This window comes from Bacillus sp. K2I17, from assembly GCF_002209985.1.
In the GTDB taxonomy this organism is placed as follows: domain Bacteria; phylum Bacillota; class Bacilli; order Bacillales; family Bacillaceae_G; genus Bacillus_A; species Bacillus_A wiedmannii.
Map to the genome: position 1 here is coordinate 57,672 of NZ_NJGF01000018.1, position 41,362 is coordinate 99,033.

A 41,362-nucleotide genomic window follows, 5' to 3' on the forward strand; every position below is an offset into this window, starting at 1 on the left:
AAAAACAAAAGAGTATTTAGACATTGTGCACCTTTTATTGGAAGAACATCTACCAAATGAGGATGAAAAAGCAAAACTCGAAAAGAAATTAAAAGAAGAATACGCGGTACCAGAAGGTGTATTCAACGTATTAAAGGCATTACCGAAAGAAACGCACCCGATGGATGGATTGCGTACAGGTGTGTCCGCATTAGCTGGTTATGATAATGATATCGAAAACCGTTCGTTAGAAGTAAACAAAAGCCGCGGGTACAAATTATTGAGTAAAGTACCAAACATTGTAGCGAATAGCTATCATATTTTAAATAATGAAGACCCAATCGAACCTCTTAAGGAATTAACATATAGCGCGAATTTCTTCTATATGTTAACAGGTAAAAAACCAACTGAACTTGAGGAGAAGATCTTTGATCGTTCCCTTGTTTTATATAGTGAACATGAAATGCCAAACTCTACATTTACAGCGCGCGTTATTGCATCAACGCAATCGGACTTATATGGTGCTTTAACAGGTGCAGTTGCATCTTTAAAAGGTAGCTTACACGGCGGTGCAAACGAAGCGGTTATGTACATGCTTTTAGAAGCTGGTAATGTTGAGAAGTTTGAAGAGTTGTTACAGAAGAAACTATATAACAAAGAAAAAATTATGGGCTTTGGACATCGTGTGTATATGAAGAAGATGGATCCAAGAGCACTGATGATGAAGGAAGCTTTAAAGCAGTTATGTGATGTAAAAGGCGATTATACACTATATGAAATGTGTGAAGCTGGAGAAAAGATTATGGAGAAGGAAAAAGGAATTTATCCGAACCTTGATTATTATGCAGCTCCAGTATATTGGATGCTTGGTATTCCAATTCAACTTTACACACCAATCTTCTTTAGCTCTAGAACAGTAGGACTATGCGCGCACGTAATTGAGCAACATGCGAACAATCGATTGTTCCGTCCACGTGTAAATTATGTTGGCGAGCGACATGTACTTAGTAAATAAGAACAACTGGGGAGTTGTTAGCGCCGCCCGCTAGATGGGGGTTTGACCGACACCCATCATTAATAATAACGAATTTTCGACAGAAAGGGAAGAATAGTATGATTAAAACAAATGAAATTAAACAAAAAGATGCATTATTAGAAGAAATTGCGGATTATGTATTAAATAAAGAGGTAACTAGCGCAGAAGCATTCAGTACTGCTCGTTACGTATTACTTGATACACTTGGATGCGGAATTTTAGCACTACAATATCCAGAGTGTACGAAATTACTAGGACCAGTTGTACCAGGAACGATCGTGCCGAATGGTACACGTGTACCAGGTACGTCATATGTGCTTGATCCAGTGAAAGGTGCATTTAATATCGGATGTATGATCCGTTGGTTAGACTATAACGATACTTGGCTTGCAGCAGAGTGGGGACATCCATCTGATAACTTAGGCGGTATTTTAGCAGTTGCAGATTATATTAGCCGTGTTCGTATTTCAGAAGGAAAAGAACCATTAAAAGTACGTGAAGTATTAGAAATGATGATTAAAGCGCATGAAATTCAAGGTGTACTAGCTTTAGAAAATAGTTTGAATCGTGTTGGTCTTGACCATGTATTATACGTAAAAGTAGCAACAACTGCTGTAGTTGCAAAAATGCTCGGCGGAACACGTGAAGAAATCTTTAATGCATTATCACATGCATGGATTGATAATTCTAGTCTTCGTACATATCGTCATGCACCAAATACAGGCTCACGTAAATCATGGGCAGCAGGTGATGCAACAAGCCGCGGTGTTCATCTTGCAATGACTGCTCTAAAAGGTGAAATGGGATATCCAACAGCATTATCTGCACCAGGCTGGGGATTCCAAGATGTATTATTCAATAAACAAGAATTAAAGTTAGCAAGACCATTAGAGTCTTATGTAATGGAAAATGTATTATTTAAAGTTTCATATCCAGCAGAGTTCCATGCACAAACAGCTGCAGAGTGTGCTGTGAAATTACATCCAGAAATTAAAGAAAGATTAGATGAAATTGATCGTATTACGATTACAACTCATGAATCAGCAATTCGTATTATCGACAAAGAAGGTCCATTAAATAACCCAGCTGATCGTGATCATTGCTTACAATACATTACGGCAATTGGTTTGTTAAAAGGAGATATCGTTGCGGATGATTATGAGGATGTAGTAGCAAATGATCCACGTGTAGATGAATTACGTAATAAGATGGTTGTTGTTGAAAACAAACAGTACAGTTTAGATTACCTTGACCCGAACAAGCGCTCAATCGCCAACGCTGTTCAAGTTCATTTCAAGGATGGCACTGTAACAGAAAATGTGGAATGTGAATATCCACTTGGTCACCGTTTCCGTAGAGACGAAGCAATTCCAAAAGTTGTTCAAAAATTCACTGCAAATATGGCAGGTCATTATTCTAGTAAGCAACAAGAACAAATTCATGAAGTTTGTCTAAATGAAGAAAAACTAGAAAATATGAATGTAAACGAATTTGTAGATCTATTCTTAAATTAATAATAGGGGGAATTTAGAATGGCTTGGGTTGTGAATAAACAGTCAACACAAGAGGAGCTTGCGAATCGCTTCCGAGCTTTAGTAGAAGCAAATGGGATTTTGCAAATTCCAGGTGCTCATGATGCAATGGCTGCTCTTGTTGCGAAAACTACAGGTTTTTCAGCTTTATATTTATCGGGAGCTGCTTATACTGCAAGTAAAGGTCTACCAGATTTAGGAATCGTGACGTCTACTGAAGTAGCAGAGAGAGCAAGGGATATAGTAAGAGCTACAGATTTACCAGTTCTTGTTGATATTGATACAGGATTTGGCGGTGTATTAAACGTAGCGAGAACAGCAGTAGAAATGGTGGAAGCAAAAGTTGCGGCTGTTCAAATTGAAGATCAACAATTACCGAAGAAATGTGGACATTTAAATGGTAAGAAACTTGTTACTACAGAAGAGTTAGTTCAAAAGATTAAAGCGATTAAAGAAGTTGCACCAAGTTTATATATTGTGGCACGTACAGATGCTCGCGGTGTAGAAGGCTTAGATGAAGCGATTGAAAGAGCGAACGCCTATGTAAAAGCAGGTGCAGATGCAATATTCCCTGAAGCACTTCAATCAGAAGAAGAGTTCCGTCTATTTAATAGTAAAGTAAATGCGCCTTTACTTGCGAATATGACTGAGTTCGGGAAAACGCCGTATTATAGTGCAGAGGAATTTGCGAATATGGGCTTCCAAATGGTTATTTATCCTGTAACTTCACTTCGTGTTGCAGCGAAAGCATATGAGAATGTGTTTACTTTAATTAAGGAAACAGGTTCTCAAAAAGATGCACTTTCAAGTATGCAAACGAGAAGTGAGTTATATGAAACAATTTCATATCATGACTTTGAAGAACTAGATACTGGAATTGCAAAAACAGTATTATCAGAGGATCAATAGATAAAACAACTAAGGCGATGAGAATACATCTTTGGCAAAACGAACTGCTTGATGTGACAATTCATCGCCTTCTGTTTTCAAAAATAAGAAATTCCACTCATCGTAGACGAGCATACGTAGTAGCAAGTAAGGCCGAAATGATAGGGGGATTCAGATGGAGAAAACAAAGTTACCGTGGGATGAATTTTTTTCACTTAATAAAGATGTGAATTATACTTTCTTTACGCCAGAAGATTTTTCAGGAGATGAAGATTTAATCGCAAAAACGACAGAACAATTCGTTAAACAAGAAATTGTTCCACAAATGGAGAATATAGAACAACATAACTATAAAATTTCTCGTCAATTATTTGAGAAAGCTGGAGAACTTGGATTATTAAGTATCGAAGTCCCAGAAGAGTACGGCGGATTTGAGTTAGGAAAGGCAGTTTCAGGGCTTGTAGCAGAAAAAATGGGATACGCTGGTGCATTTAGTGTTTCCTTTAATATACATGCTGGTGTAGGTACATTGCCTTACATATATTACGGAACGAAAGAACAAAAAGAAAAATATTTGCCGAAAATTGCGTCTGGAGAATGGATTGGGGCTTATGCTTTAACTGAGCCAAATGCTGGTTCTGATGCTTTAAGTGCAAAAACAAGTGCAGTATTAAATGAAGATGGTACTGCTTGGAAGTTAAATGGTGAGAAGCAGTGGATTACAAATGCTCATATGGCAGATGTATACGTTGTTTTTGCGAAGACAAATAAAGGAATGACAGCGTTTATTGTCGAAAGAACATGTGAAGGTGTATCCATTGGACTAGAAGAAAAGAAAATGGGGATTAAAGGTTCTTCAACGGCTACCCTAATTTTAGAAGATGTTGTCATCCCTGCTCAAAATGTTTTAGGGGAAGTTGGAAAAGGGCATCACGTAGCTCTTAATATTCTTAACTTCGCTAGACTAAAGCTGGCTTTTGGAAATATTGGAACAGCAAAACAAGCAATTGGTTTGTCGGTTCAATATGGAAAAGAGCGAAAACAGTTCCAAACGGAATTAGTAGATTTTACGATGATTCAAGAGAAAATTGCAAATATGATCATTGCTACATATGGAGCAGAAAGTGCAGCCTACCGTACAGCAGGTGTAATTGATGAAGCAATTCATGAGAGTGATGAAGATCTTATGAAGAAAATGTCTCAATTTGCAATTGAATGTGCACTTAATAAAGTAAATGCTTCTGAAACACTTGGTCATATCGTAGATGAAGCTGTACAAATTCATGGTGGTTACGGTTATATGCAAGAGTACGAGGTAGAACGATTATATCGTGACGCTAGAATTAGTCGTATTTTTGAAGGAACAAACGAAATTAATAGATTAACAGTTGCTAAAATGTTAATGAAGCAAATGGAACAAATTGAAGATACTGAAGTAGAAGTTGATGTAGCAAATGTTGAAAGAAACCATCGTTACATTTTATTAGCGAAAAAATTGTTGAAACAATCTTTGAAAACGCTCTCTAAAACTCCAGGGTTAAAAATTGACCAAGAACAAGAATATTCACGTGTATTATCAAATATGTTAACGGACGTGTACGTCATGGAATCAGCATTTTTACGCACGAGTAAAGCAATTAGTAAAAATGGTGAAGAGAAAGAGCGTACGAAACAAATGATAACTGATGTTATTTGTGAAGAAGGCTATCGTAAAGTAGAAGAAGCAGCGATTTCTATACTTGCAGCGGCTGTCACAGAAGAACAAGATAGACACGTAATTTTAGCTGAAATTCGTCAATTATTAGTGCCTTTATACACGAACGTATTTACAAAAAAGAGAGAAATTGCGAAAGCTATTATAAATCGTGGAAAGTATATTGTGTAAATAGGAGGAAAGCGATATGAAAAAGATTGGCTTTATCGGTTTAGGTAATATGGGTCTTCCGATGTCTAAAAATTTAGTTAAATCGAGTTACACAGTATACGGTGTGGATTTAAATAAAGAGGCCGAAGCTTCCTTTGAAAATGAAGGAGGAATTATTGGCTTATCAATCTCAAAACTAGCAGAAACATGCGATGTGATTTTTACAAGTTTACCTTCACCTCGCGCTGTTGAAGCGGTGTATTTTGGGGAAGAAGGATTATTTGAAAATAGCCACTCGAATGTAGTTTTAATTGATACAAGTACTGTATCTCCACAATTAAACAAACAGTTAGAGGAAGCTGCAAAGGAAAAGAAAGTAGACTTTTTAGCAGCGCCTGTTAGTGGTGGGGTAATTGGAGCTGAAAACCGTACATTAACGTTTATGGTTGGTGGATCGAAAGAAGTATATGAGAAAACGGAATCTATCATGGGCGTACTAGGTGCGAATGTTTTCCATGTTAGTGAGCAGATTGATAGTGGCACAACAGTTAAATTAATTAATAACCTATTAATTGGTTTTTATACAGCTGGTGTGAGTGAAGCTTTAACATTAGCGAAAAAGAATAATATGGATTTAGATAAAATGTTTGATATTTTAAATGTAAGTTACGGTCAAAGTAGAATTTATGAGCGTAATTATAAAAGTTTCATTGCAACTGAAAACTACGATCCAGGATTTACTGTGAATTTATTAAAGAAAGATTTAGGATTTGCAGTAGATTTAGCGAAAGAAAGCGAACTTCACTTACCAGTAAGCGAAATGCTATTAAACGTATATGAAGAAGCAAGTGAGGCAGGATATGGTGAAAACGATATGGCTGCTTTATATAAGAAAGTTAGTGAACAGTTAATTTCTAATCAAAAATAATAGACTTATATACATCATAAAAAAGGAGAGAATATAATGATTACAACTGAAATTAAACGAGTAAAAAATCATATTAATGGTGAGTGGGTAGAATCTACTGGTACAGAAGTAGAAGCAGTTCCGAATCCGGCGACTGGAAAAATTATCGCTTACGTTCCGCTATCTCCGAAAGAAGATGTTGAAAAAGCTGTTGAAGCGGCAAAAGCAGCATACGAAACATGGTCTAAAGTACCAGTTCCGAATCGTTCAAGACAATTATATAAATATTTACAGCTTTTACAAGAAAACAAAGAAGAGCTTGCTAAAATCATTACGCTAGAAAATGGTAAAACATTAACGGATGCAACTGGTGAAGTGCAGCGAGGGATTGAAGCGGTAGAACTTGCAACATCAGCACCAAATTTAATGATGGGACAAGCTCTTCCGAATATTGCTAGCGGCATTGATGGATCGATTTGGCGCTACCCAATTGGAGTTGTTGCTGGTATTACACCGTTTAACTTCCCAATGATGATTCCATTATGGATGTTCCCACTTGCAATTGCTTGCGGTAATACGTTCGTATTAAAAACATCGGAAAGAACGCCACTTTTAGCAGAGCGACTTGTAGAGTTATTCTATGAAGCTGGTTTTCCAAAAGGGGTATTGAATTTAGTACAAGGCGGAAAAGATGTTGTAAATAGCATTTTAGAAAGTAAAGTTATTCAAGCTATTTCATTCGTTGGATCTGAGCCGGTAGCTCGTTACGTGTATGAAACAGGTACGAAACACGGGAAACGTGTACAAGCGTTAGCTGGTGCAAAAAATCATGCGATTGTAATGCCTGATTGCAATCTTGAGAAAACAGTGCAAGGTGTAATTGGATCTGCATTCGCAAGTAGTGGAGAGCGCTGCATGGCATGTTCAGTAGTAGCAGTAGTTGATGAAATTGCTGATGAATTCATCGACGTACTAGTAGCAGAGACGAAGAAGTTAAAAGTAGGTGACGGTTTCCACGAAGATAATTATGTTGGACCATTAATTCGTGAATCTCATAAAGAGCGCGTATTAGGCTATATTAATAGCGGTGTAGCAGATGGAGCAACTTTATTAGTTGATGGTCGCAAAATTAAGGAAGAAGTTGGAGAAGGTTACTTTGTAGGTGCGACAATCTTTGATGGTGTAAATCAAGAAATGAAAATTTGGCAAGATGAAATTTTTGCTCCAGTATTAAGCATTGTACGAGTTAAAGATTTAGAAGAAGGTATTAAATTAACAAATCAATCTAAATTTGCAAATGGCGCGGTTATTTATACGTCAAATGGTAAACATGCACAAACGTTCCGTGATAATATCGATGCTGGTATGATCGGTGTAAACGTAAACGTTCCAGCACCAATGGCATTTTTCGCATTTGCAGGAAATAAAGCTTCATTCTTTGGCGATTTAGGTACAAATGGTACAGATGGTGTTCAATTCTATACACGTAAAAAAGTTGTAACAGAGCGCTGGTTTTAATAGAGAGTAAACAGCCAAAACAGTTGTTAAATGAAAAACACCACTCTGAAGATGTGGTGTTTTTCGTCTTGTTAATTATTTTTTTCAAAAGCTAGTTTAATACCAAAACCAATTAAGACGATTCCTGTTAAGCTTTGAATATAACGTTGCGTCCTTGGTTTTTTCATAAAAGCACTAATTTTATCAATTAAAAATATATAAAAAGCGAACCAAATAACTGTTAATACGAGGTAAGTAAGACCCATTACGAGAAGTTGAATAAACGTATTATGATTTGGATTTAAAAATTGAGGTAAAAAGGTTAAAAAGAAGACTGCAACTTTAGGGTTTAATAAATTCGTAAGAAACCCTTGGCGAAAGCAAGAAGTGTGTTCATCTTCATTATTTAAAGATATATCGTTCGTATCAAAGCCTTCTTTGTTTCTTACCGCTAAAAGGGCTTTAATGCCAATATAAATTAAATACAGAGCTCCAACGTACTTGAAAATAGAAAATAAAAGAGCTGACTTTACAATAATTGCGGAAAGTCCGATTACTGCTGCTAAAGTATGAATTAAAAGTGCAACACATGTACCGAACACTGTTTTCACTCCACCGACCTTACCGGCAACCAATGTATTTTTCGTCGCCATTGCAGTATCAGGACCGGGTAAAATAATAAGACAAATAGACATAATGATGAAAAGAAAATAATTTTCAATCATAGTTGCTCCTCCTTTTTATTTTTAGAATATTTGATTAAAAATAGTGTAGCACACATTTTTGATTTAATAAAATTAAATTTTATTAAAAATTATTAAATGAGAAAGAGGCTATATAGTAGTGAAATTCCACTACTATATAGCCTCATGTTTATCCCGAATGAACGGGCGCCCCACCACTTATGCGTTAAGTAAGTTGAAGAATCGATTTACATCTTCTTCTGAAACATCACTTAACTGCTTATATATATAATCCGGATTTTGATCTTTATCAACGACAACAGATCGTACTCCTTCAAAGAAATCTGCATGTCTCATGAAATTTTTAGCAAGTACAAGGTCAGTAGCGAAACATTCTTCAACGGACTTATTTTGTCCATCAATAAACTGTTTTAATGTTACTTTTAACGAAATAGGGGATTTGGATAATAGTGTTTCTTTCGTTTTTAAAGCAAAGGAACTTTGGTCTTTCTCCAATGAATGGACGATCTCTTCAATTGTATCGAAAGCAAAATGAGTATTCATTTCTTCTAATGAAGGAGCAAGCTCGCTTTCTAATTTTGGAGCAGTTGCAAATGTACGAATAACTTCTTTTAAATTAGTATGTACATCATCTTCTTTATGCCAATTTACATTTTCAAGTTCAGTAAGGAAATTTGGTAAGGAATCAGATGTCATAAAGTAATCAGCAGCGTTTATAAATAATACGTCAGCAGCTTTTAAAATAGATGCTGTTAAAGCAACATATCGGCCTGCAAAACCTGGAGCTTTATTTAAGAAATAAGCAGCACCGACATCTGGAAAGAATCCGATATTCATCTCTGGCATTGCCCATTTCGTACGCTCCGTTACAATTCGATATTTCGCACCATTTGTAAGACCGACACCACCACCCATTACAATTCCATCTAAACAAGCGATGATCGGTTTTTTATATTGATAAATATATGTATCAATTTCATACTCTTCTTCAAAGAAACGTTCCGCATGCTGTAATGCAGCTTCATTCGAACGTGCTTCATAAAGAGTTTTAATGTCGCCACCTGCACAAAAACCTTTTGTGCCAGCTCCTTTTAATACGATAAGCGCAATTCGCTCATCATTTTCCCACTCTTTCAGTTTTTGCCCAATTGGTTGCAACATGTCATAAGATAAAGAATTAAGTGCTTTTGGGCGGTTTAAAGTAATTGATGCAACGCCGTTTTCGCTAACAGAAAATAAAACGTGTTCAGTCATAATTCATCCTCCCTTACATATCTTCTTATTCTTAATTCTTGATACGTACTGAAATGTCCTTTATAAATTTTGTCTAAACTTGACGGTGCGTGTTAATTTCGACACTGCATATTTTGACGAGTTATATTTGCAGGATTTTGAAGGTTGAAAATGAATATTACAACATTACTGTAATTGTAATTATTTGAAATTATCATGATAAACACGCTATTATATATGTGTAAATTGTGCATAATTACTTCAAAAAGAGTATTTGAAGTGATTATGATGAAAGAAAAATTGCTTTTCATTAGAAATAGAGAAAGGAGAAATCGGAATGCCAGGACCTTTACTATTGTCGGTGATTATTTTGTCTTCTTTAATGATAGGGATAACGCAGTATTTTCATCATACAGATACGACAGAGGAAGTGAAGGATAAAGTACGACTTGTATTTCCGATTTTTATCATATCTATTTCTTTTTGCATTTTATTAAATAAGGATGGGTACATTATCGCAGTATTTTCATTTTTTGTAGCGATCGTTTTCATTACAGTTTTATATTATGTAATGAAAGACTTTATACAAAAATAAAGATGTCACATTAGACATTTTTATTTTTACAATAAATAAAATTTCACATACCGTATTATATATAAAAATAAAAAACATATAGCGGTAGAAAAGTGTGTACTTTGCCGTGTATTTACTTGTCAATCTTGCATAGCCAATATACTATTAATAGTGTAGAGATTAGAAAAAGGGGTTGTATCTGTCATGAAATTTGAGATGCACACAAAAATTATTTCAAATGAAAAAGAAGTAAGATTACATATAGAAGAAAACATATTTCAATTAAAATTGGATGGTTATCACTTATTTACAGTTCAAGAAATATTGCCTTTATATAAATCAAATGAAGAAAGAATTGGTAGTGCAATGATACAAAAGTTAGAGTGGGAAAACGGAAAAACTACAATAAACTATCAACTCGTATCACTAAAATCAGTAAATTAAAAGGAGCAGGAAACTATGAAGTTATTTCATACAGCGGATTGGCATTTAGGAAAGCTCGTTCATGGCGTGTATATGACTGAAGATCAAAAGATTGTATTAGATCAGTTTGTACAAGCTGTTGAAGAAGAAAAACCAGATGCCGTAATTATTGCAGGGGATTTATATGACCGAGCAATTCCACCTACGGAAGCAGTAGACTTATTAAATGATGTTTTACAAAAAATAGTCATTGATTTACAAACACCAGTTATTGCGGTTGCAGGAAACCATGATAGTCCAGATCGTATTCATTTTGGAAGTAGTTTAATGAAGAAACAAGGATTATTTATTGTGGGACAATTTCAATTTCCATATGAGCCAATTATATTAAATGATGAATATGGCGAGGTTCACTTCCATCTCGTTCCATATGCGGATCCAAGCATAGTTAGACATGTTTTGAAAAACGAAGATGTACGTTCTCATGATGATGCGATGCGTATTTTTATGAATGAGCTTTCTGAAACAATGGATAAAGAAGCAAGACACGTATTTGTTGGTCATGCATTTGTAACTTCTGCGGGAGAAGCGGAAGAGAATACAAGTGATGCAGAACGACCACTTTCAATTGGTGGTGCTGAATACGTAAATAGTCATTATTTTGATAAGTTTCATTACACAGCGCTTGGACATTTACATCAAGCGCATTTTGTACGTAATGAGACAATTCGATATTCAGGTTCTCCACTTGCATATTCTATTTCTGAAGAAAAACATAAAAAAGGATATTATATTGTGGAACTGGACGAGCAAGGTGAAGCAACAATTGAAAAAAGGTTACTTGCACCACGTCGTAAAATGCGAACAGTAGAAGCGAAAATAGATGAATTATTACAACATCCAGTAAGTGAAGATTATGTGTTTGTAAAATTATTAGATGAAAATCCTGTCTTGCAGCCAATGGAAAAAATACGATCTGTATATCCAAATGCAATGCATGTTGAAAGATCTATTCAAAGACGAGAGTTCACAGAGTCAAATGAAGTAACTGTTTCAAGACATAAAACGGATGATTTATCGTTATTAAAGGCTTTTTATAAAGAAATGAAAGGCTTAGATTTATCAGAAGAGAAAGAACGTCTATTTGTAGAAGTACTACAAACAGTGCAAGAACGGGAAGGTGAACGAGGATGAGACCGATTCAACTAATTATGACAGCATTTGGGCCATATAAACAGAAAGAAGTAATCGATTTTAATGATCTTGGAGATCATCGTATTTTCGCCATTTCTGGGAATACAGGAGCTGGAAAGACAACGATTTTTGATGCGATTTGTTATGTGTTATATGGGGAGGCAAGCGGAGAAGAACGTAGTGATACGAGCATGCTTCGCAGTCAATTTGCTGATGATAATATGTATACAAGTGTAGAACTAACCTTTCAGTTAAAAGGGAAACGTTATGAAATAAAACGACAACTTGGACATAAAAAACAAGGGAACAAGACAATTACGGGACATGCAGTAGAACTATATGAAGTGATTGATGAAGAGAATGTTCCAGCTGTTGATCGTTTCCATGTAACGGATGTAAATAAAAAAGTGGAAGATTTAATTGGTTTAAGTAAACATCAATTTAGCCAAATTGTTATGTTACCACAAGGGGAATTCCGAAAACTATTAACATCTGAGACAGAAAACAAAGAAGAAATTTTACGTCGTATTTTTAAAACGGATCGTTATAAGTTAATGCGTGAGTTACTTGATCAAAAACGAAAACAATGGAAAGACGTTTTACAAGAAAAACAGAAAGAGCGAGAGCTATACTTCCGTAATGTTTTCAAATTACCAATCCGCGATGGAGCATTATTAGAGACATTGGTGGAACAAGAACATGTAAACACGCATCAAGTAGTAGAAGCATTAGAACAAGAAACAGATGTGTATAAGGCAGAGGTGGAGCAATTACAAGTAGAACAAGATGTTCAAACGAAGCAATTAAAGGATGCTGAAACACGTTTTCATGCAGCGAAATCCATAAATGAGAAATTTATAGATTTACAACAAAAGAATGAGAAATATAACACTTTACAAGAAAATCGTACCGTTATTGAAATGAAAGAAAAATCTTTTAAACGTGCGGAAGAGGCGAAGCGCTTATTACCATTTGAACAATGGTACGAAGAAGCAATGCAAAATGAGCAGAAGGCTGAAAGTTTATTAAAACAAATAATCGCTAAAAAAGAAAATGTAACGAAAAGCTTTGAACTTGCTCAGGAGAAATATGAAGCGGTAAAGAATAAAGAACCTGAGAGAGAAAATGCAAAAAAACTTGTTCAAAGATTAGAAGAATTACAACCGATTATTGCATCATTAGCTGAGAAACAGTTGAATTTACAAAATGCAGAAATTCAAATAGGGAAATTAAAAGAAAGTATGCAAAACTTAGATCGACAATTAGATGAGCATACAAATCAAAAACAGCTAATGTCCGATGAATTACAGCAATTAGAACGAGCACTTGAGCAATATGTAGCTAAAGTAGAAGAACTAACGAATATGCGAGAAGATGCCAAAGTTTTAAAGCAAGCATATGATGTTTGGCAAGAAAAGCAAAAATTCGAGAAAGAAAAAGAAGCGGCATATAATAAGATGCGATTGGCAGTTAACGCATATGAAAATATGGAACGTCGCTGGTTAAGTGAACAAGCTGGTATATTAGCTCTTCATCTACATGATGGCGAATCTTGTCCAGTATGTGGTAGTACGAACCATCCGAAAAAAGCTACAGAGCAAAGTAATGCGATCGATGAAAAAGAGTTAAATGATTTAAGAGAAAAGAAAAATGTTGCTGAAAAATTACATGTTCAATTAGAGGAGAAATGGAATTTCTATCACCTACAATATGAACAGGTAATAGAGGAGGTTAAGAAGCGAGGCTATCGCTCAGAGGAATTAGTTGAAACATACAGTGCACTTGTTCAAAAAGGAAAACAATTAGCAACTGAAGTAAATACGCTAAAAGCAAGTGAAGAAACGCGTAAGCAAACTGCTGTGAATATAAAGAGTGTAGAAGAAAAAGTAGATGCACTTCAGAAACAAAAGCGTGAGGTAGAAACAGTACAGCACCGTACAGAAATGGAGTGTATGCAGCTTCGTACGTCATATGAACATGATAAGAAAAATATTCCTGAAAACTTACAAACAGTCCAAGCTTGGAAAATCCAGTTTGACCAAGCTATGCATGAACTCAAATTAATGGAGGACGAATGGAAGAAAGTGCAGGAAGCGTATCAACATTGGCAAAATGAAAATATACGTATTCAAGCAGAACAGGAAAGTGCTTCTAATCAATTTGAAAGTACAAAATTGAAGAAAGAAGAGACGTTTACGCGCTTTATGAAAGAGCTTGAGCAGAGCGGATTTACCGATCAAATTACGTATAAAGAAGCTAAATTAAGTGATGCTGAGATGGATATGTTACAAAAAGAAATTCAAAGCTATTATTCATCTCTTGAAGTACTTGCAAAACAAATTGAAGAGTTACGTGCTGAATTAAAAGATAAAGAGTATATGGATATTACAGCTTTAGGTGAACATATAAAAGATTTAGAAATCAATCTTGATATCATTAAAGAAAAACGTCAACGTGCGCAAAATGCGGTAACATATATTTCTGATTTACATGAAAATATTAGGCGTATTGATGAACAAATTCATGAGGAAGAAAAAGCTTTCCAGGAACTTGTTGACTTATATGAAGTAATGAAAGGCGATAACGAAAGCCGTATATCATTTGAACGTTACATCTTAATTGAGTATTTAGAACAAATTGTTCAAATTGCAAACGAACGCTTACGTAAATTATCAAATGGACAATTTTATTTAAAACGAAGTGAACGAGTTGAAAAGAGAAATCGTCAAAGTGGATTAGGCTTAGATGTATACGACGCATATACTGGCCAAACACGCGATGTAAAAACATTATCTGGTGGCGAGAAATTTAATGCATCACTTTGTTTAGCGCTCGGAATGGCAGACGTCATTCAAGCGTATGAAGGCGGTATTTCCATCGAAACGATGTTTATCGACGAAGGTTTTGGTTCATTAGATGAGGAGTCATTAACAAAAGCAGTAGACGCCTTAATTGACTTACAAAAATCAGGCCGATTTATCGGTGTCATTTCACACGTTCAAGAGCTGAAAAACGCAATGCCGGCTGTATTAGAAGTAACGAAGCAGAAGGATGGGTGTAGTCAGACGAGGTTTGTGGTGAAGTAAGTTCAAGTGTAATTCATACTTAAAGCATTCTTTGCGGGTTTCTAGTATAGAACTTATGATAAAACAAATGCCATCTCTTAATAGAGGTGGCATTTGTTTGTTATTCAATATAAAACAATTCACCTACGAGTTATCTGGAGAAGGCGGTGTATTTTCCAAACGATTATAAGCTTTAAAAGCCGAAATTGCCGATATAACACCACCTACTAAAAATAAAGCTGATCCACTGACTAATATGATACGACTGACATATGTTTCACGAGCTTCTTCAACTTCTTCTTGTAACATTGTTGGCATTTGAAATCCCCCTAAACAACATTTATTTTGTAGATAGTATATACAAACGCCTAAAATATGTTAAAATCACTGGACAGTGTTATGAGGAAGTGAATAGTTACATGTGAATTGTTTGAAAAATCTTCATTATAAATATATGCTAACTTCACATAGAGCACATATTAACATTGTATTATGTATATGTACCGAATAAATAAAGTGAATTGTATTTCGTTCTGTTTTTAAAAATTTAAAATTCTATTATTTTTATATAAAGGTTTCACATCGGAGTTTTAAATATTTTGGAAATAGATCTAAATAAGAGGAATTCATATAAAAGGGGAATGTCTTATGACAACATATACGAGTGAAATGAGAAAAAGTTTAGTTTCAGAAGAAGATGTAGATATTTTGAAAATTATGGCGCACCCAATCCGATTACAAATTGTAAATGAATTAAGTACGAGAAAAACTTGTAATGTAACACAATTAACAGAATTACTAAATATTCCACAATCGACTGTTTCGCAACATTTATCAAAAATGAAAGGTAAAGTGTTACGAGCTGAGAGAAGAGGTTTAGAAATTTATTATCATATTAATAATTTAAAAGCGAGTAAGATTGTAAGTGTTTTAGGATATATAAACTAATGAAGTATTTTCATATAAAAAAGCCCCTGCTGGTGAGCAGGGGCTTTTTTTTGTTGTTTTATGTATTCGTATTTAAAATTTTATAGTTTTTATGATTTACAATCGTTCGATCAAATTCAAAAGTACCACCGCTTACATTTGTAATTTCAACTAAGACCGATTCAGTATAAAGTTTTAATACAGATCCTGTAATCTTTAAATTATTTCGTTGAAAAAGTATAGTATCCCCTACGTTTGCTTTCATAGTACCTCCTCATTAAAGACAGAAATATTTTTTTATTATATATATTAAACCACGTATAGATATATTAGTGAATATTTAGTTTTGTTTATCAATAAAATATTTTTTATTTTATAAAAAATAAAGTGCATTGTAGTGTGAAAATAGTTTTTTTCTGTTTGTATAAGGAAATCAAAATATTACAATATAGGTATCGTATAACTTGAGGCATAATTTTTATAAAGAGAGATGATAAAACAGCTGTAAGTCGTACTGATGCAAAACATTATAATAGCTACTTACGTATTTAATAATTCGTTTTTGTATTTCGTCCTTCGTTTTCTGTAACTGATTCCATATTTTTGACGCTCTATCTTGTAAGTGCTTACATAAACGGAAACATCTTATACAATGAAGGTGTTAAATCAAATGAGGTGGCCAATATGAACATAAAAAAAGAAAATTTAGCGAATAGCATTGAAATAGAAAGAGGAGGCGGAAAGGTATGAAAAAATCAAATGTTAATCCATGGCTTGTTGTCCTTGGTACAGTCATAGTACAAATGGGACTTGGAACGATTTATACATGGAGTTTATTTAATCAGCCTTTAGTTAGTAAATACGGTTGGAGTCTTAACGCAGTTGCTATAACTTTCTCAATTACTAGTCTTTCCTTAGCGTTTTCGACTTTATTTGCGAGTAAATTGCAAGAAAAATGGGGACTTCGTAAACTTATTATGATAGCTGGACTAGCATTAGGACTAGGATTAATACTTAGTTCACAAGCTTCCTCATTAATATTGCTTTATGTACTAGCAGGGGTTATTGTAGGTTATGCAGATGGTACAGCATATATCACTTCACTATCCAATTTAATAAAGTGGTTTCCAAAGCGTAAAGGTTTAATTGCTGGTATTTCTGTCTCTGCATATGGTTCGGGTAGCTTAATCTTTAAATATGTTAACGCACAGTTAATTGAATCAGTTGGTGTATCACAAGCGTTTATATACTGGGGTTTAATTGTTACAGCTATGATTGTATTTGGCGCTTGTTTAATCCATCAAGCTGCAGATCAAGGAGCAGTTCATGAAACAAAAACTCAGGAATATACAACGAAAGAAATGTTAGGCACAAAACAAGTATACTTATTATTTATTATGTTATTTACATCATGTATGAGTGGCTTATACTTAATTGGTATGGTAAAAGACATTGGTGTTCAACTTGTAGGGCTTAGCGCAGCGACAGCAGCTAATGCGGTGGCTATGGTTGCAATCTTCAATACATTAGGTCGTATTATTTTAGGACCGTTATCAGATAAAATCGGCCGTTTAAAAATCGTTACTGGTACATTTGTTGTTATGGCAGCTTCAGTCTTGGTTTTAAGTTTCGTAGATTTAAATTATGGTATCTACTTCGTATGTGTAGCAAGCGTAGCGTTTTGCTTTGGTGGAAATATCACTATTTTCCCAGCTATCGTTGGTGATTTCTACGGTATGAAAAACCATAGTAAGAACTACGGAATTGTGTATCAAGGATTTGGATTTGGAGCACTTGCAGGTTCCTTTATCGGTGCACTTCTAGGTGGATTCAAACCAACCTTCATGGTGATCGGTGTATTATGTGTCGTATCATTTGTTATCGCAATTTTAATTCAAGCACCTAAGCAGAAAAAAGAACAAGAAGAAGAGTATAGCAGCGTAGCATAAGTATATAAATCTTCTATCACACTATAAATACGAAAAAGCATCCTATTAAATAGGGTGCTTTTTTTATGAATGATTGCAAGGAGGTTATATAATCTTTGGGATTTTCGAGACAAAAAAGCGAGTGAAATACCCAATTGGATTATATTGGAATATTAAAAAATGATACATTATATCCGAAATACGTATTAAATCTTAAAATATAAACAAGACATACATCAATAATTGCAAGATATATTTTCTCGGTATTTTCAGAAAAATGTTGAGAAAATATATACTTGAGCTTTTGATAAGGCTTTGTAAATGAAGGTATCTACAGTTAGTCTTCTACAAGTTTAAAAAGAGGAGTATGAATTAAATGTGTAATGTAAGTACTTATTAATGCTTTTAGATGTAATTGTATTGAGAATCACTAAAATATTTTATCTGAAAAATAAAAATAGGTTGACAAGTTTATTGAGAAAGATTATCATTTAGGTGTAAGAATGTTAAATGAAAAACATTATCAATGAATAATATTTTGATGAAAAGTACACTTGACCAATTAGTTTAGTAAGTGTATTATTTTTTACATCATCAGTGATAATGAAAATCGTTATCATTAATGATGTTAAACTGGATTAATTTTTATATGAAAGGATAGAGGAAATGAACATAGGGGAATTTGATGGGAAAACGGTTTTAGTAACTGGTGCAGCGCAAGGTATAGGTAGTGTTGTAGCAAACATGTTTTTAGAAAGAGGAGCTACAGTTATTGGGGCTGATCAAACTGAAGAGGGGTTAAACGTACTCTTAAATCAAAATGAATTAAATGAAACACGTGTGAAAACGTTTCGTTTAGATGTGAGTGATAGTGCCGCTGTTGAAGAAGTAGTAGAACGGATTGAAAATGATATAGCACCGATAGATATATTAGTAAATGTTGCAGGGGTTTTACGTATGGGAGCGATTCACTCTTTAAGTGATGAAGATTGGAATAAAACATTCTCTGTAAATTCTACAGGAGTTTTCTATATGTGCCGAGCAGTAAGTAAATATATGATGCAAAGAAAGTCAGGGGCAATTGTTACAGTTGGCTCAAATGCGGCAAATACTCCGAGAATGGAGATGGCTGCGTATGTTGCATCAAAAGCTGCAACGACGATGTTTATGAAATGTTTAGGGTTAGAACTTGCAGCATACAATATTCGCTGTAACTTAGTTTCTCCAGGTTCTACTGAAACTGAAATGCAAAGATTATTATGGGCTGATGAGAATGGAGCTGAAAATATAATTGCTGGTTCTCAAAATACATATAGACTCGGTATTCCGTTACAAAAAATTGCACAACCTTCAGAAATTGCTGAAGCAGTATTGTTTTTAGCCTCTGATAAAGCGAGTCATATTACAATGCACAATTTATGTGTCGATGGCGGAGCTACATTAGGAGTTTAATAAAAAATTCAGGAGGTTTTAATACTATGAATGAACTTATAGCCGTAAAGGAACTGTCGGAAAAATTATTAGAAGATTATAAAACTGAATCTTCGTTCTTTTTTGCTTCACCAACTCGAACGATATTGACAGAAGGAGAGTTTAATACAGTAAAACATCATGAAATTGAAAGTTTTACAGAACTTGTACAAGCGGTATTACGTAATGCAAAACAAGCTGGAAATCCGAATCCTATCGTTGTTGGTGCTTTGCCTTTTGATCGTAGAAAAGAAGTTCAACTTATCGTACCAGAACATAGTAGAATTACTGAGCGTTTACAGTTAGAGACAACAAATGAGATAAAACGAAATGAGAAACTGGCATTTGAAATGACGCCTGTACCAGATCCTGAAGTTTATATGAATGGTGTAAAGCAAGGGATCAAAAAAATACAGGACGGCGATTTAAAGAAAATCGTTCTATCCAGATCATTAGATGTTGAATCTTCCGAAAAGATTGATAAGCAAAAACTTCTTCGAGAATTAGCAGAGCATAATAAGCGTGGTTATACATTTGCTGTGAATTTACCGGAAGATGAAAACGAGTGTAATAAAACATTAATTGGAGCAAGTCCTGAATTACTCGTTTCACGTAATGGTATGCAAGTTATTTCTAATCCGTTAGCTGGTTCAAGACCACGTAGTGATGATCCAGTAGAAGATAAGAGAAGAGTAGAGGAATTACTTTCTTCTCCGAAAGATTTACATGAACATGCGGTAGTAGTGGAAGCGGTTGCTGCTGCGCTTCGTCCATACTGTCATACATTACATGTTCCGGAAAAACCATCCGTTATTCATAGTGAAGCGATGTGGCATTTGTCTACTGAAGTGAAAGGTGAACTAAAGGATCCGAATACTACTTCTTTGGAATTAGCAATTGCTCTTCATCCTACGCCAGCAGTTTGCGGAACACCGATGGAAGAAGCGAGAGAGGCGATTCAAAAAATTGAACCATTTGACCGTGAATTCTTTACAGGAATGCTAGGATGGAGCGATTTAAATGGAGATGGTGAATGGATTGTTACAATTCGCTGTGCTGAAGTGCAAGAAAATACACTTCGTTTATATGCAGGAGCGGGAGTTGTTGCTGAGTCAAAACCAGAAGATGAGTTAGCAGAAACATCAGCTAAGTTCCAAACAATGCTGAAGGCTCTAGGGTTAAGTGATAATTCGCTGAATGAAAAATAGGGGGAAGAAAGAATGTTAGCAGGTTTCACGGAATGGCCAGAAGAATTTGCAAATCGTTATCGAGAAGAAGGATGTTGGCTTGGAGAAACATTTGGTTCGTTGTTAAGAGAACGTGCTGAAAAGCATGGAGATGAAATTGCAGTTGTAAGTGGTAATACGCATATAACGTATAGTGAGCTTGATAAAAAAGTAGAGTGCTTAGCTTCAGGTTTACTGAATTTAGGAATAAAGAAAGAGGACCGGGTTGTAATACAGTTACCCAACATTATCGAGTTTTTCGAAATATGCTTTGCGCTATTTCGAATTGGAGCACTTCCTGTTTTTGCACTACCTTCACATCGAAGCAGTGAAATTAGTTATTTTTGTGAGTTTGGTGAGGCGAGTGCTTACGTTATTTCAGATAAGGCTCTTGGCTTTGATTATCGAAAACTAGCAAGAGAAGTGAAAGAGAAAGTACCAACTTTACAACATGTAATTGTAGTGGGAGAAGAAGAAGAGTTTGTGAACATAAGTGATCTGTATATAGATCCCGTTCCATTACCAGAAGTTCAGCCAAGTGATGTTGCGTTTCTCCAATTATCAGGAGGGACAACAGGACTTTCTAAATTAATTCCTAGAACACACGATGACTATATTTATAGTTTACGTGTTAGCGCTGAAATTTGTAATTTAAATGCAGAAAGTGTCTATATGGCAGTTCTTCCAGTAGCACACAATTACCCGATGAGTTCTCCAGGGACATTTGGAACTTTCTATGCGGGTGGAAAAGTAGTGTTAGCAACTGGAGGGAGCCCAGATGAGGCATTTGCTCTTATAGAAAAAGAAAAAGTAACGATTACAGCGCTCGTTCCACCATTAGCAATGATTTGGCTTGATGCTGCATATTCCCGTAATAACGATTTATCGAGCCTAGAAGTGATTCAAGTAGGTGGTGCGAAATTTAGTGCCGAAGTTGCGAAGCGTATTCGCCCTACATTTGGATGTACGTTACAGCAAGTGTTTGGTATGGCAGAAGGGTTAGTAAATTATACGAGATTAAATGATCCGGAAGAAATCATTATTCATACACAAGGTAGACCGATGTCTACATTCGATGAAGTACGGGTTGTTGATGAAAATGATAACGATGTAAAACCTGGTGAAGTAGGTAGTTTATTAACAAGAGGGCCCTATACAATTCGTGGCTATTATAAAGCAGAAGAGCATAATGCACGATCATTTACAAAGGATGGATTTTATCGCACAGGTGATCTTGTAAAAGTAAATGAACAAGGTTACATCATTGTAGAAGGTAGGGATAAAGATCAAATTAACCGTGGTGGCGAGAAAGTTGCTGCGGAAGAAGTTGAAAATCATTTATTAGCACATGATGCAGTACATGATGTAGCCATCGTATCAATGCCTGATGATTATTTAGGAGAACGTACTTGTGCGTTTGTAATAGCTCGTGGACAAGCTCCGACAGTAAGTGAATTAAAAATGTTTTTAAGAGAACGGGGTATAGCGGCTTATAAGATTCCAGATCGAATTGAATTTATTGATTCATTCCCGCAAACAGGTGTTGGAAAGGTAAGCAAAAAAGAGTTACGTAAAGTCATTACGGAAAAACTTATTACGGTAAAGCGATAAAAAAATAAAAATTGGAAGGAAGTGATTAGATGGCTATCCCATCTATTTCAGTATACAAAATGCCAGTTGAATCAGAACTACCAAAAAATAAAGTGAACTGGATGCCAGATCCGAAACGTGCGGTTCTTTTAATCCATGACATGCAAGAATATTTTCTTGATGCATATAGCGATAAAGAATCACCCAAAGTAGAACTCATTTCAAATATTAAGGTGATAAGAGAAAAATGTAAGGAACTTGGTATACCAGTTGTTTATACTGCACAACCAGGTGGACAAACGTTAGAACAACGTGGATTATTACAAGACTTCTGGGGTGACGGTATTCCTGCTGGACCAGATAAAAAGAAAATTGTCGATGAACTTACTCCTAATGAAGATGATATATTCTTAACAAAATGGAGATATAGTGCATTTAAAAAGACAAATCTATTAGAAATTTTAAATGAACAGGGAAGAGATCAACTTATTATTTGCGGTATTTATGCGCATATCGGCTGCCTTTTAACAGCTTGCGAAGCATTTATGGATGGTATAGAACCATTTTTTGTAGCAGATGCAGTTGCTGATTTTTCAATAGACCATCATAAACAAGCATTGGAGTATGCATCTAATAGATGTGCAGTAACGACATCAACAAACTTACTGTTAAAAGATTTACAAAGTGTAAAAAGTGATGAGAGTGAAGGAATCACTTTACAGGAAGTGCATGAACTAGTTGCACAACTACTTCGTGAGCCAGTAGAGAGTATTGATATTGATGAGGACTTACTAAATAGAGGACTTGATTCGGTCAGAATTATGAGTTTAGTAGAGATGTGGCGTCGTGAAGGGAAAGAAATAACTTTTGCAGATTTAGCAGAACGTCCAACTGTTTCCGATTGGTACAGTTTACTATCTTCACAGACAGCACAGGTGCTGTAACAAATAGACTACATAATAAAGGGGTAGTAAAGAATGCCTAATAGTCAAAAGGTTCGTCATTCGTTATCATCTGCGCAGACTGGTATGTGGTTTGCACAGCAATTAGATCCGCTTAATCCGATTTATAATACTGGGGAATATGTTGAAATAAACGGAAATATTAATCAAGAAATTTTCCAATTAGCAGTACGTAAAGTTGTAACAGAAGCAGAAGCACTACATGTTCGCTTCGAAGAGGATGAAATTGGTCCATGGCAAGTTATTGAAGAATTACAGTTTCATATGTATTTTATTGACGTTCGTAAAGAAGAAAATCCTGAAGAAGCTGCTAAAGTATGGATGAAAAATGATTTATCTATGCCAGTCGATTTGAAAAGAGATACTTTATTTACTGAAGCACTTATTCAAGTTGAAAATAATCGTTTCTTTTGGTATCAGCGCATCCATCACATTGTGATGGATGGCTATGGATTTTCACTTCTAAGCCAAAAGGTAGCGAAAGAGTATACATCACTTATAGAAGAAATAAGAAAGAATGAAAAGCCATTTGGTTCTCTTGCAAAAATTGTACAAGAAGATATGGAGTATCGTGAGTCTAAACAATTTCAAGAAGATCGTACTTTTTGGTTAGAAAAATTTGCAGATGAACCGGATGTCATAAGTTTAGCAGAACGAGCGCCGAGAACATCAAATGGATTTTTACGAGAAACAGCTTATTTATCCAGTTCTAGCACGAAAACTTTACTAGAAGATATTAATGTTTCTTTAACAAGTTGGCCGGAATTTATTGTAGCTGTAACAAGTATTTACATGCATAAATTAACAGGTGCAAATGATATTGTTTTAGGTTTACCAATGATGGGGCGTCTCGGTTCTGCATCTATTTATACACCGAGCATGGTAATGAATTTAGTACCACTTCGTATTACAGTAACTCCAAATATAACTCTTGCGGAATGCATACAGCAAGTTTCTAAAGAGATTCGAGAAGTACGTCGTCATCATAAATACCGTCATGAGGAATTAAGAAGAGACTTAAAGTTACTAGGTGAAAATCAAAGGTTATTCGGGCCGTTAGTGAATGTGATGCCTTTTGATTATGGGCTTAATTTTGCTGGGAATCGTGGTATTACATATAATTTATCAGCAGGACCAGTCGATGATTTATCGATAAATGTATATAAACGTTTTGATCAAAATGAGCTAATGATTCATTTTGATGCGAATCCGTTAGTATATAGTGATACGGAACTAGCATTGCATAAAGAGAGATTTATGAATGTATTAGAATTAGTGATAAATGATTATCAAAAAGACGTGTCGATTGGAAATATAAACATTACTCTTCCAGAAGAAAATCATAAAGTTTTATTCGAATGGAATGAAACTAAGGAAGCTGAGGATTTAATCACTCTACCTTTATTATTTGAAAAACAAGTACAAAAAAATCCAAATAAAATAGCGGTTACGTGTAACGGAGTAGACCTTACGTATAAAGAGCTAAATGAACGGGCGAATGAACTAGCGCACTATTTAGTAGAAGAAGGAATAGGGCCAAATCAGTTTGTAGCTTTAGTATTTCCAAGGTCAATAGAAATGGTAGTTAGTATGCTAGCAGTTTTAAAGGCTGGTGCAGCGTATTTACCGATAGATCCAGAATATCCAGCTGAGCGAATACATTATATAGTAAATGATGCAAAACCAATTTATATCATCACACATTCATCTGTTTCATCTACTTCAGTTATAGAAAATGATATAAAAAAAATCGAATTAGATCGAGAAGAAACAGAACTAGCATTAAAAGCATATTCTCATAGGAATCTACCATTTAGAAATGATGATTCATTTTTAAAGCCTGCGTATACAATTTACACTTCAGGCTCAACCGGAAATCCAAAAGGTGTAATTGTTCCTATGAAAGCTTTAAGTAACTTTCTATTGGCTATGGACGATATGTTTTCACTAAATGAGAACGATCATTTAGTAGCAGTTACAACATTTGCGTTTGATATTTCTGCTCTAGAGATTTATTTACCTCTTATTAGTGGTGCAAGTTTAACAATTGCACAAAAAGAGGTAATTCAAGAGCCTTCTGCGTTAACGGCACTGTTACAAGAAGAAAGAGTGACAGTTATGCAAGCTACACCGACGTTATGGCAGGCGTTAGTAACTGAATATCCAGAAAGGCTACAAGGGCTAAATGTGCTCGTTGGTGGTGAAGCTCTTCCAGCCCATTTAGCAAATATATTAAAAGAATTAGGTTGCTCTATTACAAACTTATATGGACCAACTGAAACGACTATTTGGTCTACTGTCATGAACATCGATAAAAAGGAAATTGGTATACCTCCTATTGGAAAGCCAATTTGGAGTACAGACGTGTATGTATTAGATGCAGGTTTACAACCAGTACCACCTGGAGTAATTGGTGAATTATATATTGCAGGGGAAGGGCTTGCGAACGGATATTTAGGAAAACCAGAGTTAACGGCTGAACGGTTTGTTGCAGATCCTTATGGAAAACCAGGGAAGCGCATGTACCGCACAGGTGATCTTGTGAAATGGCGTAACGATGGTGTGTTAGAGTACATGAGCCGCGCAGATCATCAAATTAAAATTCGTGGTTTCCGAATTGAATTAGCTGAAATTGAAATGGTATTACAACGACATGAATATATTCAACAAGCGGTAGTAATGGTACGGGAAGATCGCCCAAATGATAAACGAATCATTGCATATATCGTTGCCGAAGGGAATGAAGGGATTAACCTTTCAGAAATTCGTTCTTATGTTTCAGAAAGTTTAGCGAATTATATGGTGCCATCGGCATTTGTTGTGCTAGAAGAATTACCATTAACGCCAAATGGTAAGGTTGATAGAAAGAAATTACCTGCTCCTGATTTTAATGAAATGAACAAGGAGAGAGTTGCTAGAAATCCGAAAGAAGAAATATTATGTGATTTATTTGCAGAAGTACTTGGTGTTTCTCGCATTAGCATTGATGATAATTTCTTTGAAATGGGTGGCCATTCGCTTCTTGCATCTCGTCTAATGGCAAGAATTCGTGAAACGTTAAGTGTTGAATTAGGAATAGGAAAATTATTTGAATCGCCAACTGTTGCTGAACTGGCAAAACAATTGGATCAAGCAAAAACTGCAAGACCAGCTATTAAGAAAGTAAGTAGACCAAATGAAGTTCCACTTTCATTTGCACAGCGCAGGTTATGGTTCTTAAATTGTTTAGAAGGTCCAAGTCCTACTTATAATATTCCATTAGTCGTTCGTATTTCTGGAAAGTTGAACGAGGAAGCATTGCAAGGTGCCTTTTATGATGTAGTTGAGAAACATGAAACGCTTAGAACGATTTTCCCTAACGTATTAGGTAGTTCCTATCAGAAAATTTTAGATATGGAAAATTTAAATCTAGAAATGATAATAACAAAAACATGTAAAGATAAATTAGAAAGTGTGCTTGTAGAGGCGGTAAGATATAGTTTTAACCTTGATGTTGAACCAGCAGTTCGTCTGCAACTATTTACAGTGAATGAAAACGAACATGTATTACTAATTCTATTGCACCATATTGTAGGGGATGGCTGGTCATTACAACCGTTAACGAGAGATTTTGCAGCGGCATATAAAGCACGATGTCAAGGTAACAGAGTACAGCTAGAGACACTTCCAGTTCAATACGCAGATTATGCACTTTGGCAACAACAGTTGCTTGGTGATGAAACTACACCAGAAAGTCTTATTTCAACACAATTAGATTTTTGGAAGAAAGAGTTAGAAGGTTTACCAGATAAAATAGAGTTACCTACAGATTACCAGCGTCCAATTGAAATGAGTTATCACGGAGAAACAATTCATTTTCAAATAGATGCGGGTATGCATAGTAGGTTAGTAGAGCTTGCACGGAAAAACGGAGTTAGTTTGTTTATGGTGTTGCAAGCAGGACTTAGTGCGCTATTTACAAGATTAGGTGCAGGTACTGATATACCAATTGGTAGTCCGATTGCTGGAAGAAATGAAGATGCACTCTCTGACATAGTCGGTTTATTTGTAAATACATTAGTGTTACGTACAAATACATCAGGAGATCCAAGCTTTAAAGAATTATTGAATAGAGTGAAGCAATCAAATCTTGCAGCTTATGAAAATCAAGATGTTCCATTTGAACGACTCGTTGAAGTGTTAAATCCAGTACGTACTCGAAATAGTCATCCGCTGTTTCAAGTTATGTTAGCTTTCCAAAATACGCCAGAAGCAACGTTTGATGCTCCGGATATAGAAGCGAACCTTGAAATTCAAAGCGTTGGTTCTGCGAAATTTGATCTAACATTTGAAATTAGCGAGAGTAACGGAGTTGATGGTACTCCAGATGGCTTAAACGGGTTACTAGAATTTAGTACGGATTTATATACACGTGAAACAGTTCAAAAATTAGTTGAACGATTTATTTTGTTATTAGATGATGCAGCGAAACATCCGGATCAATCAATTGGCACATTAGAAATATTAACTTTAGCAGAGAAAAATACAGTGTTAGAAAAGTGGAATGGTGGTTTTCAAATTGTACCCGAAATGACATTGCCACAATTATTTGAAAAGCAGGCTCATATAAATCCAAATTCTATTGCTGTCGTCTTTGAAGATGAAAAGTTAACTTATGAAGAGTTGAATAAAAAAGCGAATAAAATAGCTCGATTGCTAATAGCAAATGGAGTAGGCCCTGATCAACTCGTTGCTTTAGCGATGCCGAGATCTTTAAATATGGTTGTAAGCTTACTAGCTGTTCTGAAAGCTGGTGCGGGATACCTTCCGTTAGATCCGGATTATCCGTCAGATCGTATTTCATTTATGCTCCACGATGCGAAACCATCATGTGTTTTAACAAATTCAGATGTGGAAATTGAATGTGATGAGGAACTGAAAATTTTAGTTGATGATGTGAAAGTAATAGGGGAAATTGAGAAATATAGTGAAGACAATATTGATGAAATGGAGCGCATGAAGCAGTTATCTCCTTCGCACATTGCGTATGTTATTTATACATCAGGCTCAACTGGTAGACCGAAAGGCGTTATGATACCTCATCAAAATGTAGTAAGACTTTTAGGAGCAACTGATCATTGGTTCCAATTTGACGAGAACGATGTATGGACAATGTTTCATTCATATGCTTTTGATTTCTCGGTTTGGGAAATTTGGGGACCTTTATTATATGGTGGGCGTTTAGTCGTAGTACCACATACTGTAAGTCGCTCGCCGAAAGAATTTTTACAACTTCTTGTTAAAGAAAAGGTAACTGTTTTAAACCAAACTCCATCAGCGTTCTATCAATTGATGCAAGCAGATCGTGAAAATGAAGAAATTGGCCAAAAATTATCTTTACGATATGTTGTTTTTGGAGGAGAAGCACTTGAGCTAAGTCGATTAGAAGATTGGTATTGTCGACATTCTCATAACGCACCAAAACTTATTAATATGTACGGTATTACGGAGACGACAGTACATGTTAGTTATATTGAATTAGATGAAACAATCGTCTCTTTACGAGCAAACAGTTTAATTGGGTGTAGTATACCTGATCTTAAAGTGTATGTGTTAGACAACTATTTACAACCGGTGCCACCTGGAGTAGTTGGAGAAATGTATGTTGCAGGTGCAGGGCTTGCTCGTGGATATTTAGGAAGAGCAGGCTTAACAGCAGAACGTTTTATTGCAGATCCATTTGGTAAGCCAGGTACAAGAATGTATCGTACTGGGGACTTAGCACGTTGGCGTCAAGATGGGACGCTAGATTATATAGGACGTGCAGATCATCAAATAAAAATTCGTGGATTCCGAATTGAATTAGGGGAAATAGAAGCGGTAATAATGAAACATCCTAAAGTTGAGCAAGTAGCCGTTATTGTACGGGAAGATCAACCAGGGGATAAACGGTTAGTTTCTTATATCGTCGCATCAAATAATGAAATGATTGATACGAATGAAATGCGTAAGTATGCTGGAGGTAGTTTACCAGATTACATGGTTCCATACGCTTTTGTAGTAGTAAATGAGTTGCCTTTAACTCCAAACGGTAAATTAGATAGAAAGGCATTGCCGGCTCCAGAATTTATCGCATCATCTTCTAGTCGTGGACCAAGAACACCGCAAGAAGAAATGTTATGTGACTTGTTTACAGAAATTTTAAGTGTGCCGCAAATTGGAATTGATGACGGATTCTTTGATTTAGGTGGCCATTCACTTCTTGCAGTGCAGCTTATGAGTCGTATTAAAGAAGCACTTGGGGTCGAACTAAATATCGGAACTTTATTTGCAGCACCTACTGTTGCGGGTCTTGCTGAAAGACTTGAAGTGGGAAATGGACAAAGTGCACTTGATGTGTTGCTTCCATTACGAGCAAGCGGAGACCAATTACCACTATTTTGTGTACACCCAGCAGGTGGATTAAGTTGGTGCTATGCAGGACTTATGAAATCTTTAGGAACAGATTATCCAATCTACGGTGTCCAAGCACGTGGTATTGCTAAAAATGAAGAACTTCCAAAAAGTTTAGAGGAGATGGCGGCGGATTATTTAAAACACGTTCGTGAAGTACAGCCTCACGGACCATATCGTTTACTCGGTTGGTCGCTCGGAGGAAATGTTGTGCATGCAATGGCGGCGCAACTGCAAAATGAAGGGGAAGAAGTAGAATTACTCGTTATGCTGGATTCTTATCCAGGTCACTTCTTACCGAATACGGAAGCACCTACTGAAGAAGAAGCGTTAATCGCATTACTTGCTTTAGGTGGATACGATCCAGATAACATGGATGGTAAACCACTTACGATGGAAAGTGCAGTAGAAATACTTCGTAAAGATGGAAGTGCATTAGCAAGTCTTGAAGAAGAGACGATTTTAAATTTGAAAGAAACATATGTAAATTCGGTAGGATTGTTAGGGAAATATGTACCGAAAGTTTATAACGGAGATATTTTATTCTTTAGATCTACTGTTATACCAGACTGGTTCGATCCTATCTCTCCAAATACGTGGCTAAATTATTTAGAGGGGCAAATTGTGCAACACCATATTGATTGTAGACATAAAGATTTATGTCAACCAGGACCACTTACAGAGATTGGACAAGTATTAGCGAAATATTTGCAGGATAAGAAAGGGGTAAGTACAGTATGACGAATCCGTTTGAAAATGATAATTACACATATAAAGTACTAAAAAATGAGGAGGGCCAGTATTCTCTCTGGCCTGTTTTTCTTGATGTACCTATTGGTTGGAATGTCGTGCATGAAGAGGCTAGTAGGAATGATTGTTTAAAATATGTTGAAAATAACTGGGAAGATTTGAATCCGAAAAGTAAACAAGTGGGCGAAAAAATATTAGTAGGAAAACGATAATGAAGGCAAAAATAAATCCAAAAGTAGTTGTAAGCATCGTATATATAACAGCGATGTTTATGGCTGCGATGGATGCAACGATTGTGAATGTAGCACTCCAAACGATAAGTAAAGAACTACAAGTGCCTCCATCTGCAATGGGGACGGTTAATGTTGGGTATTTAGTTAGCTTAGCTGTTTTTCTTCCGATTTCTGGTTGGTTAGGAGATCGCTTCGGTACGAAAAGAGTATTTCTAACCGCTCTTTTCGTATTTACAACTGCGTCTGCATTATGTGGAATAGCGAATGATATTACTTCATTGAATCTTTTTCGCATCATGCAAGGTGCTGGCGGGGGGCTTTTAACACCAGTTGGGATGGCGATGTTATTCCGAACATTTTCACCAGAGGAAAGGCCGAAAATTTCACGGTTTATTGTGTTGCCAATTGCTGTAGCACCGGCAGTAGGACCAATTATTGGCGGTTTTTTTGTAGATCAAATGTCTTGGCGCTGGGCATTTTATATTAATTTACCGTTCGGAATCGTAGCATTACTATTCGGTCTACTATTTTTAAAAGAGCATATTGAAAAATCAGCTGGTCGCTTTGATTCTCTCGGTTTTGTTCTTTCAGCACCAGGATTCGCGATGCTTATCTATGCACTTAGTCAAGGGCCGTCAAAAGGCTGGGCTTCAGAGATTATAAGTACTGGAATAGCTGGGATTGTATTCATTACATTGTTTATCATTGTAGAACTTAGAGTAAAGCAACCGATGTTAGATTTACGCTTATTAAAAGAACCAGTCTTTAGAAAAATGAGTCTTATTTCATTGTTTTCATCCGCTGGTTTACTAGGAATGTTATTTGTTTTTCCACTTATGTATCAAAATGTAATAGGGGTTTCCGCATTGGAATCAGGTCTTACGACATTCCCAGAGGCGATTGGGTTAATGATATCGTCACAGATTGTGCCATGGTCATATAAGAAACTAGGAGCTCGAAAGGTAATTTCTATTGGATTAATTTGTACGGCGATTATCTTTGTTTTATTAAGTTTTGTAAATCACGATACGAACCCATGGCAAATTCGGGCATTATTGTTTGGTATCGGTATTTTCTTAGGTCAGTCTGTTGGAGCAGTTCAATTTTCTGCATTTAATAATATCACGCCACCTTCTATGGGGAGAGCTACGACTATATTTAATGTGCAAAATCGATTAGGTTCAGCGATAGGAGTTGCAGTTTTAGCTAGTATACTAGCCGGTTTTGGAAATAATAGTGTACAAAATAATGCTCAGTCAGATTTCTTACCATATCAAGCTGCGTTAATTGGATCAGCAATATTTTTACTCGTAGCATTACTATTTTCTTTACGTATTTCTGATAAAGAGGTAATGGAAAAGAAGAAGAAAAAGCCGTTACCTATATTACAAAAAGAAAAAGAAGTTGTAAACGAATAAGTTATAGAATAATAATATTCTTTTGAAATAAAATGATATTGTTTTTTAGAAGGAGAGAGTTTACATGATAGAGAGTAAAGTTGTAGATTCTGTACCAACTCTTAATGAGAATAGTTGTCAAATATGGTGGGCAAGAATTTCAGATTTACAATCATGGCATTACAATTTACTAAATGATGTTGAACGAGAGAAAGCAAATTCATATCATCATTCGGCAGATCGTGCACGATTTATAATAGGTTGTGTAATTAGTAGATTAGTTCTTGGAAAGATCCTTTCTATGTCGCCAGTTCAAGTACCGATTAATCGAATGTGCTCTGTATGTAAGTTACAACATGGTAGACCACAATTACCAGAAGGAATGCCGCAAATATCTGTTTCACATTCGGGTGAGTGGGTTGTTGTTGCATTTACAAAGTCTGCACCTGTAGGCGTTGATGTTGAACAAATGAATCCAAATGTAGATGTTATGAAAATGGCAGAGGGCGTATTAACAGACATTGAAATAGCACAAGTTATGAAGTTACCTAATGAACAGAAAATAGAAGGTTTTTTAACATATTGGACTCGAAAAGAAGCGGTACTAAAAGCGACAGGTGAAGGACTAATGATTTCACCAGTAGGTATTACTGTATCAGCTCCAAATGATCCTCCAAATTTGTTAGTTTTTAAGGATAGGCAAGAGTTAGTAGAAAATACAATGATGGAGGATATAAGGCCAAGTGCAGATTATATGGCTTCAATTGCAATATTTAGTAAAGAAGTAACTGAAATTACACAGTTAGACGCAGTAGCGCTTTTAAATTATAAATAAGTTAAATAAAAAATCTTATAGAAGAGGTGTTCCTCATGTTAGTAGCGGAAAATAGAACAAATGAATTCACTTATAATGTACAAGCAATTAAAAATATTTTATTTTCTGGAGATACATCATCTATTCATGCTTTAGAAAAGCTTTTGAATGATACAGTTCAGTTTGAAATTCTCGAACAAGAGGTACTTGATAGACAGTACATCCCGAAAGAAGCAAAGAATTTCTTTGATAAAAACGGAACATTTCTTTACCGTGTATCCAATGTTAGTTATAAAGGAAAAGTGTTATCTGAGAATCTAATTTTTGCGGACACTTCGTTTTTACCAAATACAATTAAGAGTGAATTAGAGAGTGGGAATATTCCAGTTGAAAAAATTATAGAAAAGATGGAAGTAAGAAGAAACGTATTATACGAAGGATATCAGCCATCTGGGAATATTATTGAATTGTTTGATGGATGCTCTGTTACGGCGAATGTGTATCCAACTAGAAAATATCAAATTGTAAGTAATTGCAAATGCATATTTTATATTTGTGAAGTATATCATGCAGAGAATATAAAAAATCTGCTTAAATAGAAAATAAGAAACCAGCCTATAAAATGGCTGGTTTCTTATTTATTTCACAGCTTCTTTTAACTCTTTACCAGCTTTAAATGCTGGAACTTTACCAGCAGCGATTTGAATTTCTTCGCCAGTTTGTGGATTACGTCCTGTACGAGCAGATCTTTCGCGCACTTCAAACGTTCCAAAGCCGATTAATTGAACTTTATCGCCAGATTGTAATGCAGTAGCAATTGTGTCAAATACGGATTGTACCGCTGCAGAAGCTTCCTTTTGAGAAATATCAGCGGATTGTGCCACGTTTTTAACTAATTCTGTTTTGTTCATGTTTTCACCTCATAAAAAGTTTTTTAGAATGAATGTTTTAGTATAATGGATAGTATAGAGAAAGCTATTTATATGGTTAGAAAGAATACTATATAGTTATGTTAATTTCGTTGTAAGAGACTGAATCCCTGCTAATAATTAGGGATTAATTAAGAATTGATGTATAGAAAATGCTGTAATATGAGGATGAGGGGGAGTATATGAATGATTTTTCGTGAAAAGAATGAGAAAGAAAGTATATTAATTCGTCAACATGATCATGGTTTTTTAGCTGGAGAGATTGCAAAGCATATAAAAGAAGATTTTTTTGAAGATGAAACATACTTAAAAGAGACAATTGATGCAATATATGAGCATGATAGAGGATGGATAGAACTTGATAAAGTACCAATTTTGAATGATGCTAAAAATATTCCATATACATTTATGGATTGTCCAAGTTCATTGCGTTTTGTTTTTTATACGATTGGTTTGAATGAAATTGAAGATTCGAATCCATACGGAGCATTACTTTGTAGTAAACATTTTTTATCATTTTCATTAAATGACGAAGACGAAGAAATGATGTCTTTTTATAAACATGAATTGAAACGACAAAAAAGAATTTTGAAAACGTTAACGAAAGAACAATTTGCGATGTTCGATAAACATTATAGATTATTAAAGTTTTGCGATGAACTTTCTTTATATGTGTGTATGAATAAACCTGGCGTAGAAAAGGAAGATGAAATTGATTTGTTTAAAGGTGGTTTTGAAGGAACGGAAATGTTTAATAGTAAGGTGGAGAAACCTATTCAAGCTGAATGGGTGGACGAGGAAACAATACGGATTACACCGTTTCCATTTCAAACGGAATTTCATACGTATGTAAAATATAAAACTATAAATAAACATGTAGTTGAAGAAAAAGGGATTGCAAAAGCTGATAGAGAATCGGAAATGGAGAAACAAAACATTCGTTTCGTACAATAAGGAGGCGATTTAGATTGAAAGAGTACATGTTAAAACAGTTTGATTACCATGATTGGGCTAATACGCGATTATTCAATCGATTAAAAGAGTTACCAAGCTATGAGACAATCTTTAGCGAAAAGATACAGAGTGTATTTCCATCAATTAAGGATACTTTTGCGCATATTTATATTACAGATCAAGTGTGGTTACACATATTGCATGGTAAAAGTATGAATGAAGCAATACAAGACCGAGAAAATTTACGAAAACAAATCGAAACTAAATCGTTACATGAATTAGAAAAAATGTTTAAAAACATGGCAAATCAATATAAAGACTTTTTAATTACAATACAAGACGTGAATGCTGTATTTGTTATCGAGAATCCATATGCAGGGAAATTAGAAACTTCAATTATAGAGTTAGTACAACATGTCGTAAATCATGGTACATATCATAGAGGAAATATAACAGCGATGATCCGTCAACTCGGTCATTCGTCGACAATGACGGATTTTGTACTGTATTTACATATGGTGCAGAAGGAGGGGGAGTAATATAGTTTGTAAGAAGGAGAGCCTTTAATTGTAAAAGTCTCTCCTTCTATTTTATCCCGCACTAATGGCAGATCACTGATTAAAGTTTTACATTATTTCTTAAGAGGCTTTATTTTCTTGTAATTGTTTAGCATATTGTATAGCTTTATATGCATTGACTCTACCATTTTTCCAATACGTACCTGTACCACTAATTTTATCAGACGTTGACTCAATAATTTGGCGGATTTGTGTATTGCTATATCCTTGATTTGCTAAAAGAGCAGCGACTCCTGCAACATGAGGTGTTGCCATAGATGTACCACTTAATGATTGATACGTGCTTCCTTTATATGTGGAATATATATTTGAACCTGGTGCTGCAACATCTACCCAGTTACCATAAGTAGAAAATGAAGATTTTCTATCTGATTGATCTGTAGAAGCAACTGCAATCACCTCGTTGTAATAAGCAGGATAATTAGCTTTTGTATTTCCAGCATTTCCAGCAGCTGAAACAATAACAGAGCCTTTATTCCATGCATATTGAACGGCTTGTTGTAAAGCAGTCCCACCATTTGGAGCGCCTAAGCTTAAGCTAATTACTTTTGCACCTGAATCAGCAGCTTCTCTAATCCCTTGCGCTACAGCATCAAGAGTACCACTTCCTTGATTATCTAATACGCGGACGGCATAAATTGAAGTTTGTGGGGCAACACCAGCAATTCCAACACTATTATTCGTAAGTGCTCCAGTAATTCCAGCGCAATGCGTACCATGACCATTACCATCATCAGATGTATTGTCGTTGTCAACATAATCATGTCCGTAAATTACTTTCGAAGCTAAATCAGGGTGTGAACCTTGAACTCCTGTATCAATAATAGCTACTTTTACACCAGGATCACTTCGTTGACTATCCCAAGCTTGTGGAGCTTGAATTTTTTGCAATCCATATTGATTTTTAAAATATGGGTCGTTCGGAGTCCAAAAGGCGTGAACGTAATAATTCGGTTCTGCATATTCCACATCTGGATTATTTTTATAACTTTTTATTTTTTCTTTGACAGTACCTTTTGAAAATTGAACGACTTCAAAACCTAACGTATCATCTTTAGATAAAACGTTAGCACCGACAGATTTGTGAAAAGATTGAACATTACTTAAAGAGGCATTTTGTTTGAACTTAACGATTAATTGGTTAGGGACGTAATCAGTAGATGATGTTTCAGCACTTGAAATATTTGTGTTAAAAAAGAAACCACCAATAATAAATGATAAAACAGATAGGAAAACAATGATTTTGTTTTTCAAAAGATTTTTCCTCCCTTTTCTTGGATGAGTTTTTCGGCGACACTTTAATGTCACATTCCTTTTCAACTATATAGTTAGACCATACGATTTATGTCATTTATGTGAAAAACTTTTAGTGGAATAAAAAAAGGGAAAGATCGATATAAATATATTTTTCATGACATTTACTGAGTTAGAAAACGAAAAAAGGAATGCTCATTATGTATGAGTCATTCCTTTTTTTATATTAACTTGCCTGTTTTTTATGACTTTCTTTCAATTTCTCTGCTTGTAAAAAGCGATTCGTTTCAGCAACAACAATACCACTTAACCCAATAAGGCCAATTAAGTTTGGAATCGCCATAAGTCCATTTGCAATATCAGCAAATGTCCATACGATACCTAGTTTTAAATTAGCCCCAATAGCAATCATGACAATAAAGATCGCTTTATAATATTTAACAGCACCTTCTCCAAATAAATAAGCCACGCACTTCTCGCCGTAATACGACCATCCTAAAATAGTAGAGTAGGCAAATAATATAATTGCGATACCAAGAATCATACTACCAGCAGTGCCAAATACAGATTGGAACGCAAGTGTTGTCGCTTCAACGCCAGTTTTACCTGATTTCCATGCACCTGTAGTAATTAATACTAGCCCTGTAATGGTACATACAATAAACGTATCTAGAAAAGTACCAGTCATAGAAACTAAAGCTTGCTTTGCAGGTGAATCAGTTTTTGCGGCAGCTGCAGCAATAGGGGCACTCCCTAAACCAGCTTCGTTTGCAAATACACCGCGCGCCATTCCGATTTGAATTGCAGATGCAATTGTTGCGCCAATAAAACCACCAGCAGCTGCAGTCCCATTGAATGCGCCAGAAAAAATAAGTGAGAATGCTTCTGGAATTTGATCGTAGTGATAGAAAATAATAATAAGCCCAGCAATGATATAAAAGAAAGCTTTAATAGGAACGATATATCCTGTCACTTTCCCGATTTTTTTCACACCGCCTAAAATAACAATGGCGATTAAAAACGACATAAATATACCAGTTAAAGCAGGAGGGAAAGAGAAATTAATTCGCATTGCCTCTGCAACTGAGTTAGATTGCACCATATTACCGATACCGAAAGAAGCAGTTGTGCCGAATATAGCGAATAAAACTGCAAGCCATTTCTTACCTAAACCACGTTCTAAATAGTACATTGGTCCACCTGAATATTCACCATTTTCATTACTAACACGGTATTTCACCGCAAGAATTGCTTCGGCATACTTTGTTGCCATACCGAACAAAGCAGTAATCCACATCCAAAAGATTGCACCGGGTCCACCGATCGTTACTGCAGTTGCAACACCGGCTATATTTCCCATACCTATCGTTGCCGCCATAGCTGTCATAAGTGCTTGGAAGTGGCTAATATCTCCAGAGGAAGATGTATCTTCTGATTTTTTAAAAGCTAGTTTGTGAGCGTATAATAGTTTACTAAACTGTAATCCTTTTAAACGCACTGTGAGAATGATACCAGTACCAACGAGTAACAACAACGTTGGTAATCCCCACACATAGTGATTGATTTGTTCTAATACTGTACTTACTGTCTCCATCTGTATTCTCCTTTTTATGAAAAAATAAAAACCACTTCAAGTAAATGAAATGGTCTCTGGAGAAACAAGGGATAGAAAAATAAACCGATACAAATCGGCATTTTCTTTCGCTTGTCTCTGTCCTTTTACCTGAGAGATTATCCGCTATAGTAGCGGATTTGCTCCTTCGGTGCTCTTTTTCCTCCGCGCTATATAAAAGCGAGAGGGAGTCTCTCCAGAGATTCGTCCCCATGCAGTTCTACTTGTAAACAAGACCTGAGAGTTTCAAAGTTGATTCAGCAACTTTTTGCCCCGTCGGTAGATCAATAGACCTTCTCCTGAATGGTTCATCCGAATTATAAAATTTATAAAAATATTGATTGTAAATCAATAAAAACATTATAGACAGACAAAATATGAATTGCAATCTTTTTTTATGTTAAAATAGTAACCAGTTTTATTTTTTTGCAAGTCCTAATTTAACTTCAACTTCATTTAACGTAGATAAAGCGAGGACAATATGTTGGTCCGCAAGTCCTAAAGCATGTTTAGTATTTTCAATTGTTTCATTGGATGGAGTAGAGTTATTTGCTCCGTCTATAATTAAATTTGCTGCGTTTTTCATAAATTTAGAAGCAGTCTTAAATTCAGTTGTGAAATAAATTAGTTGTTCTTGTATTTGTACTTCCGATATATTTTCTTTAATTTTCACAGTGTCTATTTCGTTCATGATTTTTTCATATTGTTTGGAAATAGCAGTCATTGTGACTAATAGTTTATCTCTGTCTACTGAATCTCCGTTCGTGTTAATCTCTTCCCAGGCAGGCAACCAATCTTTTTCGATGATGTCATTATAATTTGTAGTTAATTCATCAATTTTTGGTTGTAATTTATTTTTAAAACTTTTTGTATCAATTGTTTCTACGATAGTTTTTTCGTTATTATTTTTATCTTTAGTTGTGTAGAAAATCGTACAGGTAATAATAAAAATAGAAATAACTATTGTCCATTTATTAAAAAATAATTTCTTCAATGGGTAATACCTCCAAAAGTAAATATCCTTTAATTATAATATATAACAATAATATTGTTAATAATAGAGAATATAGTCTGGAATTAATTTTAATTATATTTTTTATATACACAAATAATCAAGATTAGTAAAATAATGAAAGTAATATGTGAGAAAAGAGGGTTTTTAGTGAAAATGAATAGAAGAAAACTAGTTTCAAATATTTCAACGGTTGTGTTATTAGTTAGTTTATTTACACTTATATATTTAGACAAAGAATCTAAAATTGAAGATTTTCCAGTACCAATGTCAGCAATTCATATTAACAATGATAAGGAAGAGGAGTATAAATATATAAGTGTAATGCCTATTACAAAGGCTAGTGGATGGGAGAACTTAGGGGAAAACGGACATACTGTTAGTTTTAAAAAAGGGGAGCGGAAGGTAACTGTATTACATTATCCAGGAGAACTTACGTATTATTTATTTGAACAAAAGGTGAATAAGAAAGGGAGATAAGATAAAGTTGTAATTCGTTAAGGGTTACATCTTTTCTTTTGATTCTGAATTATTTGAAATAAAATCAGATAGATGGTTTGATAGATGTAGTGATAAATATGATTAGTTCTATATGCACATAAAGAGTAATGAGGAGATTATAAAAATATTATGTAAACTGAAAATTATAAGTGGAAGGTAAATTATATCCTAAGGGGGAGTTAAAAATGTTACTAAAAACAATCTACTGTAAGGTGGAAGAAGAGAAAAAAGAGTTATTTTCAAAAGCACAAGAAAAATGGCAAGCTATACAGCATCTAGATGGATTTCACGGACAATTTGGTGGATGGAATGAAGATGAGGCATGTGTATTCACTTTATGGGAAGATAGAAGGGCTTATCAATCATTTATGAATAGTGCACACGATACCATTTATTTAAATAGTAATCAAGAGGATACGTTTCTTTCATGTGAAATTGAATTATTTCAACCGTTGTATGATATAACTGATACGCATTTGAACGATGTAATTACAGCAGGATCTTTTGTACGAGTTGCAATTTGTGATGTAAAACAACAAAGAAAAAAGCAGTTTTTACATAAACAAGAAACAATTTGGAATAAAGGGATGGAAAATGCAAAAGGGATGTTAGGTGGAGTTGTTGGAAAGTCTTTAAAAAATGAAAATTGTTACATAGTGTTAACTTATTGGAAAGATGAAATGGCGCATCAAAATTATGTAGAAGAGATTTTCCCAGAGTTGTATAAACTAGCTAATATTCATGATGATTTAAAAGATATAAGAAGTAAACAAGCTGTATGTAAGGAAGAGTGGCTTGTATATTAAGTGTACAAAACGTGCATAAATGAATGTATAATAAAGATATTTTCTTATAAACGAGTAATTAATAGAAGACGTTATATACCCTTTCATGTTAATATATTTAAGTTATAATAGAAGGCTTACCCTTTTGTATTGTACGGTAGAAGCAGTGTGAGCTTGAATTTTTTTGAAAAGGATGTGCCTAATTTGCGTATCAATAAATTTATTAGTGAAGCTGGAAAAGCGTCTCGACGTGGAGCAGATAAACTAATTAATGAGAGAAGAGTAATTATTAACGGTAAGGTTGCAAAAATTGGTGACCAAGTAAATCCAGGTGATGATGTACGTGTAAATGGAGAGCAACTTCGTATTGCTCGAGATCACGTATATATCGCTTTAAATAAACCAGTAGGTATTACATGTACGAGTGAAAAAGCTGTAAAAGGTAATATTATCGATTTAGTGAATCATCCATTACGAATTAGTCACATTGGACGTCTTGATAAAGACTCAGACGGTTTAATTTTATTAACGAATGATGGTGATATTGTAAATGAAATTTTACGTGCTGAAAACAAACATGAAAAAGAATATATCGTTTCAGTAGATAAGCCAATTACACCTGATTTTCTAGAGAAAATGGCAGCTGGTGTGAAAATTTTAGGAACGAAAACGCTTCCTTGTGAGGTAACACAGTTATCAAAATATGAATTCCAAATTATTTTAACTCAAGGGTTGAATCGTCAAATTCGTCGTATGTGTGAAGCTTTAGGTTATCAAGTATACACTTTAAAGCGTACAAGAATTATGAATATAGAATTAAATAATTTACCTGTTGGACAGTGGAGAGATTTATCGAAGAAAGAGAAACGACGTCTATTTTCAGACTTAAATTACGAACCACAAGATTGGTAAAATTGAAAAGAGGAAACCAAAAATCTATTTTTGGTTTCTTTTTTTATTTAATAAAAAATCATTTTTAAACACTTGCAAAAATAAAATGAATAAGATATAGTAAATAACAATTAATGGATGTGCTTTTAAAAGCAAAGAAAAGGACACGAGTTATTTTATCCGGTTATACAGAGAAGGAAGGAAAGCTGAGAACTTCCTAA

At 35.0% G+C, this 41,362-nt stretch carries 34 protein-coding genes and 1 riboswitch (1 of these 35 running past the window's edge); of the genes, 26 read left to right on the plus strand and 8 right to left on the minus strand.

Annotation, left to right across the window (positions count from 1 at the left end; all coding sequences use genetic code 11):
- From mmgD to CER22_RS19730, 6 genes are all read left to right on the plus strand, one after another.
- A protein-coding gene (gene mmgD, locus CER22_RS19705) for a citrate synthase (RefSeq protein ID WP_137036222.1) crosses the window boundary here: on the plus strand, positions 1 to 994 show its 3' portion. The gene continues 128 nt to the left of window position 1, outside the view; only the last 994 of its 1,122 coding nucleotides appear in the window; its start codon lies beyond the left edge, outside the window; it ends in the stop codon at positions 992 to 994.
- A 98-nt stretch (positions 995 to 1,092) separates the two neighbouring features.
- A complete protein-coding gene (gene prpD / locus CER22_RS19710) occupies positions 1,093 to 2,529 on the plus strand; it encodes a 2-methylcitrate dehydratase (protein ID WP_000598118.1) in 1,437 nt (478 codons plus the stop codon).
- Positions 2,530 to 2,547: 18 nt separating this feature from the next.
- Positions 2,548 to 3,456, plus strand: coding sequence for a methylisocitrate lyase (gene prpB, locus CER22_RS19715; RefSeq protein WP_088609406.1), 909 nt, complete (start codon positions 2,548 to 2,550; stop codon positions 3,454 to 3,456).
- A 154-nt stretch (positions 3,457 to 3,610) separates the two neighbouring features.
- Complete coding sequence (locus tag CER22_RS19720; protein ID WP_088609407.1) at positions 3,611 to 5,320, plus strand: acyl-CoA dehydrogenase family protein; 1,710 nt, start codon at positions 3,611 to 3,613, stop codon at positions 5,318 to 5,320.
- Positions 5,321 to 5,336: 16 nt separating this feature from the next.
- A complete protein-coding gene (locus tag CER22_RS19725; protein WP_000719430.1) occupies positions 5,337 to 6,227 on the plus strand; it encodes an NAD(P)-dependent oxidoreductase in 891 nt (296 codons plus the stop codon).
- A 36-nt stretch (positions 6,228 to 6,263) separates the two neighbouring features.
- Positions 6,264 to 7,724, plus strand: coding sequence for a CoA-acylating methylmalonate-semialdehyde dehydrogenase (locus CER22_RS19730; RefSeq protein WP_088609408.1), 1,461 nt, complete (start codon positions 6,264 to 6,266; stop codon positions 7,722 to 7,724).
- A 71-nt stretch (positions 7,725 to 7,795) separates the two neighbouring features.
- Here the strand turns inward: CER22_RS19730 and CER22_RS19735 are convergent, their stop codons facing one another.
- A complete protein-coding gene (locus tag CER22_RS19735) occupies positions 7,796 to 8,428 on the minus strand; it encodes a LysE family translocator (RefSeq protein WP_088082440.1) in 633 nt (210 codons plus the stop codon).
- Positions 8,429 to 8,605: 177 nt separating this feature from the next.
- The gene (locus CER22_RS19740; protein WP_088063298.1) at positions 8,606 to 9,661 is read right to left on the minus strand and encodes an enoyl-CoA hydratase/isomerase family protein; all 1,056 of its coding nucleotides are present in this window, start codon (positions 9,659 to 9,661) and stop codon (positions 8,606 to 8,608) included.
- A gap of 316 nt (positions 9,662 to 9,977) precedes the next feature.
- Between CER22_RS19740 and CER22_RS19745 the strand changes: the two genes are divergently transcribed.
- The 4 genes from CER22_RS19745 (at position 9,978) to CER22_RS19760 (ending at position 14,917) form a co-directional block, all read left to right on the plus strand.
- Positions 9,978 to 10,235: a hypothetical protein gene (locus CER22_RS19745; RefSeq protein ID WP_046955733.1), complete on the plus strand. Its 258-nt coding sequence runs from the start codon at positions 9,978 to 9,980 to the stop codon at positions 10,233 to 10,235.
- Between the two features lie 183 nt (positions 10,236 to 10,418).
- A complete protein-coding gene (locus CER22_RS19750) occupies positions 10,419 to 10,658 on the plus strand; it encodes a DUF2584 family protein (protein WP_000667347.1) in 240 nt (79 codons plus the stop codon).
- Positions 10,659 to 10,673: 15 nt separating this feature from the next.
- Positions 10,674 to 11,831, plus strand: coding sequence for an exonuclease SbcCD subunit D (locus CER22_RS19755; RefSeq protein ID WP_060488683.1), 1,158 nt, complete (start codon positions 10,674 to 10,676; stop codon positions 11,829 to 11,831).
- On the plus strand, positions 11,828 to 14,917 hold the full coding sequence (locus CER22_RS19760; protein ID WP_088609409.1) for an AAA family ATPase: 3,090 nt from the start codon (positions 11,828 to 11,830) through the stop codon (positions 14,915 to 14,917). Before CER22_RS19755 ends, CER22_RS19760 begins: the two co-directional genes overlap by 4 nt.
- Before the next feature lie 123 nt (positions 14,918 to 15,040).
- Here the strand turns inward: CER22_RS19760 and CER22_RS33135 are convergent, their stop codons facing one another.
- Complete coding sequence (locus CER22_RS33135) at positions 15,041 to 15,214, minus strand: hypothetical protein (protein ID WP_001142749.1); 174 nt, start codon at positions 15,212 to 15,214, stop codon at positions 15,041 to 15,043.
- Between the two features lie 330 nt (positions 15,215 to 15,544).
- Between CER22_RS33135 and CER22_RS19770 the strand changes: the two genes are divergently transcribed.
- The gene (locus CER22_RS19770; protein ID WP_000214798.1) at positions 15,545 to 15,844 is read left to right on the plus strand and encodes an ArsR/SmtB family transcription factor; all 300 of its coding nucleotides are present in this window, start codon (positions 15,545 to 15,547) and stop codon (positions 15,842 to 15,844) included.
- 58 nt (positions 15,845 to 15,902) lie between these two features.
- Here CER22_RS19770 and CER22_RS19775 read toward each other — a convergent pair whose 3' ends face one another.
- Positions 15,903 to 16,088: a YkvS family protein gene (locus CER22_RS19775; RefSeq protein ID WP_000646791.1), complete on the minus strand. Its 186-nt coding sequence runs from the start codon at positions 16,086 to 16,088 to the stop codon at positions 15,903 to 15,905.
- A gap of 481 nt (positions 16,089 to 16,569) precedes the next feature.
- Between CER22_RS19775 and CER22_RS19785 the strand changes: the two genes are divergently transcribed.
- The 10 genes from CER22_RS19785 to CER22_RS19830 all read left to right on the plus strand — a co-directional run bounded on the left by CER22_RS19785 (position 16,570) and on the right by CER22_RS19830 (position 33,224).
- The gene (locus CER22_RS19785) at positions 16,570 to 17,772 is read left to right on the plus strand and encodes an L-lactate MFS transporter (RefSeq protein WP_088609411.1); all 1,203 of its coding nucleotides are present in this window, start codon (positions 16,570 to 16,572) and stop codon (positions 17,770 to 17,772) included.
- A gap of 645 nt (positions 17,773 to 18,417) precedes the next feature.
- A complete protein-coding gene (gene dhbA, locus CER22_RS19790; protein ID WP_001020440.1) occupies positions 18,418 to 19,203 on the plus strand; it encodes a 2,3-dihydro-2,3-dihydroxybenzoate dehydrogenase in 786 nt (261 codons plus the stop codon).
- A gap of 26 nt (positions 19,204 to 19,229) precedes the next feature.
- Positions 19,230 to 20,429: an isochorismate synthase DhbC gene (dhbC, locus tag CER22_RS19795; protein ID WP_088609412.1), complete on the plus strand. Its 1,200-nt coding sequence runs from the start codon at positions 19,230 to 19,232 to the stop codon at positions 20,427 to 20,429.
- A 12-nt stretch (positions 20,430 to 20,441) separates the two neighbouring features.
- Complete coding sequence (locus tag CER22_RS19800) at positions 20,442 to 22,058, plus strand: (2,3-dihydroxybenzoyl)adenylate synthase (RefSeq protein ID WP_088609413.1); 1,617 nt, start codon at positions 20,442 to 20,444, stop codon at positions 22,056 to 22,058.
- Positions 22,059 to 22,087: 29 nt separating this feature from the next.
- Positions 22,088 to 22,981 (plus strand): isochorismatase family protein, encoded by an 894-nt coding sequence (locus tag CER22_RS19805; protein ID WP_088609414.1) that lies wholly within the window; start codon positions 22,088 to 22,090, stop codon positions 22,979 to 22,981.
- Positions 22,982 to 23,014: 33 nt separating this feature from the next.
- Positions 23,015 to 30,172, plus strand: coding sequence for an amino acid adenylation domain-containing protein (locus tag CER22_RS19810; RefSeq protein ID WP_088609415.1), 7,158 nt, complete (start codon positions 23,015 to 23,017; stop codon positions 30,170 to 30,172).
- Complete coding sequence (locus CER22_RS19815; protein WP_088063306.1) at positions 30,169 to 30,393, plus strand: MbtH family protein; 225 nt, start codon at positions 30,169 to 30,171, stop codon at positions 30,391 to 30,393. Before CER22_RS19810 ends, CER22_RS19815 begins: the two co-directional genes overlap by 4 nt.
- On the plus strand, positions 30,393 to 31,832 hold the full coding sequence (locus CER22_RS19820; protein WP_088609416.1) for an MDR family MFS transporter: 1,440 nt from the start codon (positions 30,393 to 30,395) through the stop codon (positions 31,830 to 31,832). Before CER22_RS19815 ends, CER22_RS19820 begins: the two co-directional genes overlap by 1 nt.
- A gap of 64 nt (positions 31,833 to 31,896) precedes the next feature.
- Positions 31,897 to 32,646 carry a 4'-phosphopantetheinyl transferase Sfp gene (sfp, locus tag CER22_RS19825; protein WP_088609417.1) on the plus strand — a complete coding sequence of 250 codons (750 nt, stop codon included), beginning with the start codon at positions 31,897 to 31,899 and terminating at the stop codon, positions 32,644 to 32,646.
- A 35-nt stretch (positions 32,647 to 32,681) separates the two neighbouring features.
- Positions 32,682 to 33,224: a hypothetical protein gene (locus CER22_RS19830; RefSeq protein WP_046955745.1), complete on the plus strand. Its 543-nt coding sequence runs from the start codon at positions 32,682 to 32,684 to the stop codon at positions 33,222 to 33,224.
- A gap of 39 nt (positions 33,225 to 33,263) precedes the next feature.
- Here CER22_RS19830 and CER22_RS19835 read toward each other — a convergent pair whose 3' ends face one another.
- A complete protein-coding gene (locus CER22_RS19835) occupies positions 33,264 to 33,536 on the minus strand; it encodes an HU family DNA-binding protein (protein ID WP_001043960.1) in 273 nt (90 codons plus the stop codon).
- 204 nt (positions 33,537 to 33,740) lie between these two features.
- Between CER22_RS19835 and CER22_RS19840 the strand changes: the two genes are divergently transcribed.
- Together CER22_RS19840 and CER22_RS19845 are read left to right on the plus strand one after the other, a co-directional pair.
- The gene (locus CER22_RS19840; RefSeq protein ID WP_046955746.1) at positions 33,741 to 34,508 is read left to right on the plus strand and encodes a DUF3891 family protein; all 768 of its coding nucleotides are present in this window, start codon (positions 33,741 to 33,743) and stop codon (positions 34,506 to 34,508) included.
- Positions 34,509 to 34,522: 14 nt separating this feature from the next.
- Positions 34,523 to 35,047 (plus strand): DinB family protein, encoded by a 525-nt coding sequence (locus tag CER22_RS19845; RefSeq protein ID WP_088609418.1) that lies wholly within the window; start codon positions 34,523 to 34,525, stop codon positions 35,045 to 35,047.
- 99 nt (positions 35,048 to 35,146) lie between these two features.
- On the opposite strand, the gene CER22_RS19850 is transcribed toward CER22_RS19845, so the two are convergent.
- From CER22_RS19850 to CER22_RS19860, 3 genes are all read right to left on the minus strand, one after another.
- Positions 35,147 to 36,340, minus strand: a complete 1,194-nt coding sequence (locus CER22_RS19850; protein ID WP_088609419.1) for a S8 family peptidase — start codon at positions 36,338 to 36,340, stop codon at positions 35,147 to 35,149.
- 226 nt (positions 36,341 to 36,566) lie between these two features.
- Positions 36,567 to 37,934, minus strand: a complete 1,368-nt coding sequence (locus tag CER22_RS19855) for an alanine/glycine:cation symporter family protein (protein ID WP_000451054.1) — start codon at positions 37,932 to 37,934, stop codon at positions 36,567 to 36,569.
- 107 nt (positions 37,935 to 38,041) lie between these two features.
- A riboswitch (glycine riboswitch) is annotated at positions 38,042 to 38,162 on the minus strand.
- Positions 38,163 to 38,370: 208 nt separating this feature from the next.
- Positions 38,371 to 38,946: a hypothetical protein gene (locus CER22_RS19860; protein ID WP_088609420.1), complete on the minus strand. Its 576-nt coding sequence runs from the start codon at positions 38,944 to 38,946 to the stop codon at positions 38,371 to 38,373.
- Between the two features lie 132 nt (positions 38,947 to 39,078).
- Between CER22_RS19860 and CER22_RS19865 the strand changes: the two genes are divergently transcribed.
- From CER22_RS19865 to rluF, 3 genes are all read left to right on the plus strand, one after another.
- On the plus strand, positions 39,079 to 39,444 hold the full coding sequence (locus tag CER22_RS19865) for a hypothetical protein (protein ID WP_098133849.1): 366 nt from the start codon (positions 39,079 to 39,081) through the stop codon (positions 39,442 to 39,444).
- Between the two features lie 206 nt (positions 39,445 to 39,650).
- Positions 39,651 to 40,271 (plus strand): YdbC family protein, encoded by a 621-nt coding sequence (locus CER22_RS19870; protein ID WP_088063309.1) that lies wholly within the window; start codon positions 39,651 to 39,653, stop codon positions 40,269 to 40,271.
- Positions 40,272 to 40,454: 183 nt separating this feature from the next.
- Positions 40,455 to 41,162 (plus strand): 23S rRNA pseudouridine(2604) synthase RluF, encoded by a 708-nt coding sequence (gene rluF / locus CER22_RS19875; RefSeq protein WP_001222161.1) that lies wholly within the window; start codon positions 40,455 to 40,457, stop codon positions 41,160 to 41,162.
- The last annotated feature ends 200 nt before the right edge of the window (positions 41,163 to 41,362 follow it).

Excerpts from the sequence above, each read along its gene's own strand:
- CER22_RS19760 (WP_088609409.1), top strand. The coding sequence starts at position 11,828 with ATGAGACCGATTCAACTAATTATGACAGCATTTGGGCCATATAAACAG.
- prpD (WP_000598118.1), top strand. The coding sequence starts at position 1,093 with ATGATTAAAACAAATGAAATTAAACAAAAAGATGCATTATTAGAAGAA.
- CER22_RS19815 (WP_088063306.1), top strand. The coding sequence starts at position 30,169 with ATGACGAATCCGTTTGAAAATGATAATTACACATATAAAGTACTAAAA.
- CER22_RS19745 (WP_046955733.1), top strand. The coding sequence starts at position 9,978 with ATGCCAGGACCTTTACTATTGTCGGTGATTATTTTGTCTTCTTTAATG.
- CER22_RS19820 (WP_088609416.1), top strand. The coding sequence starts at position 30,393 with ATGAAGGCAAAAATAAATCCAAAAGTAGTTGTAAGCATCGTATATATA.
- sfp (WP_088609417.1), top strand. The coding sequence starts at position 31,897 with ATGATAGAGAGTAAAGTTGTAGATTCTGTACCAACTCTTAATGAGAAT.
- dhbA (WP_001020440.1), top strand. The coding sequence starts at position 18,418 with ATGAACATAGGGGAATTTGATGGGAAAACGGTTTTAGTAACTGGTGCA.
- CER22_RS19810 (WP_088609415.1), top strand. The coding sequence starts at position 23,015 with ATGCCTAATAGTCAAAAGGTTCGTCATTCGTTATCATCTGCGCAGACT.
- prpB (WP_088609406.1), top strand. The coding sequence starts at position 2,548 with ATGGCTTGGGTTGTGAATAAACAGTCAACACAAGAGGAGCTTGCGAAT.
- CER22_RS19830 (WP_046955745.1), top strand. The coding sequence starts at position 32,682 with ATGTTAGTAGCGGAAAATAGAACAAATGAATTCACTTATAATGTACAA.
- CER22_RS19755 (WP_060488683.1), top strand. The coding sequence starts at position 10,674 with ATGAAGTTATTTCATACAGCGGATTGGCATTTAGGAAAGCTCGTTCAT.
- CER22_RS19740 (WP_088063298.1), bottom strand. The coding sequence starts at position 9,661 with ATGACTGAACACGTTTTATTTTCTGTTAGCGAAAACGGCGTTGCATCA.
- CER22_RS19720 (WP_088609407.1), top strand. The coding sequence starts at position 3,611 with ATGGAGAAAACAAAGTTACCGTGGGATGAATTTTTTTCACTTAATAAA.
- CER22_RS19775 (WP_000646791.1), bottom strand. The coding sequence starts at position 16,088 with ATGAAAGCAAACGTAGGGGATACTATACTTTTTCAACGAAATAATTTA.
- CER22_RS33135 (WP_001142749.1), bottom strand. The coding sequence starts at position 15,214 with ATGCCAACAATGTTACAAGAAGAAGTTGAAGAAGCTCGTGAAACATAT.
- CER22_RS19855 (WP_000451054.1), bottom strand. The coding sequence starts at position 37,934 with ATGGAGACAGTAAGTACAGTATTAGAACAAATCAATCACTATGTGTGG.
- CER22_RS19750 (WP_000667347.1), top strand. The coding sequence starts at position 10,419 with ATGAAATTTGAGATGCACACAAAAATTATTTCAAATGAAAAAGAAGTA.
- CER22_RS19835 (WP_001043960.1), bottom strand. The coding sequence starts at position 33,536 with ATGAACAAAACAGAATTAGTTAAAAACGTGGCACAATCCGCTGATATT.
- CER22_RS19770 (WP_000214798.1), top strand. The coding sequence starts at position 15,545 with ATGACAACATATACGAGTGAAATGAGAAAAAGTTTAGTTTCAGAAGAA.
- CER22_RS19840 (WP_046955746.1), top strand. The coding sequence starts at position 33,741 with ATGATTTTTCGTGAAAAGAATGAGAAAGAAAGTATATTAATTCGTCAA.
- CER22_RS19805 (WP_088609414.1), top strand. The coding sequence starts at position 22,088 with ATGGCTATCCCATCTATTTCAGTATACAAAATGCCAGTTGAATCAGAA.
- CER22_RS19870 (WP_088063309.1), top strand. The coding sequence starts at position 39,651 with ATGTTACTAAAAACAATCTACTGTAAGGTGGAAGAAGAGAAAAAAGAG.
- CER22_RS19785 (WP_088609411.1), top strand. The coding sequence starts at position 16,570 with ATGAAAAAATCAAATGTTAATCCATGGCTTGTTGTCCTTGGTACAGTC.
- CER22_RS19725 (WP_000719430.1), top strand. The coding sequence starts at position 5,337 with ATGAAAAAGATTGGCTTTATCGGTTTAGGTAATATGGGTCTTCCGATG.
- CER22_RS19800 (WP_088609413.1), top strand. The coding sequence starts at position 20,442 with ATGTTAGCAGGTTTCACGGAATGGCCAGAAGAATTTGCAAATCGTTAT.
- CER22_RS19730 (WP_088609408.1), top strand. The coding sequence starts at position 6,264 with ATGATTACAACTGAAATTAAACGAGTAAAAAATCATATTAATGGTGAG.
- dhbC (WP_088609412.1), top strand. The coding sequence starts at position 19,230 with ATGAATGAACTTATAGCCGTAAAGGAACTGTCGGAAAAATTATTAGAA.
- CER22_RS19735 (WP_088082440.1), bottom strand. The coding sequence starts at position 8,428 with ATGATTGAAAATTATTTTCTTTTCATCATTATGTCTATTTGTCTTATT.